Annotated in this window: 50 protein-coding genes and 1 tRNA gene (1 of these 51 cut by a window edge); 9 read left to right on the top strand and 42 right to left on the bottom strand. The window is 61.1% G+C overall.

Features of this window, described 5'->3' with window-relative positions:
• From rny to rpsP, 17 genes are all read right to left on the bottom strand, one after another.
• Positions 1–336, bottom strand: the 5' end (the start) of a protein-coding gene (gene rny, locus ACX9NZ_RS04205; RefSeq protein ID WP_294122116.1) for a ribonuclease Y. Its footprint begins 1,224 nt before the window's first position; only the first 336 of its 1,560 coding nucleotides appear in the window; its start codon is at positions 334–336; its stop codon lies off the left edge, out of view.
• A 203-nt stretch (positions 337–539) separates the two neighbouring features.
• A complete protein-coding gene (locus ACX9NZ_RS04210) occupies positions 540–1,127 on the bottom strand; it encodes a regulatory protein RecX (RefSeq protein WP_302741768.1) in 588 nt (195 codons plus the stop codon).
• A 90-nt stretch (positions 1,128–1,217) separates the two neighbouring features.
• Positions 1,218–2,324, bottom strand: a complete 1,107-nt coding sequence (gene recA, locus ACX9NZ_RS04215; protein ID WP_302741770.1) for a recombinase RecA — start codon at positions 2,322–2,324, stop codon at positions 1,218–1,220.
• A 213-nt stretch (positions 2,325–2,537) separates the two neighbouring features.
• Positions 2,538–3,041 (bottom strand): CinA family protein, encoded by a 504-nt coding sequence (locus tag ACX9NZ_RS04220; RefSeq protein ID WP_407496332.1) that lies wholly within the window; start codon positions 3,039–3,041, stop codon positions 2,538–2,540.
• Positions 3,042–3,137: 96 nt separating this feature from the next.
• Entirely contained in the window at positions 3,138–3,791 is a 654-nt protein-coding gene (gene pgsA / locus ACX9NZ_RS04225) for a CDP-diacylglycerol--glycerol-3-phosphate 3-phosphatidyltransferase (protein ID WP_294122108.1), read from the bottom strand.
• 3 nt (positions 3,792–3,794) lie between these two features.
• Positions 3,795–5,132: a 30S ribosomal protein S12 methylthiotransferase RimO gene (gene rimO, locus ACX9NZ_RS04230; protein WP_294122106.1), complete on the bottom strand. Its 1,338-nt coding sequence runs from the start codon at positions 5,130–5,132 to the stop codon at positions 3,795–3,797.
• Between the two features lie 9 nt (positions 5,133–5,141).
• Positions 5,142–5,639: a YajQ family cyclic di-GMP-binding protein gene (locus tag ACX9NZ_RS04235; protein WP_294158604.1), complete on the bottom strand. Its 498-nt coding sequence runs from the start codon at positions 5,637–5,639 to the stop codon at positions 5,142–5,144.
• Positions 5,640–5,677: 38 nt separating this feature from the next.
• The gene (locus tag ACX9NZ_RS04240) at positions 5,678–7,042 is read right to left on the bottom strand and encodes a helix-turn-helix domain-containing protein (RefSeq protein ID WP_294158606.1); all 1,365 of its coding nucleotides are present in this window, start codon (positions 7,040–7,042) and stop codon (positions 5,678–5,680) included.
• Positions 7,043–9,544 (bottom strand): FtsK/SpoIIIE family DNA translocase, encoded by a 2,502-nt coding sequence (locus ACX9NZ_RS04245; protein ID WP_407496373.1) that lies wholly within the window; start codon positions 9,542–9,544, stop codon positions 7,043–7,045. It abuts the gene before it with no gap.
• 136 nt (positions 9,545–9,680) lie between these two features.
• On the bottom strand, positions 9,681–11,360 hold the full coding sequence (locus tag ACX9NZ_RS04250) for a ribonuclease J (protein ID WP_294158611.1): 1,680 nt from the start codon (positions 11,358–11,360) through the stop codon (positions 9,681–9,683).
• A 453-nt stretch (positions 11,361–11,813) separates the two neighbouring features.
• Positions 11,814–13,904: a glycine--tRNA ligase subunit beta gene (glyS, locus tag ACX9NZ_RS04255; RefSeq protein ID WP_294158613.1), complete on the bottom strand. Its 2,091-nt coding sequence runs from the start codon at positions 13,902–13,904 to the stop codon at positions 11,814–11,816.
• The gene (locus tag ACX9NZ_RS04260; RefSeq protein ID WP_294158615.1) at positions 13,905–14,822 is read right to left on the bottom strand and encodes a glycine--tRNA ligase subunit alpha; all 918 of its coding nucleotides are present in this window, start codon (positions 14,820–14,822) and stop codon (positions 13,905–13,907) included.
• 99 nt (positions 14,823–14,921) lie between these two features.
• Positions 14,922–15,479, bottom strand: a complete 558-nt coding sequence (gene lepB, locus ACX9NZ_RS04265; protein WP_407496336.1) for a signal peptidase I — start codon at positions 15,477–15,479, stop codon at positions 14,922–14,924.
• Positions 15,479–16,246, bottom strand: coding sequence for a tRNA (guanosine(37)-N1)-methyltransferase TrmD (gene trmD, locus ACX9NZ_RS04270; protein ID WP_407496338.1), 768 nt, complete (start codon positions 16,244–16,246; stop codon positions 15,479–15,481). The genes lepB and trmD overlap by 1 nt, the downstream gene beginning before the upstream one ends.
• Positions 16,247–16,264: 18 nt before the next feature.
• Positions 16,265–16,837: a ribosome maturation factor RimM gene (locus ACX9NZ_RS04275; protein WP_366465285.1), complete on the bottom strand. Its 573-nt coding sequence runs from the start codon at positions 16,835–16,837 to the stop codon at positions 16,265–16,267.
• Positions 16,785–17,096 (bottom strand): KH domain-containing protein, encoded by a 312-nt coding sequence (locus tag ACX9NZ_RS04280; protein WP_294158622.1) that lies wholly within the window; start codon positions 17,094–17,096, stop codon positions 16,785–16,787. The genes ACX9NZ_RS04275 and ACX9NZ_RS04280 overlap by 53 nt, the downstream gene beginning before the upstream one ends.
• Positions 17,097–17,098: 2 nt before the next feature.
• Positions 17,099–17,455 carry a 30S ribosomal protein S16 gene (rpsP, locus tag ACX9NZ_RS04285; RefSeq protein ID WP_006721173.1) on the bottom strand — a complete coding sequence of 119 codons (357 nt, stop codon included), beginning with the start codon at positions 17,453–17,455 and terminating at the stop codon, positions 17,099–17,101.
• Positions 17,456–17,704: 249 nt separating this feature from the next.
• On the opposite strand from rpsP, the gene dinB reads away from it, so the two are divergent.
• A complete protein-coding gene (gene dinB, locus ACX9NZ_RS04290) occupies positions 17,705–19,033 on the top strand; it encodes a DNA polymerase IV (protein WP_233546191.1) in 1,329 nt (442 codons plus the stop codon).
• Positions 19,034–19,087: 54 nt separating this feature from the next.
• Here the strand turns inward: dinB and rsfS are convergent, their stop codons facing one another.
• The 19 genes from rsfS to ACX9NZ_RS04385 all read right to left on the bottom strand — a co-directional run bounded on the left by rsfS (position 19,088) and on the right by ACX9NZ_RS04385 (position 39,140).
• On the bottom strand, positions 19,088–19,552 hold the full coding sequence (gene rsfS, locus ACX9NZ_RS04295) for a ribosome silencing factor (protein ID WP_118653895.1): 465 nt from the start codon (positions 19,550–19,552) through the stop codon (positions 19,088–19,090).
• Positions 19,553–19,611: 59 nt separating this feature from the next.
• Positions 19,612–20,214: a bis(5'-nucleosyl)-tetraphosphatase (symmetrical) YqeK gene (gene yqeK, locus ACX9NZ_RS04300; RefSeq protein ID WP_294122073.1), complete on the bottom strand. Its 603-nt coding sequence runs from the start codon at positions 20,212–20,214 to the stop codon at positions 19,612–19,614.
• Positions 20,198–20,878, bottom strand: a complete 681-nt coding sequence (gene nadD, locus ACX9NZ_RS04305) for a nicotinate-nucleotide adenylyltransferase (RefSeq protein WP_118653897.1) — start codon at positions 20,876–20,878, stop codon at positions 20,198–20,200. Before nadD ends, yqeK begins: the two co-directional genes overlap by 17 nt.
• 1 nt (position 20,879) lies before the next feature.
• The gene (obgE, locus tag ACX9NZ_RS04310) at positions 20,880–22,304 is read right to left on the bottom strand and encodes a GTPase ObgE (RefSeq protein ID WP_294158627.1); all 1,425 of its coding nucleotides are present in this window, start codon (positions 22,302–22,304) and stop codon (positions 20,880–20,882) included.
• A 214-nt stretch (positions 22,305–22,518) separates the two neighbouring features.
• Complete coding sequence (gene rpmA, locus ACX9NZ_RS04315) at positions 22,519–22,776, bottom strand: 50S ribosomal protein L27 (protein WP_006721167.1); 258 nt, start codon at positions 22,774–22,776, stop codon at positions 22,519–22,521.
• A 39-nt stretch (positions 22,777–22,815) separates the two neighbouring features.
• The gene (rplU, locus tag ACX9NZ_RS04320; RefSeq protein WP_294122069.1) at positions 22,816–23,184 is read right to left on the bottom strand and encodes a 50S ribosomal protein L21; all 369 of its coding nucleotides are present in this window, start codon (positions 23,182–23,184) and stop codon (positions 22,816–22,818) included.
• A 97-nt stretch (positions 23,185–23,281) separates the two neighbouring features.
• The gene (locus tag ACX9NZ_RS04325) at positions 23,282–24,121 is read right to left on the bottom strand and encodes a TIGR03936 family radical SAM-associated protein (protein ID WP_407496344.1); all 840 of its coding nucleotides are present in this window, start codon (positions 24,119–24,121) and stop codon (positions 23,282–23,284) included.
• On the bottom strand, positions 24,118–25,995 hold the full coding sequence (locus ACX9NZ_RS04330) for a TIGR03960 family B12-binding radical SAM protein (protein ID WP_407496346.1): 1,878 nt from the start codon (positions 25,993–25,995) through the stop codon (positions 24,118–24,120). Before ACX9NZ_RS04330 ends, ACX9NZ_RS04325 begins: the two co-directional genes overlap by 4 nt.
• A gap of 102 nt (positions 25,996–26,097) precedes the next feature.
• Positions 26,098–26,991 carry a hypothetical protein gene (locus ACX9NZ_RS04335; protein ID WP_330005472.1) on the bottom strand — a complete coding sequence of 298 codons (894 nt, stop codon included), beginning with the start codon at positions 26,989–26,991 and terminating at the stop codon, positions 26,098–26,100.
• 36 nt (positions 26,992–27,027) lie between these two features.
• Positions 27,028–28,209: an FtsW/RodA/SpoVE family cell cycle protein gene (locus ACX9NZ_RS04340; protein WP_407496348.1), complete on the bottom strand. Its 1,182-nt coding sequence runs from the start codon at positions 28,207–28,209 to the stop codon at positions 27,028–27,030.
• 9 nt (positions 28,210–28,218) lie between these two features.
• A complete protein-coding gene (mrdA, locus tag ACX9NZ_RS04345) occupies positions 28,219–30,267 on the bottom strand; it encodes a penicillin-binding protein 2 (RefSeq protein ID WP_407496375.1) in 2,049 nt (682 codons plus the stop codon).
• Between the two features lie 6 nt (positions 30,268–30,273).
• Positions 30,274–30,843 (bottom strand): rod shape-determining protein MreD, encoded by a 570-nt coding sequence (gene mreD, locus ACX9NZ_RS04350; RefSeq protein WP_294122063.1) that lies wholly within the window; start codon positions 30,841–30,843, stop codon positions 30,274–30,276.
• Positions 30,844–30,852: 9 nt separating this feature from the next.
• Positions 30,853–31,827, bottom strand: coding sequence for a rod shape-determining protein MreC (mreC, locus tag ACX9NZ_RS04355; RefSeq protein WP_294122062.1), 975 nt, complete (start codon positions 31,825–31,827; stop codon positions 30,853–30,855).
• Between the two features lie 20 nt (positions 31,828–31,847).
• Complete coding sequence (mreB, locus tag ACX9NZ_RS04360) at positions 31,848–32,879, bottom strand: rod shape-determining protein (RefSeq protein ID WP_006721158.1); 1,032 nt, start codon at positions 32,877–32,879, stop codon at positions 31,848–31,850.
• A gap of 115 nt (positions 32,880–32,994) precedes the next feature.
• The gene (locus ACX9NZ_RS04365) at positions 32,995–34,266 is read right to left on the bottom strand and encodes a tetratricopeptide repeat protein (RefSeq protein ID WP_118653904.1); all 1,272 of its coding nucleotides are present in this window, start codon (positions 34,264–34,266) and stop codon (positions 32,995–32,997) included.
• A 59-nt stretch (positions 34,267–34,325) separates the two neighbouring features.
• Positions 34,326–34,865 (bottom strand): peptidylprolyl isomerase, encoded by a 540-nt coding sequence (locus ACX9NZ_RS04370; RefSeq protein WP_118653905.1) that lies wholly within the window; start codon positions 34,863–34,865, stop codon positions 34,326–34,328.
• 72 nt (positions 34,866–34,937) lie between these two features.
• Positions 34,938–36,104, bottom strand: a complete 1,167-nt coding sequence (locus tag ACX9NZ_RS04375; RefSeq protein ID WP_118653906.1) for a zinc ribbon domain-containing protein — start codon at positions 36,102–36,104, stop codon at positions 34,938–34,940.
• Complete coding sequence (locus ACX9NZ_RS04380) at positions 36,101–38,950, bottom strand: HAD-IC family P-type ATPase (RefSeq protein ID WP_407496352.1); 2,850 nt, start codon at positions 38,948–38,950, stop codon at positions 36,101–36,103. Before ACX9NZ_RS04380 ends, ACX9NZ_RS04375 begins: the two co-directional genes overlap by 4 nt.
• Positions 38,951–39,063: 113 nt before the next feature.
• Positions 39,064–39,140: transfer RNA gene (locus ACX9NZ_RS04385), tRNA-Arg, on the bottom strand.
• 270 nt (positions 39,141–39,410) lie between these two features.
• Here ACX9NZ_RS04385 and aroF point away from each other — a divergent pair.
• The 8 genes from aroF to aroQ all read left to right on the top strand — a co-directional run bounded on the left by aroF (position 39,411) and on the right by aroQ (position 48,333).
• Positions 39,411–40,436, top strand: coding sequence for a 3-deoxy-7-phosphoheptulonate synthase (gene aroF / locus ACX9NZ_RS04390; protein ID WP_294122059.1), 1,026 nt, complete (start codon positions 39,411–39,413; stop codon positions 40,434–40,436).
• 7 nt (positions 40,437–40,443) lie between these two features.
• The gene (locus ACX9NZ_RS04395; protein WP_302741804.1) at positions 40,444–41,370 is read left to right on the top strand and encodes a prephenate dehydrogenase; all 927 of its coding nucleotides are present in this window, start codon (positions 40,444–40,446) and stop codon (positions 41,368–41,370) included.
• A gap of 76 nt (positions 41,371–41,446) precedes the next feature.
• Positions 41,447–42,664, top strand: a complete 1,218-nt coding sequence (gene aroB / locus ACX9NZ_RS04400; RefSeq protein ID WP_304292391.1) for a 3-dehydroquinate synthase — start codon at positions 41,447–41,449, stop codon at positions 42,662–42,664.
• Between the two features lie 9 nt (positions 42,665–42,673).
• Complete coding sequence (aroA, locus tag ACX9NZ_RS04405; protein ID WP_407496355.1) at positions 42,674–43,990, top strand: 3-phosphoshikimate 1-carboxyvinyltransferase; 1,317 nt, start codon at positions 42,674–42,676, stop codon at positions 43,988–43,990.
• Positions 43,991–44,053: 63 nt separating this feature from the next.
• Positions 44,054–45,181 (top strand): chorismate synthase, encoded by a 1,128-nt coding sequence (gene aroC, locus ACX9NZ_RS04410; RefSeq protein ID WP_304292389.1) that lies wholly within the window; start codon positions 44,054–44,056, stop codon positions 45,179–45,181.
• 94 nt (positions 45,182–45,275) lie between these two features.
• Entirely contained in the window at positions 45,276–46,421 is a 1,146-nt protein-coding gene (locus ACX9NZ_RS04415) for a bifunctional chorismate mutase/prephenate dehydratase (protein WP_407496357.1), read from the top strand.
• Between the two features lie 81 nt (positions 46,422–46,502).
• Positions 46,503–47,747, top strand: a complete 1,245-nt coding sequence (locus tag ACX9NZ_RS04420; protein WP_407496359.1) for a shikimate kinase — start codon at positions 46,503–46,505, stop codon at positions 47,745–47,747.
• A gap of 133 nt (positions 47,748–47,880) precedes the next feature.
• Complete coding sequence (aroQ, locus tag ACX9NZ_RS04425) at positions 47,881–48,333, top strand: type II 3-dehydroquinate dehydratase (RefSeq protein ID WP_407496361.1); 453 nt, start codon at positions 47,881–47,883, stop codon at positions 48,331–48,333.
• Positions 48,334–48,795: 462 nt separating this feature from the next.
• Here the strand turns inward: aroQ and ACX9NZ_RS04430 are convergent, their stop codons facing one another.
• The 6 genes from ACX9NZ_RS04430 to ACX9NZ_RS04455 form a co-directional block, all read right to left on the bottom strand.
• On the bottom strand, positions 48,796–51,084 hold the full coding sequence (locus tag ACX9NZ_RS04430) for a polyribonucleotide nucleotidyltransferase (protein WP_407496363.1): 2,289 nt from the start codon (positions 51,082–51,084) through the stop codon (positions 48,796–48,798).
• Between the two features lie 199 nt (positions 51,085–51,283).
• Positions 51,284–51,562: a 30S ribosomal protein S15 gene (gene rpsO, locus ACX9NZ_RS04435; RefSeq protein WP_118653915.1), complete on the bottom strand. Its 279-nt coding sequence runs from the start codon at positions 51,560–51,562 to the stop codon at positions 51,284–51,286.
• Positions 51,563–51,739: 177 nt separating this feature from the next.
• Positions 51,740–52,645, bottom strand: a complete 906-nt coding sequence (locus ACX9NZ_RS04440) for an HD domain-containing protein (protein WP_118653916.1) — start codon at positions 52,643–52,645, stop codon at positions 51,740–51,742.
• Positions 52,646–52,920: 275 nt separating this feature from the next.
• Complete coding sequence (locus ACX9NZ_RS04445) at positions 52,921–53,598, bottom strand: DUF3800 domain-containing protein (protein WP_278540774.1); 678 nt, start codon at positions 53,596–53,598, stop codon at positions 52,921–52,923.
• 336 nt (positions 53,599–53,934) lie between these two features.
• Complete coding sequence (locus tag ACX9NZ_RS04450; protein WP_302741813.1) at positions 53,935–54,618, bottom strand: hypothetical protein; 684 nt, start codon at positions 54,616–54,618, stop codon at positions 53,935–53,937.
• A gap of 1,380 nt (positions 54,619–55,998) precedes the next feature.
• Positions 55,999–57,588, bottom strand: a complete 1,590-nt coding sequence (locus tag ACX9NZ_RS04455) for an IS3 family transposase (RefSeq protein WP_407496995.1) — start codon at positions 57,586–57,588, stop codon at positions 55,999–56,001.
• Positions 57,589–57,671 lie beyond the last annotated feature (83 nt).

Raw genomic sequence — 57,671 nt, forward strand, 5'->3', positions numbered from 1 at the left:
GTCGAGGGCGTCGTTGCGCCGATCAAGGGACTCCTCACGCTGCATTACGCGGTTTTCCAGAACGCGAATCTCCTTTTTGCGCTGGGCGTCCTCTGCCTCGGCGGCCTGCTTGCTCTGGAGGATCTCCTCCTTGGCTTCGAGCAGGGCCTCTTTCTTGAGGGTCTCGGCGGTGCGCTTGGCATCGGCGACGACCTGCTCGGCCTCGCTGTGCGCGCTCTGGATCTTTGACTCTGCCTCGCGAACGCTGCCGTTCTTGGAGTTGCGCATGACCATGACGGCCACAACGACACCAAGAATAAGGCAGACGGCGCCGACGAGTATGGACTCAACGGGCATGACGACTCCTTAAAGTGATTCAAGTGCGAAAACCAACGCCGGCAAAAGCACGACGCGGGACATTTGCAGGATATGGTCCACCAAAGGGGATATGAAATCGTTCCGATAGAAGATATCGTCAATCTCATCACCGAGGATGAGCGCATAGCAAACAAATGACGTATCTATCCTACGTTGAAGCAGGGGAATTGTCAAAAGCGTGCTCAGTCTTCGGCATCCATTCGCAGACGAGCGGCGCAGGCGGCGACGGAGTAGGAGAAGCCCTTACCCATGAGGTGCCGAACGAGCTTTTCGAAGGCACGCGCTTCGGGTATGGTTTTGCGTTCCAAAAGCCCGAGGGCGCGCTCGACATCGTCCTCTTCGGAAAAGAACTCGTCGGGGTAGCCAGGGATATCATCGCGCGAAACACCACGGAGCGAAAGCTCTCGTTCTATCTTGGACCTCCCCCACCCGCGCCGCTTTCGCTCCTCAATGAAATAAGTAGCGAAGCGGGCGTCATTGATGAACCTGAGCCGAGAGGCCCGCTCGATGCATGCGTTGATCTCCTCATCCCGATACCCGTAGAGTTTCAGCTTGTCGTGCAGCTCGCCCGAGGCGTAATCACGACGCGAGAGCATTTCGGTCATGAGCGTAAAGCAGACGCGCCGCTCAAGATCGTGGATGGCATCGAAGGCTTGGTCTTCCTCAAGGGGAAGCGCAATGGGATCACCCATGAGAATCCGACCCACGCGAACGGGGACGACAATCTCACGCGTGCTCCCATTCTCCATATGGCAATGCACTTCCGCCATGGGCTTTCTTGGTGAAAACGAACTCGAGGCGCGCTTTCGATCGGGAAGGCGCACCTCGATTTCGGACATGAGCAATGACATATGGGGGCGCTACAAAGTCTCAGGGGCGACTTGGACATCCCCGTCCTGCTCGACAATCGTACCCACGGGCTCATCCTCAAACTCGAGACCGCACATAACGCGAACCTTATGATCGAGCTCATTCATGAGCTCAGGGTTCTTGCGGAGCTTATCTTTTGCGGCTTCGCGGCCTTGACCCAGACGATCGCCATCATAGGTATACCAGGCACCTGACTTGCTGACGATCTCATATTGGACCGCCATATCCAAAACGGAGCCCTCTTTGGAGATGCCGGTTCCATACATGATGTCGAACTCGGCGGTGCGGAACGGCGCGGCGACCTTGTTCTTCACGACCTTGGCACGCACACGGTTGCCCACGATCTCATCTTTGACCTTGATACTCTCGATACGACGGATATCGATGCGAACACTCGAGAAGAACTTGAGCGCGCGACCACCCGTCGTCGTCTCAGGATTACCAAACATGACGCCGATTTTCTCGCGCAACTGATTGATGAAGATGCACGTCGTGTTCGACTTCGCAAGGGAGCCTGCGAGCTTACGCAGAGCCTGGCTCATCAGACGCGCTTGCAAGCCAACCGTGGTCTCACCGATCTCGCCCTCGATCTCGGCACGCGGCACGAGCGCGGCGACGGAGTCGATAACCACGACGTCGATCGCACCCGAGCGAACGAGCATGTCGCAGATCTCAAGTGCCTGCTCGCCCGTATCGGGCTGAGATATCAGAACCTCGTCGATATCGACGCCGATGCGCGCGGCGTACGTGGGATCGAGAGCGTGCTCGGCGTCGATGAACGCGGCAACGCCGCCCATCGCCTGCGCTTCGGCGAGAATCTCAAGGGATAGCGTGGTCTTACCGGAAGATTCGGGACCGTATATCTCCACGATGCGTCCGCGCGGAACGCCTCCGATGCCCAAAGCGGCATCGAGCGCGAGGGCACCCGTCGGGATCGCCTCGACCTCGAGTTCGGGACCCCCGTCCCCATACCGCATAATGGAGCCATCTCCAAATTTTTTCACGATCTCAGCCTTGGTGACCTCGATCATCTTCTCACGCTCTTTGCCCGTGGTGCGCTCGTGGATCACGCGCGCCGGCCCTGAGTTCTTGGCCATTGATCCTCCTTGATGTTGTATGGTTTGATAGTACGCGAACGGATGTTCGTGGTCAATACCATCTGAGGAAATCATATGCGGTGCATCCGACAGATCGCAGGGCATGTTCCGACTGCGGCCTGACACGAAATGGCGTGACTTCTCACAACGGCAGGTAGGGCAGCGCGACCAGACGTCAACTCGAGGCTATGGGCAGTCAAAAGACCTCGTAATTCACATATACGAGCAGCAGTTGATCAACTCATCCAGCGCAAACAGCGCGTCACGTGCGCGTACCTCATTGCGGTCGCCCTCGAACGAACAGCGCACACAGCGTGTCGCCCCGCGATCGCATACTCCGATATATACGGTACCGGCGGGGTCGTCCTCGGTTCCCCCACCGGGGCCGGCATACCCCGTAAGGCTGACAGCAATATCCGCATCGAAAAGGGACCGGGCACCTTCCGCCATCGCGCGGGCGCACGGTTCGCTCACGGCCGTGAACTCCTTGAGCACCTCGCAGGGAACGCCCAACACGCGATGCTTGACCTCATCGCAATACGTGACCGCGCCACCGCGAAGCACGGTGCTGGCACCGGGTATCCCCGCGATGCTCGAGGCGACCATGCCCGCCGTGCACGACTCGGCCGTCGCGACCGTCACACCCCGCGCGGTCGCCTTCTCAACCAATTCTTGAGCACGGTCGACGATTTCTCGATCCAGCGTGAGTCTATCCATGACCCTTCCTTTCGATGACAAAGGACCGCTCATGTGATTCGCCCCGCGCCCACAAGAGGGCACAGGGCGAATCACATCAAATCTTAGACAGCAGTCCTACACGCGGAAAATCACGTGGCGGGCGTTCCAGAAGTACTGGGCACCCGAAACGACGGTGAGTACCACGGCAGCTACCATTGTAGCCCTGGCAACAATCTGGACTATGAGGGCGACCTGCGAAACACCAGCCGGAGAGGTCCAGAACGTCAGAGCGATGGCAAGCAGGAAGGCGCACAGTGACACCATGGTAACGGCGGTCTTACATTTACCGAGCTTATCCGCTGCGATGACCTCGCCGTTGGCGCTCGCCACCATACGAAGGGCGCTGACCAAGAATTCACGCAGCAAGATGATGAAGACGAACCACACATTCACGAAGCCGTGCTCCAGCAAGATAAGAAGCGCGGAGAACACGAGGAGCTTGTCCGCGATGGGATCGAGGAACTTACCGAAATCGGTAACCTCGCCGCGCTTGCGAGCCAAATCGCCGTCGACCTTGTCGGTGGCACTCAAAATCAAGTATAGAGCGAACGCGAAAAATGCCCAGGTGGCAGCAGCGGTCGAGGCGGAACCGTTAGACCCCTGCATGGCGCTGAACGAAGCCTCGCTCGCGATCATGAACAGCGGTATGAACACGATGCGCACGCAGGTGATGACATTGGCGGGCGTCCAGATGCTCGTGATCTCCTTGCCCTTGGCGTTTACGGCCATGCGCTACTCCTCAACGACCTCTCCGACGAGCTCATAGCAGAAACTGTCGGTAAACCTTACCTTTAGAATATCGCCCACGGCAGCCTCGGACACCTCGAGATGGACCGCGCCATCGGAGTCGGGGGCCTGGAACCACGCGTGGCCGATGAGCTCGGGGCCTTCATCGGTCTCCTCGATACCATCGACGATGACCTCGGCGACCTCGCCCACACGCGCAGCGGTCGCGGCAAAGCCGAGAGACTCGGCAAGGTCCATGGCAGCCTGCGTGCGCTCGAGCTTAATGTCTTCGGGAACCTGGCCTTCCATCTTCGCAGCGCGCGTACCTTCCTCGGGCGAATACGGAAAAACGCTCGTGTAATCAAAGCCCTCTCGGTCCATGAAGGCGAGCATCTCCTCAGCCTCCTCGTCGGTCTCACCAGGGAAGCCGACCAAGCTTGTGGTGCGGATGACCATGCCGGGAATCTGGGAGCGCAGCGTTGCGAACAACTTGGAAAGCTCTTCTGTCGAGCCGCTCCGGTGCATCGCCTTCAGAATGCGCGCATTGCAGTGCTGCACGGGAATATCGATGTACGGCAAGATCTCGGGCGTATCGCGAATGGCGGCAATGAGCTCATCCGTCATCCCCTCGGGCTGGAGATAGAGCACGCGCACCCAAACATGATGGGGACGAACAGCCTCTGCGACGGCGACCATGAGCTGGGCCAAGTTGGCAGGCCCTTCGACCTCTCCCGTAAAATCGCTCCCCCAGATGCCCGTATCCTGGCCAATCAGTACGATCTCGCGCACACCGCCCGCAACGAGGTCGCGAACTTCGGCGAGAATGCTCTCAGCCGTACGAGAGTTGTACCGACCGCGGATATAGGGAATCGCGCAGAAGCTGCAGAAGCGATCGCAGCCATCGGAGATCTTGACGTAGGCGACGGCGCTCTCCACCGTGCGCTTGACCGTAGGAATGAACGGAAGCGAATCGCGCTCGATGCCAAGGACTTCGTCCATGACAGCGACGATTCCGTCCTCCTCATCGGTGCGGACGAACGCGGCAACCTCCGGCAGCTCTTCGGGAAGCTCGTCGCCGTATCGAGAGGGAACGCAGCCGCACATGACGATCCTCGTGTCGCGGACGCCATCGGCGACATCCTCGGCGAGCGCCAACGTGGTCTCAATGCTCTCAGACGTGGCCGAAGCGAGGAACGAGCACGTGTTGATGATGACCGCATCGGCGTCTGCGGCCTCGAACACCTCCTCGTAGCCCGCACCGTTTAAAAGCGAACGCATACGGTCGGTGTCGACTTCGTTCTTGGCGCAGCCGAGCGTGATGTAAAGAAGAGAGGCGTGGGCCATCACATGATCCTAACGATAGTTGGTGAACTGAAGCGGCTGACCATAGTCCTGATTGCGCAAAAAGCCGATGACCTGCTGGAGGGCATCCTTTGAGGCGCTCGAGACGCGAAGTTTATCGGCCTCAATGGTGACCTTGACCTTGAGCTTCTGGTCCTTGATGTCTTTGTTGATCTTCTTGGCAGTCGTCTGGTCGATTCCCTCGACGATATGGCCGAGGAGACGGACGGAGCCACCGGAAGCCGCCTGGGGATCATCCCACTTGACCGCCTTGACGTCGACGCCGCGCTTAATGAGCTTGCCCGAAAGCACATCGATGATCTGTCGAGCGACGAAATCCGCAGGTGCGTTGAGCGTAAAGAGCTTGTCGGCCTTGGAAAGCTCGATCGTGGCGCCTGAATCCTTCAGATCGTAGCGCTGTGCAAGTTCGCGTGAGGTTTGCTGGAAGGCGTTGTCGACCTCCTGCATATTGACTTCGGAAACGACGTCGAAGCTGGAATCTTTTGCCATGGTGCGGCTCCTTATCTCATGCGCCCGTGCGGGCGGGGTTACTGCGATTCGCTGGACGAACTGCCATCGGAAACGGTGATGCCCGCCTCTTTAGCCTCCGCTGCGGTCATGTCTGGCGTGCCGTCTCCATCGCTGTCGACGACCTTCTCGTCGGATTCATCCGTTTGGGGAGCGGTGATGGACACCTTCCCGACACCGGACACCTTGGTATCGTAGCGGACTTTCTCCCCGTTCTTGTAAACGGCAACGTCACTCGGGGAATCCGTGGTGATGTCAATCTGGCTGGATACGGTGAACTCCTGCTCAAAGGGGCCAACGACCTGCTTGCCGAGGACGATTTTGCCATCGAGCTTGACCTCGACCCAGGCAACCGTGCCCTTTTCCTTGAGCGCGACCTTCACGACCGTCTCCGTGGGCTCGCTACTCGCGGAATCTTTACCATCGGTTGTGCCACCGCCTTCTGAGTCCTGAGAGGCGTCCACCTTGGAATCAGAAGAGGACGCATCCTCAGTGCCGTCGTCTTGACCCGTATCGACCTGGGAGGTGCTCGGGGTACTCGAACCCGCCTTCGCATCTTCCTTGGGCGTGCACCCACGTAGGAGAAGAGTCACGCAAAGAACGATCAAGACCAGCAGGATGGCACCAGCAGCCAAGAGGATGCGTGGATCGAATGAAGGCTGGGGGGCGCGGTGCGGAGCGCCACCGGAACGCGGAGGCCTTCCGCCCCCACGCGCCCCATTCCCTCGACGGGGATCGCCATACGAATCGGAACGATTGCGTTGCTGACCATATGCCGCCCTGCGCGGATCGCGCGGGTCGCCGGCATATCGCGGGCGGCGACCGCCACACGGCGCCATCCCGTCGGACGAACGGCCACCGGGCCCGTAGGCACCCTCCCTTCCATTCGTGCGAGAACGAAGCGAGGGGTCATATCCCCTATCCGGTGAGGGACGGCGGCTGGTGGCCGGTCGCAACCGTGAAGAGGACAGGGGTTCATGCGATGAATTGGCCTCGGACACATACCCCGCTTGCGGCGGTCGCTGTGCAAAACGCGATGTCGTCGTCGAGTTGACCATCATATACCTGCCCGATGCGTTCGAGCTACGCGGGCTGGCATCTGCGGCGGCATCCTGGAAACGTCCCACGCTCCCACCACCGTGCTCATACTCATGAAGCGCATCGAAATACGCCTCGATGACGTCACGCGGGTTGAGGCCGAGATAACGGGCATAGCTCGAGATCATCCCCTGGGCATACCCGCGCGGGGGCATGGCGGCGAAATTCTCCGTTTCGAAGTACTCTATGATCTGCGGACGAATTTTTACGATATTGGAGACCTGCTGGATTGAGGCGCCCATCTGACGACGGCGCTCTAGAAGCATGTCGCCGAAATGACGGCTCATTTACATCCCTCCAAAAATCTCATCTTCGCTCAAGGGTTCCTCGACGGCGCGAAGAGCCGCAAGCCCCTCCTCGTCGTAAAGGACCTCGCGAGGCTTAGACCCATCGGGTGGCCCGACGATGCCCTTCTCTTCAAGCATATCCATGATGCGCCCAGCACGGGCATATCCTACTTTGAGACGACGCTGCAGACCAGAGGTCGAGCCGAGCTGGGTCTCGACGACGATCTGTGCCGCATCCCATAGCAGGGGGTCATCTTCGCTCAGGGCCTCGTTATAAAATCCTCCCCCGCCGCCGGACATCGTCGCCGGGGCGACTGCAGAGAGGATCTCCTCGTGATAGTCGGGCACGCCCTGCTCCTTGACGAATTCGACGACACTGTTGATCTCATCGTCCGATACGAAGCAGCCTTGGATACGCTTGGGCTTGCCCCAATCAACCTTGGAGAACAACATGTCGCCGTAACCGGTGAGCTTTTCGGCACCCATCTGGTCGATGATGACGCGACTGTCGATTCCCGTCGCGACATTGAACGCGATGCGATTCGTGATGTTCGCCTTGATGAGGCCCGTCACGACGTTGGAGCTGGGGCGCTGCGTGGCGACGATGAAGTGGATACCCGCCGCGCGTCCGAGCTGGGCGATGCGGACAATCGAAGCCTCGACGTCCTTGCCAGCCACCATCATGAGATCGGAGAGCTCGTCGATGATGACGACGAGATAAGGCATCTTGGCAGGCGGATTGTCGTAATGCTCGAATACTCCCGCCGCTTGCTTCTCATTGAACGTCGAGATCTTGCGGACCCCCAGGCGCTCAAACACCTTGAGGCGCCGCTCCATTTCGGACACCGCCCACTGCAGGGCGCTCGCCGCCTGCTTGGGCTCCGTCACGACGGGAACATACAGGTGCGGCAACCCATTGTAGCCGGATAGCTCCACGCGCTTAGGATCGACCATGATCAGGCGCACATCCTCGGGCAAGCTACGCATGAGCAGGGCCATGATAATGGAGTTGATCATCACGGACTTACCAGAGCCCGTGGTACCCGCGATGAGCAGATGGGGCATCTTGGCGAGGTCGGCCACGATGGGCTGGCCCTCGGCATCTCTACCGATCGCGAGCTCGAGCGGACCACCCTGGACGTAAGGCAGCACGTCGCCGAGGTTGACGTTTTGCCGTTTCGCGTTGGGAATTTCGATGCCCACGAGCGAGGTGCCGGGAATCGGGGCGAAGATGCGGACCGATTGGGCGGCGAGCGACAGCGCGATATCGTCCTCGAGATTGGAGATACGGCTCACGCGTTCTCCCTCACCGGGCTGCACCTTGAAGGTGGTGACAGTAGGGCCCGATATCCAACCGACAACGCGGGAATGAAGGCCGAACTCGTTGAGGGTGGACTGCAGGGAGTTGGCAGTCTGCTCAAGTTCCCCCTCAGACGAAGCGGAAGATGCGGAATGAGGATTATGGCGCAGCATGCTGAGCGGAGGCAGCTGCAACTCTCCCTCTGCCGTGGCGGTATCGTCCGAGGCGTCACGCACGGAAGACATAGCGGCCTGCTCAGGGCTGTCAGCAGAAGCGTTGGCGTTCCTGAGGAACTCGGGAATTGCCGGCCCCTTTGGAGTATCCGCCGCATCGAACGGAGGAATATCGGGATCGGCAGCGTCAGGCTCATCATCGGCCGCGGTGTCCGGTTCGCTGTCCCGCTTCTCATCGATGAACGTTTCGCGAACGGGAATGAGCGTCGTTTTAGCCTGCTCTGCGGCGACCTGCTCACTCACATCGACGAAGGGATCTTCATCAACCTCATCATCGACGGGCGGGCGAAGCACACTCGTCTCGCGCGCGCCCAAAAACGTGGTCTCGGCAGTATCGAGATCATCGAAAAGCGTTTGTTGATCGGCTGCAGCACCACCGCGGGAGGAAGGGTTGCGACGCTGGGCCTGGGCGTGCTCGGCGTCCTCGCCCCACGGCATGTCATTCACATCCACACAACGGCGCTCGGCGAGTCTCCGCGCACGGTCTGCGGCCATCTCGAAAAAGGAACTCACGGAGAACCCAATTATCACAAGGCCGACGATGACGAGGCCGACCAGGACCACCATCGAAATCGTCTTGCCGAGCGCGGCTTGAAGCGCGCTGGCGATGAATGCACCTAAATAGCCACCGGACGTAATAAGCGCGGCGGTCTCGAACATGCCGGCGGTTGCGTAATCGGTTCCAGGAACCATAAGCGAAAGCATGGAAAGCACACAAACGAACATAAGCCCGCCGCCGGCGAGCGTGCGCGCGTTCAGCGGGGTCTTCTCACGCAAAAATAGACCGCCGGCGAACATAAGAAGTACAAACGGCAGCACATAGGCACCAAGGCCGAAACCGAGGTGGTAAAAACTGGCTATTGCGTGCGAGACGGGTGCCGAAGAGGGCGAGACGACGGCGATGAAGGATACGACGGCGACGACCGCGAGCACGATCCCCGTGATATCGCGGCCGACGGATGAATCCATCAACGGCTCGAAGGCGGGCTCTTGCACGGCCGCCTTCGAACCATTCGCGCGAAGGTTGCGCGACGGTTGCTTGGCACCGGCGCGCTTGCCCGCGGCACCTCCCTTTTTGTTCGTGGCTGCGTTTGCGCGAGGCAACCTACACCTCCATGACGACCGGAATGATCATCGGCCGCGTGCGATTGTTGTTCCAGATGAAATTGGATAACGCGTCGCGGACAGCCTTGCGGATGGCATCCGTACCCGAACTGGAGAAGTTGAACGAACCCTTCTCGATCGCGCGCTGGATGGCGGCGGAGGCGTCGGCGGAGAACTGGTCATCGATGGGGAACGAGACACCGCGTCCAGAGAACTCGAGATCGCCGATCTTCTTGCGCTTCATATCGAGCATGGCGACGACGGTGACCATGCCATCGCTTGCCAGTTTCTGACGGTCGCGCAGCACGATGGGATCGGTGTCGCCAATGCGGAGTCCATCGACGTACACGACGCCGGACTCGACGGCGCGCCCGCGCTTGACGCGGCCATCGCGCATCTCGAGCGTGTCGCCGTTATCGACGACGAAGATGTTCTTAGAGGGAATGCCCATCTTCTCTCCGAGGGCAGCATGCGCGCGCAGATGCACGGCCTCACCGTGCACTGGCATGAAGAAGGTGGGCTTGGTGAGCGCCAGCATGAGCTTGAGCTCCTCCTGGCTCGCATGGCCGGAGACATGCACCAGCGCACGGCTCTTGTCGTACACGTCGCAGCCGAGCTTTGCGAGGCTGTTGACGACCTGTTGAACGGCCTTCTCATTGCCGGGGACAGGCGTTGCGGAGATGATCACCGTATCGCCCTCATGGATGGAGAGCGTCTTGTGCTCGCCGTTGGCCATGCGGGAAAGCGCCGAGAGCGGCTCGCCCTGGGAGCCGGTGCACATGACCACGATCTTATCCTCGGGCAGACCATTGATGTCGAAAGCATCGACAAGGTCGTGCTCGTCAACGTTTAGGTACCCGAGCTCACGGGCGACGCGCGTGTTCGTGAGCATGGAGCGACCCGTGACCACGATCTTGCGGTTGCACTTCTTGGCGGCGTTGCAAATCTGCTGCAGACGATGGATATGGCTCGAGAAGGACGCGACGAACACACGTCCCTTGGCGTTCTTGATGATATGCAGCAGCGAGGGGCCGACCTCCGCCTCGGATTTGGTGAAACCAGGGACCGTGGCGTTGGTGGAGTCGGACAGCAACAGATCGACGCCCTGCTTACCAAAGCGGGCGATGGCGCCATAGTCGGGCGTCACACCGTCGATGGGCGTCTGGTCGAGCTTGAAGTCTCCCGTATGCACCACGGTGCCCGCCGGCGTCTTGAGAAACACGCCGAGCGCGCCGGGAATGGAGTGCGTCGTTGAGAAGAACTCGATCGAGAAACAGCCGAGGTTGACATGGCTGCCGCCCTTGACCTCACGGAACTTGGGCGCGCGGATGCGAAACTCGGAGAGCTTTCCCTCGATGAAGCCGAGCGTGAGCTTGCTCGAGAAGATGGGGACCTTGGTGTTGAGGTCCTGGAGAAGATACGGCAGGGCACCGGTATGGTCCTCGTGGCCGTGCGTGACGATGATGCCACGCAGCTTGTGCTCGTTCTCGAGTACATAGGTGTAGTCGGGCAGGACCAGGTCGATACCGGGCTGATTGTCGTCGGGGAACATGAGGCCCGCGTCGATAAGAACCATGTCCTCACCGCACTCGAAGGCGGTCATGTTCTTGCCAATACCGTCAAGGCCGCCCAGGGGAATGACCTTGAGCGCGGCAGAAGAGGTCTTCTTGTTGTTTGCCATAAGCGAATTGTTTCCTTTCGTTTGAGCTTCATACAAAAACGATGGGGCGCACCCATCGTACTGGTCTAAATAACCAACGTCGGTTCGAGAGGTCCGGCGCATCCCGTTTTATTGTAACGGGCTTGCAACGGCAGGACAAAAGTCCACCAAAAGAACTACGCCCCTCCCGGTCCGGGGCAAATCATCCCGTGCTCGAACAGTCCTGGCTCGCACGAAGGGTCCACAGGACCCTTCGGCTCGTGCGGAACTGCGCGCGGGATGGTAAGCCCCGGACCGGGAGGGATATCGAAAAGGCTTCACCTCAATCATCACATCAAATCGCAATTGATTGAGAGTGAATTGCCAGAGCTCCGCCCTCGCACCTATCGTTCCGCGCGCAGTTCGCGCAAGTGCTGTTTGAGCACGGAATGATAGGTACGAGGGCGGAGCGACGGGATCAGACCCAGCTAATCGCTACTTGCGGGCCATCTCGCCGATGTTGGCGATGCCGGCGAAGACCGATTCAAAGCGGTTGAGGAGGCGCAGGCGGTTTGCACGCAAGGCCTCATCCTCATCCATGACCATAACTTCGTCGAAGAACGCATCGATAGGCTCGCGCAGGGCCGCAAGAGCGGCGATTACCGCAGTGAAGTCCTTGGCGGACCGTGCCACATCGACGTTGGCCTGGGCGGCATCCGTGGCCTCGAGCAAGACTCTCTCAGCATCGCCCATCAGCGCGGAATCGACCTCGCTGCCAAGCACGGCATCGGCAAGATGGGCGGCGCGGGCATAGGCGGTGGCGAGGTTGTCAAACGCCTCGCGATCGTTGGCACGGGCGTCCTCAAGGGCGTGGGCGAGCTGGAAGTACTGTGCAGGCACAGTGACGCTGCCAGCGGAAACGGCGGCGACGGTATCGGCGGAGACCTTCTCATCGCGGACCATCTGCTCCATGCGACCCTTAATGAAGGCGCACACGGAAGCTTCCACCTCGTCCTTGTCGAATGCAAGTCCCTGCTCCAAGTACCCATCGAGCGCAGCATCGACAATCGCCTCGTAGCCACAGCCCAAACGATCACGAAGGATGTTCAGCACGCCGATTGCGGAACGACGAAGCGCGAAGGGGTCCTTGGAGCCGGTGGGCGGTTCGCCAATGGCGAACATGCCCGCGATGGTGTCGAGCTTGTCGGCCACGGCGACAACGCATCCGGCGATACCTTCGGGCAGCTCGTCTCCGGCAAAACGCGGACGGTAATGATCGCGAATCGCAGCGGCGACAGCAGGCTCCTCACCCGCGGCGGTGGCGTAGTACCCGCCCATCACGCCCTGCTGGCTCGTGAACTCGACAACAGCCGAGGAGACCAGGTCGGCTTTAGCGAGATGAGCGGCACGCTGGGCATCGGAGGCGGCATGCGCGCCCAAATGCGCCTCGTTGGCGATGGCGAGCGCCAGGTCCTCCATACGGTCGGACTTTTGCAGGACCGTACCGAGCTTCTTTTGGAAACCAACGTTTGCCAGGCGAGCACGGAACTCCTCAAGATCGATTTTGAGGTCCTCGTCGTAGAAGAACTTTGCATCGTACAGACGGGCGCGCACCACACGCTCGTTGCCGTCGACAACCGTTTCACTCACGGCCGGATCGGCATTCGAGACGACCACAAAAGCGCGGGTGAGCTTACCCTCCGCATCGTAGGTGGGGAAATAACGCTGGTTGGAGAGCATAGACTCGCAGATGATCTCGGAGGGCACGGCGAGGAACTCCTCGTCGAAATGGCCAACCAGAACCGTGGGCCACTCGCAGAGGTTCACAACCTCATCGAAGATTTTCGTGGGCGTGTCCACACGCACGCCGAGCTCGTCCTCGACACGAGCGATACCAGCGCGGATGACCTCCTCACGGCGCTCGGCCGAGAGCACATGCGCCGCTTCGAGAACCTGCTCGTAGGACGCGGCGCTGGAAACAACGTGCTCACCAGGCGACAAAACGCGATGACCGCGCGTGGTGGAGCCGCTCTTCACATCTGCAAAGGAGACGGGCACGACCTCCTCTCCGAACAGGCAGCAGATCCAACGCACCGGACGTACGAACGTGGCATGCTCGCTCCCCCACCGCTGGCTACGGTAGTTAGGCCACTGAATGGCAGGGATGAGATCCTCGCACACGCGGGTAAGAATCGGAACAGCGGGCTCGGAAGGCGTGTTCTGCTCAGCGAAGACGTACTCGGTGCCGTCTGCGTCCTCGCGGCGGACGAGCTCCGCGGCGGTCATGCCATTCTTGCGGGCAAAACCCTCGGCCGCCTTGGTGGGATTTCCCTCGGCGTCGAATGCGATCTTTGCGGAAGGCCCGCGGAGAACGGAGTGAATCTCCTCCGTCGCCTCGGCGACGTCTAACACCAATGCAGCGAGACGACGCGGCGAAGAAATGATGCGAACGTCACCATGGGCCAGTCCAGCATCGTCCAGACCCTTGGAAATCAGGGTTTTGAGCTGCTTGACGGCGTTGTTGAGCGGAGCGGAGGGCATCTCTTCGACGCCAAGCTCGAATAGGAAATCACGGGTACCGGCCATTTACGCCACCTCCCCCTTCTGATTGGAAGCCTCGACGGCGGCATCACCGGCGACCTCGGCGAGATACGACTCACAACACGCCTTGGCAAGCGTACGCACACGCAGGATATAGGCTGCGCGCTCAGTTGCCGAAAGCGCACCGCGTGCATCGAGGATGTTGAAGCTGTGCGAGCATTTCATGACGCAGTCGTACGCAGGCAGCGGAAGCTTGGCATCGAGGCAGCTGTGGCACTCGGCCTCGAAATCATCGAACTTCTGACGCATCATCTCGATGTTTGCAATCTCAAAGTTGTACGCGGAGAACTCCCGCTCGTTCTCGAGGAAAACGTCACCGTAGGTCATGGGCGTACCATCGGGCAGGTAGCTCCACACAAGGTCGTACACGCTTGTGACGCCCTGCGCGTACATGGCGATACGCTCGAGACCGTAGGTGATCTCGACGGGCACCGGATCGCACTCAATGCCGCCAACCTGCTGGAAGTACGTGAACTGCGTGACCTCCATGCCATCGAGCCAGACCTCCCAGCCCAGACCCCAGGCACCGAGCGTCGGGCTCTCCCAGTCATCCTCGACGAAGCGCACGTCATGCTCGGCAGGGTCGAGACCGATGGCGGTGAGGGAATCGAGATACAGCTCCTGGGAGTTCTCGGGGCTCGGCTTGATGAGCACCTGGAACTGGTAATAGTGCTGCATACGGTTGGGATTCTCGCCGTAACGGCCATCGGCGGGGCGGCGGCAGGGCTGCGGATAGCAGGCACGCCAGGGCTGCTTACCCAAGCTGCGCAGGAGGGTTGCGGTATGGAAGGTACCGGCACCGACCTCGGAGTCATAGGGCTGCATGACGGTGCAGCCGTGGCCGGCCCAATAGGCCTCGAGCTTGAGGATCATGTCCTGGAACGTCAACGCATTCGGATTCATCTTGGCGTTGCTCCCCTTCAATCGTACGGTCAAACAAGTGATTATTTTAGCAGGATTACCGGATATGGCGTGCCACCTGCGACGCGTCCCCGATACGTGCTACAAGGTTCCAATTCGGTCAATCGGCCAATAGCGGAAGAAGGCGATGCCAATGAGGTTCTCCTTAGGCACGGGACCGAAGTAGCGCGAATCGGCGGAATTCTCCCGGTTATCACCCATGACCCAAATGTAGCCATCCGGAACGGTATAGGGAAAACTCACCTCGACGCCAGGCGCCTGGGTCACGAGCTCATAACTCGACCCCTGGGCATAGGGCTCATCAAGCGGAGATCCATCGATGTAGACGACACCATCGATCAGGTCGACGGTCTGTCCACTCTGCGCAATCACGCGCTTAACGAGAATATCGTGCTCGGTGCCGGCAACCGGATTCTCGAATACGACGATCTGGCCGTTCTCGACATCGTGCCCCAAGTTCAACGTGAGCTTTTGCGCGAAGATGGTATCGCCCACCTGTATGGTGGGCTCCATCGACCCAGTTGGAACGGTAAACGGGGACAAAACGAAGGTGCGAATGAGGGCGAACACCGCGAAGGCGATGAGAAAGACGCCAACCCATTCGGCGATGGTCGAGAGTATGCCGCGACGTTCAGACATTAAGCCTCCCCTGCCTTGGAGCCATGGAAACGTGTGATGAGCTCAGTGGCGAGCACGCGCTCGCCATTTGTAAGGCGTGCGGATTCGATCAGGTCGGGACGCCACCGGCACGTGCGCTCGAGGGCGCTTGCGCGGCGCCAGGCATCAACCTTGGAATGGTCGCCTGAAAGCAGCACCTCGGGCACGGCGTTACCGTTGAAGTCGGCGGGACGCGTGTACTGGGCATACTCGAGAAGGCCGCCATCTTCGCAGGTGGAAAATGATTCATCGACGCTTCCCATGTCATTGCCGAGGGCGCCCGGCAAAAGACGGATGATGGCGTCACTCACCACAAGCGCGGGAAGCTCGCCGCCCGTAAGGACGTAATCGCCAATCGAAAGACGCTCATCGGCCAGGGCGTAAGCACGCTCGTCCATGCCCTCATAGCGACCGCATACGAACAAGATGCGCTCGACGCTTGAGAGACGCTCTGCGACATGCTGGGTGAACGGCACGCCGCAGGGCGTGAAAAATACCACGCACGGACGGACATCACCGCGAGAAGAGATGTCGGTGATGGCGTCGTGAAGCGGCTCGACCTTCATGAGCATGCCGGCACCTCCGCCAAAGGGCGCATCGTCAACAGTGCGGTGACGATCGTGCGTCCAATCGCGCAGGTCGTAGCTCTTGAAGTCGAAAAGGCCACGAGCACGAGCGCGTCCCATAATCGAGGTGGACATATAGGGTTCGAAAAGCTCGGGAAAGACCGAGAGGGTCTCGATGAGCATGAGCACTCCCCTCGTGATTTACAGGTCGAGCAAACCGTCCATAACGCGAACAGAAATGGGGCCCTCCGCCGGAATCGTGCTGACCACATCATCGATGACGGGAATCAGGACCTCGCCATGATCGGGGCCCTCAACGACCCAGACGTCATTCGCGGGCGTCTCCATGACTTCGGCGATATGCCCGAGCGAACCATGGCGCTCGTCAACGACCAATCGGCCAACGAGATCTTCGAATGCGGCGTCGAGCGGACCGAGTTCGAAATCGGCACAGCTGGCGAGGACGTAGCAACCGGCAATACCCTCGGCGGCATCCAGGTCATGCGCGCAAGAAAAGAGCACGCGGCCGCCATCTGCCGTCTCGGACACCGCTTCCACGGTCGAGATTCGCTCCCGCTTGAGGGCGGGGGGCGTCAGATGGACGCGCATCCCTTCGCTGAGTAAAAAGGGAAGGCCTCGCAGCGGAGCCACGAGAACCTCCCCCTTGGTGCCATGTGGACGAACCACACGGGCTATGTTCTTATACGAGGCCGGCACGACGTTAGCCCATGACCTCGACCTCGACGGAAGTGTCGAGTCGAGCGGCGAGGGCACGCGCGAGCGTGCGTATGGCCTTGATGGTGCGACCGTGACGCCCAATCACCTTGGCGACGTCGCCCTCGGAGACGGTCACCTCAATGGTGGAGGAACTTGCACCGTCGATGACCTCGAGACTCACACCGTCAGCATCATCGACGATGTTGACGACCAGATACTCGACCAGATCGGCGATGCGATCGGAGACGAGCTCCTCGCCCTCATCGAACTCGACGGTCTCGTCATCGAAGGTCTCGGAGATCAGATCCTCGGACACCGTTACTCCTCGGTGGCCTCAGCGGCGGCAGCAGCCTCTTCCTCGGCCTTACGAGCAGCCTCCTCGGCCTCCTTGGCAAGCTGCTTCTTGGACTTCTTGGGGGCTGCAGCGGCCTTCTCACCCTCGTTGGCGGCCTTCACCAGAGCGGCGACGGCGTCGGTGAGCTGAGCGCCCTTGGACTGCCAGTCGGCGATCTTCTCAAGGTCGAGGGAGATGGTCTTGGGGGTGGTCATGGGGTTGTAACGGCCAACCTCCTCGATGGGGCGACCATCGCGACGAGTGCGGGAATCGGCGACGACGACGCGGTAGTACGGACGCTTCTTGGAACCATGACGAGCGAGGCGGATCTTGACAGCCATGCAAACTCCTTCTTCTGCGCAGCTTCTCGCTGCATTCCTTACCAGGACAAATACTTTCGCCCAACGACTTGACGGGAAGCATTTGAGACCGGCTTCGTGCAGATAAGTCGCAAGCAATCCAGTATCTTATCTAAGATTTGCGGGAATGCAAGGGTGGAATCTCGCTTTCACGCAGCGTACATCCCGTGTTTTGGCTATACTCATCGTATGAGCAATATCGAACATACATACGGTTCTTTTGAAGACGACGTGTCCTTTGGAAACGCGCCCCTTTGGCATGGCAACGACGAAGCCCTCGATTCTGCGGCGTTTTCCGATGTGCTCTTTGGCACATGGAGTGGCCCCGCCATCGGGCTTTTGGACCTCGATGCGTTCTTCGCGAGCGTGGAGCAGCTCGATCATCCCGAATGGCGCGGCAAGCCGGTTATCGTGGGTGGCAGCCCCGAGAAACGCGGCGTGGTCTCCACCTGCTCGTATGAGGCACGTACGTACGGCGTCCATTCCGCCATGTCCTCGGCGCAGGCAACGCGCCTCTGCCCCGATGCCATTTGGACGCCAGGGCATTTCGCGCGTTATCGCGAGATGAGTACGCAGGTCATGGCGATTTTGGCAGACGAGACTCCCTACGTGGAACAAGTGTCCATCGACGAGGCATTTTTCGACATCTCGCCTGGACGTTTTACCCGCGAAAGCCCAATAGCCATCGCCCGTCGGATTTCTGACCGTGTGGCGGAGCTGGGAATCACCTGCTCAATTGGCCTGGGCCGTAATAAGACAGTGGCAAAAATCGCCAGCGAGCGCGAAAAGCCACGCGGTCTCACCGTGGTGCTTCCCGGCACCGAGGAAGGCTTCTTGGCACCACTGCCCGTCCGAGCCATGAGCGGCATCGGCAAGGCTGCGGAAAGTGCCCTTCATAAAGTGAGCATCCGTACACTCGGGCAGCTCGCTGGAGCCTCGAATACGCTTCTCTCCCCCATCTTCGGCGTCAATGCCGAGCTGGTGCGTCTACGCGCTGCTGGACGGGAAGTGAGCGAAGTCTCCGCTATCGATGCGCCCGAGGACGTGAAGTCGGTGAGCAACGAGCGGACGTTCTCTCGGGACCTCACGGATGTAACAGACGTGAAGGCGGCGATCCACCTGCTCTCCGAATCCGTAGGGCGAAGGTTGCGCCGTAAGAACCTCGCGGGCCGAACCGTCACACTCAAGCTCAAGTACTCCTTCGGCGAGGGGCGGACGATTCAGCGCAAGCTCACCCATGCGACCGACGACGAGAACGTGTTCGGAGCCGTTGCCTGCGAACTGCTTGAGAGTATCTGGAGCGTGGGCACGCACGTGCGCCTAGCCGGTGTAGGCGTGAGTGACTTCGGCATCGACGGTGCCGGTATCCAGACCGATTTGTTTTGCGAGGTTGACGAGCGGGGCGCCATGGCGAGCGACAAGCGCGATCTGGCTGTGACGCTCGACGCTGTGCGTGAGAAATTCGGTACCGATGCTGTCAGCTTCGGCCGCGCCACCCGCTTCAACGGCGACCTCGTCGACCCTGCCAAGTTCCTCAACCAAAACAAACCGACCGACTAGCCGGCATGGTGCAAGTGGGGTACGTCCCCAATTGCACCGCACGGCCGGAGGGCTCTACAGCTCGACGACGGGAGCATCGCCCCAGAGCTTTTCCAAGCGATAGTACTCGCGTGCCTCAGGCGTAAAGGAATGCACGATAACCGAGCCGTAGTCCATGAGGATCCAATTGCGCTCCTCGCGCCCCTCAATGGAGAACGGATGCTCGCCGCAAGCTTTGGCAACTTGCTCCTCGACCTCATCGACAATGGCGTCGACCATACGCGTGTTGCTGCCGGTGGCAATCACGAAGTAATCGCACACGTCGGACAGCTCGGTAAGATCGATGATGCAGATGTCCTCGGCACCCTTGAAGGAGGCGGCGTCAGCCGCAGCGCGAGCGACCTCGATCGCGGGCACGCCAGAAGAGGAAAGCGAGGCGGAGGAGCGATCAACGGAGGCAGGGCCCTCCCCATCCTCAACGGGCTTGGCGTTCAAGCCGGCGGCATACTCAAGAAGCTGGGCATCGGTCATATCAGACATTGAATACCTTTCATGTTTAAAGCGTGCCAAGGGATACGTCCCCACATGACACACGGGCGCTATCTCGAACGTTTCACTGCGTACGCATTATAGATGTCAATTGCGGTTGGGTACAGATAGCGACCTGTGGAGATAACATACACAAGCCCCTGGGCGAACGTTTGGAAGAACAGTTCTTCCAGTGGCGCTGACCCCACCAGAGCGCGCAGACGCTCGGCATAATCGCCACGTCTACCCGGTTCGATCGCATCGGCAATGAACACGACCATATCGAGCGGGGTCATGTCGATCGCCCCTACCGTATGACGGGCGACCGCCTGGCACACCTCGGGAGCGATGCCTTCAAAGATATGCGGCAGCTCGTGGGCGGCGACGGGCCCATGCAACAGGCCGACCGCGCGCGTGGGAGATCCGGTCACCTTGACGCCGTATTGGGCGGCACGGGCAAGCAGCTCATGATCATCCAGCACCTTGTCCCAATCATGCGTAAGCCCGGCAAATGCGGCATGGTATTCGTCCACTTCGTAGGCACGAGCGAGGTCCACGGCCGTACGGGCAACGCCGAGCGAATGCTGATAACGCCGAGGCTTTTCCTTCATTCGAACCTCGAGCATGTTGCGAACGCGCTCGAGCTCGGCGGTCTGATCATGCACCATGGCCATTGCCGCTCCCCTCCTGTACGTACAGATCGTTCTTGCGAATATACCCCATCACGGACTCACTCGTCAGATAGCGGACGCTCTTTCCCGAGGCCACGAGCTCGCGAATGTTCGAGGAGCTGATGGCGAGCGCGGGAATCTCGATGTAACGAACGTCGAAATCGATGCCCGAGGCGGCGATGCGCGACTTAGCGGTCTCGATGTCGTACCCCGGGCGGGTCGCAGCGATCAAAGTCGCGAGTGAGGCGAGACGGTCGGCATCGTGCCATGCCAGAATGTCGATGATGGCGTCGGCTCCGGTAATAAAATACAGCTCGACGTTATCTGGATAGTGCCGGCGAAGCTCACTCAAGGTGTCGACGGTGTACGTGACGCCCGGACGGTCGATCTCGAAGCGGCTCGCGTAGAACGCGGCGTTGGCCGCCGTCGCCAGGACCGTCATGGCGTAACGGTCCTCGGGGTCACTCACACGCTTGTCCTGCTTGAACGCCGGCGAACCAGCAGGCATAAACAGGACAAGGTCCAAGTCAAGCGCCTCGCGAGCCTGCTCGGCGGTCACCAGGTGCCCGTAGTGGATGGGGTCGAACGTGCCGCCCATGATGCCGAGGCGATAGATTCGTTTGGAATCTGAGCCAAGCGAGGGCAGCAAGCGGCTGGGAGTCTCCATCCTACTCAGCATCCTCGGTATCGCCGCCGAGAGGCGCATCGTCAAGATCCACAACCTCGACAAGGCCTTCGAGGTCGTTGAACTCATCCTCGGCATCGTCATCCTCAATGCCCTCGAAGTCAAAGGCGTAACCCAGGATGCGTACCTCGTCGCCGTTCTTGCATCCCGCCTTGATAAGCGCATCGTCCACACCCATACGCGCCATACGGTGCTGGAGATAGATGATGGCCTCCTCGTTCTCCCAATCGGTCTGCACAACCATGCGCTCAACGTTGGTGCCGGTGACGCGCCAGGCACCCAGCTCCTCCTGCTCAACGTGGAACCGCTTGTCGCGGGCCTTACGAGCACGCTCCCACTTCTCATCATCAAACGCAGGAGCAGCCGCCTGCTCCTCGGCGAGGGCGCGACGCAGCTCACTCACGCGCTCACCGCAAGCGAGCATGAGCGTTTGAAGGCCGGCGCCGGTGAGGGCGGAGACGGCGAAGAACTCGTGCCCGTCGGCGAGCGCTGCCTGCTTGAGGGCCTGGACGCGATCTTGCATACCGCTCGCATCGCACTTATTGGCCACGACGATCTGCGGGCGATCCGCAAGCTCAGAGGCGTACCGGCGCAGCTCATCGTTGATAATGCGATAGTCCTCGAGCGGATCGCGTCCCTCGTAGCTGCCCGTGATGTCGACCACATGCAAGATGAGCGCCGTACGTTCAACATGACGAAGGAACTGGTGACCCAGACCCTTGCCCTCGGCAGCGCCCTCGATGAGACCGGGGACGTCGGCAACCACGTAGGAGTACTCGCCCGCGCGGACCATGCCGAGGTTCGGCACGAGCGTGGTGAACGGATAGTCGGCAATCTTGGGACGAGCGGCGCTCATGCGGGCAATGAGGGAAGACTTACCAACACTCGGGAAACCCACGAGTGCGGCATCGGCCATGAGCTTCATCTCAAGTTCGATCCAGTGCTCGATGGCAGGCTCGCCCTTCTGGGCGAACGCGGGGGCACGGCGCGTGGAGGTGACGAAATGCGGGTTACCCAAGCCACCCGTGCCACCCGGGGCCACGATGACGCGCTCTCCATCATGCGTGAGGTCGGCTATCTCATAGCTCGCTTCCATCGTGCTGGGATCGAGCTCACGGATAACCGTACCCATGGGGACCTTCAGCACGAGGTCGCGACCATCGGCACCGTCCTTTTTGGAGCCCTTGCCATGCGTGCCCGCCTCGGCGCGGAAGTGGTGCTTGAACCGATAATCGATAAGCGAGGAAAGCTGGGCATCGGCCTGGATGACGACGTCTCCGCCGTGACCGCCGTCGCCGCCGTCCGGGCCGCCTTTGGGCACAAACGCCTCGCGGCGGAACGACATGCAGCCCGCGCCGCCGTCGCCGCCCTTGACGTTGATGCGGCAAATGTCGGTGAACTGGGACATGGCGCCCCTTCCTTGTAAGATCAATCGAATATAGCCACGCGCGTGCCAATGGGGACGTACCCCTTTGGCACGCAGCGCATCAATGTATCCCATAGTAAAAGACTGCGCCACAAAGGCGTGCGTCCCCAGTGGCAGAACTCGCGGGTACACATAAAAACAAGGCTCCCGCACCAAGCGAGAGCCTTGCTCAAGATGCAAATGCAAAAAGGGTGAATTACGCCTCGACGGCAGGGTACACGTTCACGCGATGCTTAAGACCCTTGGTGAACTTAACCTTGCCCTCGACAAGCGCGAAGAGGGTGTCGTCCTTACCACGGCCGACGTTCTCGCCGGGGTGGATGTGGGTGCCGTTCTGGCGGACGAGAACCTCGCCGGCCTTCACGGTCTGACCGTCAAAACGCTTGGTGCCCAGACGCTGGCCGCGGGAGTCGCGACCATTGCGGGAGGAACCGAGACCTTTTTTGTGTGCCATGTCAGGTACCTGCTCTCTAACTACTTACAAATGGTGCGTCTACTCGGCGATGGGAGCCTCGGGCTCCTCGACCTTGGTGGTCTTCTTGGCGGCACGGGACGTGGCCTGGACCTTGGTGATCTTCAGCTTGGTGAGCTGCTGACGATGGCCCTTGAGACGGTGATAGCGCTTGCGCTTGTGGAACTTGTAGACGAGCTGCTTCTCGCCCTTGAACTGCTCCAGGATCTCAGCAGTGACCTTAGCCTTGGCGAGCTTGGCAGGATCCGTGACGATCTTCTTGCCGTCGTTGAGGAAGATAACCTCGAGCTCGACCTTGGAACCGGTCTCGCCCTCGATCTTCTCGACGGTGATGACGTCATCGGTGGCGACTTTATACTGCTTGCCGCCAGTAGAAACGATTGCGTACATATTCTTGCCCTTCATGCATCAGTTGTGCAACAGTCGGATATGGTATCAGGTGGTTTGTGGCACGTCAACGGATTAATACAACGTTTTCCCTGCATATTCACAGGTTCGACAAAGCCTCCGCTGCGCTACGCGCCGTAAGGCTCCCCTGTGGTGCCTCAAGCTCATGGCCCAGCGGGTGGACCTCACTCGCGTCGTCTATGCGGATACGCTGTGAGCAGCGCTCGACATTATACGACGAAATAGTCATGAGCTTCTGAATACCGGTGGAGACGATCTCCTCGTCGACGCCCGGCTCAAGCCCACGTAGCGCTTGATCGAGGGCGGCCACGATAATCTCGGGGCGAAGCGAGCCCTCGTTGTCGCAGCGTGTGTTGAGTTCGAGCCAGATGCGACCATCGGGCATAACGCGGTGGCTGCAGCCCTTGAGCAGATGGCGAACGTCCAGGGATTTGGTCTTCTTGCCTCGACGATACGGGATCTCGGCGCTTTGGTCATACCACCCAGAGAGGACCTGCGAGACCGCCTCGTCCGTCACGGAAAACCCGGGGTTGACGAAAACCTCAAGTAGGTAGTGGACTTCGTTGATCTCCGCTGTGAGCGCCGGGCGACGAAGCTCCACGTACGCCGCGCCAAGGGGACGCAGGTCGACGGGGGCAGCGCCCTGCAGGAGCTTCAGCGCGACCTCGGCGGGAACAAGCTCCGTCAGATACACGTCGAAATACTCGGCCGTGGAGGACGTGCCCACGGGCAGCGCGGAGGTGTAGGCGATGCGCATATGCGGCGAAAAGCCCTGGGTAACCGCATAGGGAAGCTTGGCGCGGCGCACGATCTGCTCGACGGTGTGGATCAACTCGAGATGCCCCAGATACTTGAGGCGCCCCAACTTGGGATAGGCCACGCGGAGGCGGAAAAGCGTGGGCTCGGATGCGTTCGTCATGCGCGCTCACCAACCAAGACGTTATCGGCTTTCAGGGTCGGGCACACACCGCAGCCCGTGCAGGACTCGCGCGTGCAGTCGGGCGTGATGACGCCCTCGAGGGAGCGGCGATATTCGCGCAGGAGGAACCCGCGGGACACGCCGGGGCTCACATGCTCCCAGGGAAGGTGCCAATCGAGCTCGAAAGACTCCTGGGCGAGCGCCCTCAAGTCCATGCCGAGTTCGGCAGCCGCCTCCTCCCAGCGCTCGAGCTCGAACTGTTCGGTCCACGCGTCGAAGCGCTGGCCGCGCCTCCAGGCGCCTTCGATGAGGGGGGCGATATCACGCCCGCCGCGGCTCATGACCGCCTCGACGAGCGAGGTAGCGGCGTCATGGCAGTGGATGCGCACGGCACGGTTCTTGACCGAGTGGAACAACAATTGCTGGCGGCGCTTCACCTCGGCGTCATCGAGCTGCGGGCACCACTGGAACGGGGTATGGGCCTTGGGGATGAACACCGACACCGAGATGGAGACGGAGATGCCGCCACGCTGCTCCTTGGGGACGACCTCGCGCGCGATCTCGAGCGTGTGGTCGGCGAGCTCGGCGATGGCGACGATATCCTCGTCGGTCTCCCCCGGCAGCCCCATCATGAAGTACAGCTTGATGCGACGCCAGCCGGCCTCGAAGGCCGCGCGGGTGGCGCGCTCGAGGTCCTCCTCAGTCACGTTCTTGTTGATGATGTCGCGCATGCGCTGACTGCCCGCCTCCGGTGCGAAGGTGAGACCGCCCTTCTTCTCCCCCGCCACGGCGGCGGCCATGTCGACACCGAAGGAGTCGAGGCGCTGCGACGGCACGGAGATGGAGATGCCGGTATCGCCTAGTCGCCTGTTTAGGCGGTTCAAGATCTCGGCGCACTTGGAATGGTCGGTGGTGGAGAGGGAGTTGAGGGAGACCTCGTCGTAACCCATATGGGCGAGCCCGCCCGTCACGGCGGAGACCACCTGGTCGGCGGAGCGCTCGCGCACCGGGCGGTACGTCATGCCGGCCTGGCAGAAGCGGCACCCGCGGGCGCAGCCGCGCAGCACCTCGACGCACAGGCGGTCCTGGACGATCTGCATGTAGGGGACGACAGCCTGGGGCACGGGGTTGGTGGCGCCGAAGTCCTTGACCACGCGCTTGTAGACCACGGGCTGCACGTCCTCGCCCTCTCGCGGGACCGTGTAGCCGTGAGGCGAGCAGGGCTCGTCGTGGCGCACCTCGTAGAGGGAGGGGACGTAGACGCCGCCGATCTTCGAGAGCTCGCGGAGCATCTCGTGACGGGAGGCACCAGCGTCGCGCAGCTCGCGATGACGCTGACAGAACTCGACGATCTGCTCCTCGCCCTCGCCGATCATCATGCAGTCGAAAAGCGGCGCGAGGGGCTCGGGGTTGTAAACGGACGGTCCGCCGCAGATGACGATGGGGTCGTCCTCGCCGCGGTCAGCCGCATGCAGCGGAATGCCGGCGAGGTCGAGGCCCTCGAGGTAGTTGGTGCAGGCCATCTCGTGCGGGACGTGGAATCCCACCACGTCGAAGGATGCGATGGGCGCCGCGCCCTCAAGTGAGAGCAACGGGATGCCGGCGGCCCGCATCTCATCGGCCATGTCGACCCAAGGGATGTAACCGCGCTCGCAGGAAAGGCCCTCTGCCTCGTTGAGGTTGCGGTACAGGATGGCAATGCCCTGGTTGGGCAGACCAACTTCATAGACATCCGGGTAGATGAGTGCACAGCGGTGCTCGGCCTCAGGCTTATACAGAGCACCCCATTCGTGGTTGATGTAGCGCGTGGGCTTCTCGACGCGTGCCAAAAGCGGCTCGAGCTCCGAGAAGCGGTTTTCGTAGGCAACGCGCACGGCGATGTCTCCTAACAGGTCGAAACGGATACACGGGTTCCGGTGTGTATCGGGCGTGGGTGCCATTTGGGCACGCCCGACCACATCTCCGGTCGCAGGGGCTTACGCCCGCACGGGGTCCTGGCGGGCGACGACAAGGCCCTTCATACGCCCCACGGCTCCAGATACGGCGTCGTTCAAGCGCGAATAGTCCACATCGCGCTCGTACAGGATGCAAAGCGCACGGCCGATGCCGTAGGTACCCAGGCCGCCCACCATCGCCTTGACCAAAAAGCTCGCATGCCCTGCCTGTCTGACCAGCACGCGTGTGCCGGCACGCATCGCCAAAGCCGCCATCAGGATACCGGCGGCTTCATACGCCCGCTCAAATCGCATCGGCTTACCGAAAATCGCGGCAAGTTGCAGCATCATGCCCATCTGCGCGACCGTCATGACGGGAAAATCGGCCCCGGGCATGAAGAACAAGGCGCCCGTGGCAAGGTTGCCGAGCGAAGCGGACGCGATAACGCGATTCGCCGCCGCGATACGCATGAACGGGAAGTTCGCGGCGAACGCACTCTGCTTCTCGGTACGCTCGAGGATCCAACGCGCGAGCGTATCGAGCAGATACGTCTTATCGATGGCGGCGATCAGGCCGAGCATGCGTGTGTCATGGCGAATGAACGGAACTTCGACGCTTGATTCCGAAAGCACCACGACCGGCGCACCACAGACCACAAGCTCCTGCACATGCTCCTGAAGACGCACGCTGCCGCACGAAAGAACAATCGACACATCGGTGTCATCTTTGGCCGACGCAGGCGCCTCACCCAGGCGCTCCACGCGCACGAGCGCGGAGGTGGTCTGTGGAACAAACGCCTCCCGGATCGCGTCAATCAGGAACGGAGTCGCGGTTGCATCAACGAACACCGCGACGCGCACAGAAACATCTGCCTCTCCGCGAACGGAGGCACCGAGCTTGACCGTATTCAAGATCGAATCGATGGGAATACCCATAGAAACCTACTTTCTTTCAGCGGCAAAAGTCCGAAGCTAACGGGCCTTGCCGCGTGAGCGCCAGATGGACTGGACGATGCCGAACGCGGCGCACTGCATCAGCATGGACGATGAGCCGAAGCTGATGAAGGGCAAGGGAATGCCGGTGATGGGCATGAGCCCAATGCACATCCCCACCTCCTCCAAGAGCTGAAACGTCCACATGCCCACGATGCCGATGCAGGCAAGTTGCAAGAACAATGAATCCGACTGATGGGCGATGCGAATGGTGCCGAAGATGAGCAAGGCGAAGAACGCAAGCAGGACGAGCGCCCCCGCGAAGCCGAACACCTCGGAGAGCAGGGCGAAGATGAAATCGGTATGCGCCTCGGGCAAAAAACCCGCGCCGGATTGCGAGGCGTTGCCGATGCCCTTGCCAAAGAAGCCCCCCGAACCCACGGCGATCATCGATTGCAAGAGGTTATACCCAGACTGGCTCGTATCGGATTCCGGATTGATGAACACCAGCAGGCGATTCATCTGATACTGCTTGAGCAGCACGTCCTTGCCGAGCATGCTATCGAGAACCGAGTCGAGCGCGAGCAAGAGCGAAACGGCTCCGACCAATAGAGCAATCGTGCAAAGCACCCACTCTTTCTTCGGTCCACTCATCATGATGATGCACGCCCCGGAGAAGAACACGACCAAACCACTGCCCAAGTCGCCGGCGACGACGGCGGCCCCAAAGGGTATGGCGAGCATGCCGCAGAGCTTGGCGTACTCGCGCACGCTGTCGATACGCCCGTTGTACTGCGCACCGAGGGACGCCATGAAAAAGATCGTGATGATCTTGGCGAGCTCGACCGGCTGGAAGGTCAACCCAATGAGCGGAATCTTGATCCAACCCGTCATGCCTTTGGCGTTGTACGACAAGCCGGGGATATAGGGGCTGAACAGCACGATGAGGTCGACCACGAGCAAGATGGTGGTCATGCCCGCCAGGCCGGAAAAGTCCGAACGCCAGCAGAGGAACGCGAGGATGGCACCCAAGCCGATGCCCACCAATTGGCGCGTAAACGACGCTTCGGCGATGGTGAGCGATGCGGTCCAGATCACGAGTGAGCCATACGCCAGCAGGCAAAGCCATGCAACCAGTACGGGGACATTGACCTTTTGACGAAAGCCGCCCCTATCGGAGCTCATGTGCTTATTAACACGCGAAAGGGAATCGAGGGCCAAAAGAATCACCTACCTCGTGCTGTCGCCGGCCGTGTAGGCGGCGTCGTCGGGGGAATCGTACAGGGCTCCCAAGACTGTGCGAACGGCCGGCATGGCACACGTCGAGCCAAATCCACCACGCTCAAGCATCGCGCACACCACGTACTTGGGATCGTCGAAGGGAGCATACGCGATGAACCAGCCGTATGGATCCTCGCCGTCCTTCTCGCCCGTGCCGGACTTGCCGGCGACCTGGACGGGAAGGTTTGTGAAGTGGGCGGCGGTCACCGCGGATTCCTCATAAATCATCGAATGGACGCCACGGTACGCCACATCCAGCGCCCCGGCCGTCGAGATCTCGGCCGTCAGCCGCTTCTTTGGCTCATACGTGTACGCATCGCCCTCGCCGTCGCGCGCGACGGCGGAGAGCAGGACATGGGGGGTCCACTCCACGCCACCCATGGCGAGACCACAGTACGCAGTGGCCATCTGCAGCGGAGTGACGAGGATATCGCCCTGGCCAATGGCGATGTTGGTCATATCACCGGCGTTCCATGCACGCTGGTCGGCACTCCAATCCTTGCGGTACTCCTCTTTCCAAGCAGAATCGGGCACACGCCCCTCGGCTTCGGAGGGGAGGTCGATACCCGTCTTGGCACCAAGACCCCAGCGGCGGTACATTTCCTGCAGGCCCTCTGGATTTTTCTCACTGTAGAAGAAGTTCTTGCCCAGATCGTAAAAGACCACGTCACACGAATCGCGGATTCCCGTCTCAAGGTTGCGCGTGCCATGGCCTGTCTCGAGCCAGCACTTCTTGCCCCATGCCTCGCCCAAGCCGGTCCACCAGCCGGTGCAATTGGAAGACATGTCGGCCGTGTACACGCCGTACTCCATGCCCGCAAGCGAGGTAAAGGGCTTGATGGTGGAGGCTGACATATACAAACCGCCAATTACACGGTTGAGCAGCGGATGATCGCCCTCGTCGTCATTCAGCTCATTCCATGTATCTGATGACACGCCACCGACGAACACCGAGGGATCGAAGGTAGGGGCACTCGCGAGCCCCAAGATCTCGCCGTTCGTGCAATCCATGCACACGCACGCCCCACACGTGGGCTCATAGCCGGTCTGCTCGGCGACTTCCATACCGAGCTTGAGGCCCTCCTCACACGCACGCTGGATCTTAAGATCGATGGTGAGCTTGATGTCGCTGCCTGCCTTTGCCGGCACGGCGCCCGCCTGCCCGGTAACGTTGCCATCGGCATCGACCTTGACCGTCTGTTCGCCGCGAATGCCCTGCAGCAGGCTCTCGTAATAATACTCAACACCCGCCTGCCCCACGATGTCGCCCGACTGGTAATCGATGGAGCCGGCTCGCACCTCATCCGAAAGGTTCTCCTGCGCATCGAGCTGCTCTTGCGTGACTGTTCCGGTGTAGCCCACCACGTGACATGCGAGCGTACCGTTGGGATACGAACGCTCGGTGCGCTCCGCCACGCTCACACCGGGAAATTGATCGATGTGCTCAACAACGTAGGCAATAGTGGAACGACGAACGTCGCTCGCGATGGTGTGGGGGCTCTGGGCACCCTCGGTGTTGTCCTGGATGTTGCGGAGTACGGCAATATAGGGCATGCCCAGCACGTTGGCAAGATGACGAACGACCACCGTGTTCTCGGCAAGATCGCGATACGCCACAAGCGCAAGCGAAGCGCGATTGTCCACAATGGCCTCACCGTTGCGATCGAGGATGCGTCCGCGCGGAGCGGGCGTGGTAACCGTGCGCGTCTGATTTTGCTCCGCGAGCTTGTCATAATGGTCGGCGGAGACCATCTGCATGCTCCACAGCTTGGCGATGATAGCGGCAAAAACCGCACCGACACCCGCGGTGAGCAGTTTGAAGCGTCCATTCGACTTCGTGCCGGACGTACTGCCCTCACCCTCGGTGGCGCGCGGTCGGGTACCGTTGGCGGTATCAAAGGTGAACTTACCGGAATAGCCCTTGAGGAAGAGCAGCGATCCAATGATGGCGACGACGAGGATAACGCCGGCGATGATAACGATGAGCTGCGCGTCCATACTCATCTACCTCAAGCTCTTATAGCGCTTGCCGGCGTACGACAGGCCGCGTGCACCACGTCCGCCTTTGCCGTGGCCGCCGGACGACCGGCCCCCGAGCATAAGGAAGGGCACGCACGCGAGGAGATCAAGCACGCTGGAGGCAAGACCATGCACGCCAATGGAGAGGAGTAGATTGGTCTCGACGCCCATGAGGAACAGGCCGAGCGCGTACACGACGTTCACCACGACGACGGCCAGGACGACGGCGCGGATCGTCTCCATGCCAAAGCCCGAAGACAAACCGCGCGACATGAGAGCAACAGCGTATCCCGTGATTGCCAAGAGCAGCGCCATGAAACCGATGGGAGACGAGGTTGTCAGGTCATAGAAGAGGCCGGAAAAGAAACCTATGTACACAAGCGAACGGGAATCTCCCGAAATCGCCAGTGAGACCGTGAGCGCGAGCATGAAATTGAACCGTCCCCCAAACAGGGAGACCTGCGGGGCGATGGCGAGGTGAAGCACGGCGCAGGCGGCGATCGTGGCGATGAGGGCCGAGCGCGTGCGACCCGAGTTGTTGAGTTCGAGTGCCATATCCCTCCCCTATTCCGTCGTATTCGAAGATTCGGATTCGGAATCTCCAGAGTCCTGGCCATCGGAGGAGTCCGAGCCGCCTTGGGGTGAAGCGTTCGCAGTGGCGACGTCGTCCTCCGACGCGATCTGGTCCTCGCCAACCGACGTGATGACCAAGACCTCCTCGTTGTTTTCCGCCGAAGAAAGCGCACGTACCACGATGGTGTAGTACACCGCATTGGCATCGCGATCGATGGACGCAACGGTGCCGAGAGGCAGCCCTTTGGGGAACGTGCCGCCAATGCCCGACGTGATGATGATGTCACCGGTGGACACCTCGGCGTCGGCGACCACATACTGCAGCCGAAGCGTACCATCGGCCTGGCCCTGCAACATACCCTGGGCACGAGAGCTTTGGATCATGGCAGAGATCCCCGACTGCTCATCGGTAATGAGCCGGACTGTGGAGGTGTTTGCGGAAACCTCGATGATCTGACCGATCACCCCGCCGGAGCTGCAGACGGGCATTCCCACTTCAAAGCCTGAGTTAGAACCTTTGTCGATCACGACCGCATTGCTCCATGCGTCCCCGGTGGACCCGATGATACGAGCCGCCGTAGACTCAAGGCTGTACGTGGACTGGAGGCCGACGAGCTTTTCCAGACGCTCTGCCGTCTCTTGAGCCTCGGAAAGTTCAGCGACTCTTGCAGTGAGCTCCTCATTTTGCTTCTTGAGTTCAGAGAGCGTGTCGGAGGAAGCAGTCGCGTTCTGCGTGATATTGCCAAGGGCGTTGAAGGGAGAGGCGATGGCGCTGCCGAGCATGCGCACGGGAGAAGTGACCGTCATCGCGGCGCCACGAAGCGCATGGATGGGGCCCTCGCTGCTCTCACGCAGGTAAAACGTAAGCAAGAGGAGCGAGATGACGCATAAAACAATCAACGGGCGACCACCCGTTGATTGTCGTGAGCTATGTACATTTGAGGAGTACTTGGGTTTATGTGCCACAAGCCACCCTTTCCTTGCAACTAGGCGTTGCTTTGAACAAAACCGCCATCAAATGCGTTGGCCTCGAGGACGCGGGCACAGCCGTTCACGACGTTGTCGAGGGCTGTGGGGCTCACGTTAACCGCGACGCCGGTCTCGTCACGCAGACGCACGTCGAGACCGCGGAGCATGGCACCGCCACCCGTGAGCAGGATGCCGTAGTACATAAGGTCCGAGGCGAGATCAGGCGGCGTGGCGTCAAGCGCGTCCTTAACGGCCTTAGTCATCTCGTCGAGCGGCTTGTTGAGCGCGCGGCGGATCTCTTCGCTCTCAATACGGACCGTCTTGGGAAGACCGCTGATGACATCGCGGCCATTGACCTCGACATCGAGCTCGTCTTTAAGCGGGACGGCGGAACCGACCTTGATCTTGATGTCCTCTGCGGTACGCTCGCCGATAGCGAGATTATAGGCGTCGCGGACGTGTTGCAAGATAGCCTGGTCGAACTCGTCACCGGCGATGCGGATAGATTGGGAGACAACGATGCCGCCCATGGCGATGACGGCGACCTCGGTGGTACCACCGCCGATATCGATGACCATGGAACCCGTAGGCTCCTCGACGGGCAAATCGGCGCCGATGGCGGCAGCCATAGGCTCTTCGATAAGATACGCCTGACGGGCACCGGCCTGGATGGTCGCCTCAAAGACAGCGCGCTTCTCGACAGAGGTGACGCCCGAGGGGACGCACACGACCACGCGGGGGCGCGGAGTCCAGGGGTAGCGCTTTTCACTCGCCTTATCGATGAAGTAGCGCAGCATGGCCTCGGTCACATCGAAGTCGGCAATGACACCATCCTTGAGCGGACGGACTGCCACGATGTTACCGGGGGTACGACCGAGCATGCGCTTCGCCTCGATACCGACGGCGAGAATACGCTCATCGTTCTTATCGATGGCAACCACGGAAGGCTCGCGGATGACGATGCCCTTGCCGCGCACCGAGACGAGCGTATTGGCCGTACCGAGGTCGATCGCCAGATCCCCGTCGTACTGACCGAAAAACATGTCCATCAAAGAAAACAAGTCTGCTCCTACGTCAAACTCTTGCGTGCACGTATGGCAAAAGTGTACCGTGCGTCCCCATCCGCCACGAGACGTGCATGAGGAACGCACGGCTTACACACTTCTAGTCGGTGGAGGTCTCCGTGTTGAAGTCGGTGGAGACGCTCGAAACGGCCCAGCCCAGGCCCTCACGAACGAATCCGACCTCGTACGTCATATCCCCGCCGTTCTTGAGTGCGACCTTGACCGTGGCGGTGGCCTCACTCATGCCAGCGTCCATGCCCTCGATGGTGGGCGTGGCATCCAGCGGAATGGAAGCGGTGATGATGGACTTCTGGCTCTCGTCAAGTCCGGAGGCAAGATACTCGCTGGCATCGGATCCGTCGGTCGCGGCCTGGAACAGGCCGGTCAGCACATCTTGTTGCGAGGGGAAACCGAAACCGCGCGTGTACGCGAAAGCAGCGCCGCCGCCAGCGATAAGGAGAACGACGAGCAATGCGATGAAGACCTTGAGGCCCGTGTGACGGCGCTTGCGGCGCACCTTGGTCTCGACGCGGTCCTGCTGGACCATCTCCTGCTCGGAGAGCGTGAAGAAACCGGTATCGGATGGATCGGGCATGAAGCTGCCGGACTGGCCGAGCGGGTCGAGCGGGTCGATGTCGGTGCTGTACGCATTCGTGGTCGCGACCATGGCAGAAGAGGCGGATAGCGTGTCACGAGCGCGCTCGTAGGCATCTGCCTGCTCGGGCGTGAGCTGATAGATGCCGTCGACGGTGGCGGTGCCAAAAGCATCCACAGCGTCGCTGAAGCGGTTGGCGGCCACATACGCCTGACCGAGACCGGCGCTGATGGCACGGGTGTCGTCACGTGGACCGGCGAAATCAAGGGCGGTACGATACGACTCGATGGCGTCTTCCGGACGCTGAAGCGCGACGAAGCAGTCCCCGAGGTTCGCAAGGGCACCGGCGGGAGCGGGGTTGGCTCCGTCAATGGCGGCCTGACGATAGGCAACGCCCGCCTCGGTGAGGTTGCCGAGCTTCTTCAGGGCGTCACCGAGTCCGAGATACGCCTTGTAAGGTGTGGCGTAGCTGGCATCTTGCGTCGCGGCGGAGAAGGCAGACACGGCGGAGCGAATATCGCCCGAGGCGACGAGCGCCTTGCCCTGGTTGGTAAGCAGAGCGCCCCGCTTGCCGTAGGCACCGTCCTGCAGGGCCGCGCCGTACGCCTCGACAGCTTCGGCATAACGGCCAAGGCGCATGAGCGAGTTGCCGCGCAGGTGATCTGCCTCGCCTGCGAGCTCAGAGGGGTCTTTTGCGGCGGCGAACAACTGCGCAGCGGAGGCGAAATCCCCCGTACGATATGCGTTGCGCGCCTGTTCAAGAGCTTGGATGTTCACGAATGCTCCTCTTTGACGAGCGGATGGTGTCGGACGGCCCGAATGCGGGCAATTGGACGCTATGCCCCGTGGACGATATCGACCTTCACGATCTCATCGCCTGCGCGAAGTGCGCCGATAACGTCCTTGCCTTCGACGGTGGCACCGAAAACCGTGTACCCGGAATCGAGGTTGTGCTGCGGACCAAGGCAGAAATAGAACTGGGAACCAGCGGAGTTGGGATCCATGGATCGAGCCATGGCGAGCGCGCCGTCTTCATGGCTGTTGCGCGGATTGGTGGAGAACTCCTCCTGGATGCACCAGCCGGGACCGCCCGTGCCAGGCTGGCCATCGGGACCAGCTTGACCGGCGGCAACCTGCTCACAGGTCATGTCACGCGTGTTGGGACAGCCGCCCTGGATCACGAAGCCCGGAACGTAGCGGTGAAACTTGAGACCATCATAGAATCCCATGGTGGCGAGCTCGCAAAAATTGGCCACATGAATAGGGGCTCCATCACTGTCGAGCTTTACGCGGATGGTACCCTTGCCAGTCTCGATCACGGCGACCTCATCGCCTGCGATCTGATACTCGGGGGTACGGGTCTTCCTATGGAACATGGGTGTCCTCCCCTGTCATCGTTGCATACAGGGAATATCATACCACGCACCGCACCTGACGAGCTGGGTGCTTTATTTCTCTACCGGCTTCCAGGCGTTCACGTTTTCCTCGAACTGCACGACGTCGACCGCCTTGCCGTTAACTTTCTCGACACCGCGCAGCGGAGCCAAGATCTCATCCTGGTGGTCGGCGGGACGCTCGCCATCGGGTAGTGCCAGGTTGATATCCCAAGAACGGCACAGGACGTCCACGCGGTTATACGTCCAGGTTGCGAGCTGCTTGAGATGATCGACGTCCTCACTATACGCGGTGTCCTCGGCCAGCTCGAGCCCATCGAGCTCATCAAGGATCGCCTGAATGGAGTCGCGCAAATCATATGCACCCTGCGCCGCAGTCTGCCTCGTGGCAAGATCCTTTGCGAGGTATTGCCCGTTATACGTGTCGACAACGGGCCCGATCTCATCTTGGAACGCGATGATCTGGGCATATATGGCACTCAGCCGCTGAAAGGCCTCTGCCTCCGAGACCGTGGAATCGCTGACCTGCTCCTGACCGTCCTCGTCGCCCTCATCCGACTCCTGGGCATCCGCAGCTTCTGCGTCCTCGTCCTGGGATACCTGACGGCTCGGGAACATGTCGCTCGCGGCGCGGTCGAAGGACTCATAGAACCCAGGCATGACGCCCATGGGATCGGTCGCGACGAACCACGCGCCACCGGCGACGAGCACGAGCATGGCCACGAGAGCGATCCAGCGCCCACGCCGAGGTCTGCCATACGGGTCGTCCCCCTCCACAGCCTCCACCTCATCGAGCGGTAAAGCCTTGCGCACGGCGGCACGAGGTGCCGACGCACCAGAGGCGGCCTGCGCGCCCGCGATGTCATCGAGACTCATCACGCTCGTCGCCTCAGAGTCGAACGGCTGCGCGAGCACATCGGGAATGCCCGCACCCGTAGGAGCTGGAACGGCCTCCGCGATCATCTCGGACGTCACACGCGGAAAACTCGCGGTTTTACCCGCGGCGAGGTCGGAGGCGGCTGAATTCTGCGAGAGGATGCCCGGTGCCGGTCGCCCGCATTTAGGGCATGTGCGGTCCTGAGGATTCAACCGGGCGCCACAGCCCTCGCAAAAAATGAACTCGGAGACGGAAGAGGAAGCGGGTACCGAAAGGTCGGCGCCGCACGCAGGGCACATGTTCGACCCGTCCTTGACGGTGGCGTTGCAGATGGGGCAGATCACTGGTCCTTCTTCCGGGTGGTCTTGGGCATCTTCACGCGGATGCCGCCGTTTGCCTGTTCTACACGATACCGCTTTTTCCGGACAGAAGGACTGCCACCGGACACCTTCACGCGGTCACGACGAGCAGGGCTCCCCGTATGCCGCGCTCGAGATGCGGGCTCGACGCCCTCCTCGGCATGTTCCTCGGCACGGACGAGCTCACGCATCGCCGCGCGCTTCTGCGCCCGAGACCGCACCTCCGCCGCAACGCGACGCAGCGAGCTCCCCGTCGAGCTCACGTGCCTGGATCGGGATGCGCCCCCACGCCGTACGCTCACGCGCACACCGCGACCAAAACCAGTCGCGAGCCGCGTGGTGCGCTCTGGCGAGCGCTCCATGAGATCGGCCAGACGGTAGAAGATACCGCAGCCAAGGATGGAGAAGACCACGGTGAGAACGGCGCTCCACACCGTGAGCCGCGCGATGGAGAAAAAGTTGGGAAACACGACCACGCCCACGGCGATCCCGGCGGAGACGAACGTGAACAATAGACGGCGCAGCAGAGTGAACGGCACCGATATGCGCCAGATAAGGCAAAGACCCACCGAGCAGGTGGTGATGACGCACATGGTGGAGAGCAAACCCTGTTCAAAGCCGAACGTTCGGGAAGACAAGATGCAAAGCAACGAGGTGACGAGTACACCCACAGCCGCGGGAAGGGCCTTCTTGAGCACATTGACGAGAAAGCTTCCGCGCACGCGCGACCGATTGGGCTCGAGCGCAAGCACGAAGCTGGGGAACCCGATGCAGAAGAAGTTGATGAGCGTCATGGTGATGGGCTGGAACGGATACGGCGGAGCGATGACGCACATGGCCGCAAGACCCATGGAGAAGAGCGTCTTCGTAAGGAAGAGCGCCGCGGAGCGCTGCAGGTTGTTAATGGAGCGACGCCCTTCCGCAACCACGGCCGGCATGGCAGCGAAGTCGTTGTCAACGAGCACGATCTCGGCGACGTTGCGAGCAGCGTCGGATCCAGCGGCCATCGCCACCGAGCAATCGGCCTCCTTGAGGGCCAGCACGTCGTTCACGCCATCGCCCGTCATGGCGACGGTGTGACCACGCCGCTGCAGGGCGACCACGAGCTCGCGCTTTTGCTGCGGGGTCACGCGGCCGAAGACGTGATAGCGGTCGACGGCGGCATCGAGCTTGGCGGACGTGTCGAGCGTCGTTGCATCCACAAACGCCTCGGCGCCAGGGATGCCGACCACGCGTGCAATGGACGAAACGGTGCGCGGATCGTCGCCGGAGATGACATTCAAGGTCACGCCCTGCTCGCAGAAGTACCGTATGGTCTCGGCTGCGGAGGAACGGATCTCATCGCGAATGGTGACGAAGCCCAAAGGACGGGCCTCTCCGATCATGTCGCCTTCGTCGGTGAAGCCGTCCACGCGCGCCACCACAAGCACGCGACAGCTCGAGGCAAGCCGGCTGACGGCAGGCTCAAAACGCGAAAAGTCCCCGGACGCCAAAACGAACTGAGCAGCGCCCATCACGTACGAAAGCTCCTGGTCCCCCACCACCAACGTGGCTCCACTCCACTTTTTGGCAGAGGAGAACGCCACAGTGCGAACGGCCCGCGGCACCGCGGTCTCATCGGCGTAGCGCGCAAGGATCGCCGTGCAGGTCTCGTTCGCATCTGCCGAGGTCGCACGAGCGATACCGGACAGCGCGCAATCGAGGGCGGCGATACGCTCGGCATCGGGCGACGCCCCTGCCGGGAGCTGCGCGCCATCTTCGCGCGAGCAGGCGACGACCGATCCATCGGACTCGGCGAGGTACGTACCCTCGACCTCCATTCGGCCGGAAGTGATGGTACCCGTCTTGTCCAGGCAAAGCACGTCCACGCGCGCCAGCGTCTCGATGCAGTAGAGCTGTTGGGCAAGCACCTTGCGCCTGGCCAGTCGAATGGTGGCAATGGCGAGGACAGACGAGGTGAGCAGCACGAGCCCCTGCGGAATCATGCCGAGCAGGGCGCCGACCGTGGAGAGGATCGCCGCCGAGATGGCGCTCCAGGACTCACCGGACGTAAGCCAGCCCATAAAGGTCGAGAAGGAATTCGGGTCAAGGGCGCACCAGGCACGATATGCACTGTTCGCACTCGCACAGAACAACGCGATGCCAATTGGGACCATGAACACACTCGCGAACCGAACGATGGCGTTGAGCGCGTTCATGATCTCGGAGTTGACCTTCTTCACGTACTTCGCCTCATTGTTGATGCGCGCCACGTAGTTGTCGGCACCCACGTGGATCACACGCGCCACCACCAGGCCCGCATCGATGAAGCTTCCACTCATGAGCTCGTCACCAGGGCGTTTATGGATGGGATTGCTCTCACCGGTGAGAAGGCTCTCGTTGACGTGACACTCCCCCTCGACCACTACGGCGTCGGCGGGAATCTGGTCGCCGCGCCCGAGGCGAATGACGTCGTCGAGAACAATCTGGTCCAAGTCGAGTTCGACGAGTGCACCGTCACGCAGGGCCGTGGCTTTTTTTGAGGCAAGCAACGTGAGCTTGTCGACCATGCGCTTGGATCGGAGCGCCTGCACCACGCCGATTCCCGTGTTAAGGAAGACGATGCCCAAAAACGTCAGGTTCTTCCACGCGCCCGTGATGATGACGAGTGCCGCCAGGATGACGTTGATGAGGTTGAACAGGGTGCAGATGTTCTCGATGAGAAGCTCTTTGACGGATTTGGTCTTGAGCTCCGTGTTGACGTTCACCTTTCCCGCTGCGATGCGCTCCTCGACTTCGGACGCGGTGAGCCCGCGCTCGCCAAAGGGGTTTTGGGCGTCCATGGTGTTCATACGCTCCCATCGCTTCGTTCGTCGCGGAGGCGACTCATATGACGAAGGCCACGAGCGCCTAGCGCTCGCGACCCCCGGGATTCGAACCCACACGGGTTCGAGGAAAATTAGAATGGTGCGCCATATAGGGTTCGAACCTACGGCCTTCTGCTCCGGAGGCAGACGCTCTAATCCACTGAGCTAATGGCGCGCAACGGCAAGCATTATACCCAAGGCAGCACATGGCGGTGCCCGGAATAGAGAATCTTTAAGATTCGCCGCCCTTCACCGCCCCTCGTCACGCGCATGAGCCCCAAGGCCGCCGAGGTTAGCGGACAGCACGAGATTTGTCGCCCATGTAACCATTTGGTTCACCGCGCACGCCCTCGAATCGCACGCGGTCAAGTCAGGTACACTCAAATGTAAACTTCCATATACTCTGCCGGCACCTCCGGCTACTTGAAACCGAAAGGACCAGCACGTGATTGCAATCCTGCGCAAAAACGCCTCGGAAGACGCCGTAACCCGTATCGTCTCCTGGATCGAGGGCAAGGGTCTCACGGCGCACGTAAGCCGCGGCCAAAACGAGACCATCATCGGGCTTGTGGGCGACACCACCAAGATCGACCCGTTTCTGCTCGAGTCCATGGACGTCGTTCAACGCGTTCAACGCGTGTCGGAACCCTTCAAAAAGGCAAACCGCAAATTTCACCCTACCGACACGGTCGTGAACTGCGGCGGTGCCATGGTCGGCGGAGGCAACTTCCAGGTCATCGCCGGTCCGTGCTCCGTCGAAGGGCCGAACCTCATTCGTATCGCCCGCCGTTGCAAGGCCGCAGGTGCCACCATGCTCCGCGGCGGCGCGTATAAGCCCCGTACCTCCCCGTACGCGTACCAGGGCATGGGAGAGCGCGGACTCGATCTTTTGCTCGAGGCCAAGGCGGAAACGGGCATGCCCATCGTGACCGAGGTCATGGACGTGCGCGACGTCGAGCTGTTCGTCGATCGCGGTATCGATGTCATGCAGATCGGCGCCCGCAACGCGCAGAACTTCAACCTGCTCAAAGAAGTCGGTCGAACCACGACGCCCGTCTTGCTTAAACGCGGTATTGCCGGCACTATTGACGAATTGCTCATGGCGGCCGAGTACATCATGAGCGAGGGCAATGACAATGTCATGCTTTGCGAACGCGGAATTCGCACGTTCGAGACACGGACGCGCAACACCTTCGACCTTAACGCCGTGCCCGCGCTGCACGAACTCACGCATCTGCCCGTGGTGGCAGATCCCAGCCACGCCACCGGCTACACCCGCTACGTGGAGCCCATGGCGCTCGCTGCGACCGCGGCGGGAGCGGACGCGCTCGAAATCGAGGTGCACGATGATCCTGCCAATGCATGGTCAGACGGAGCGCAGGCCCTCACCCCCGATCAATTCGACCGTGCCATGGAGCGCATCCACGCCGTGCGCTCAGTCGTGGCCGACATGGCTCGCGAGGAGGCGTAGGCTCCCCATGAACCAAACCGAACTGAACGTTGACGAAGACGTACGTGACACCGTCGCGAATCCGACCATAGGCATTGTGGGCCTCGGCCTCATCGGCGGCAGCTTCGCCCGAGCCTATGCTGCGGCGGGCTGGCCCGTCCGCGCATGGGACGTGGACGCCGACACGCTCGCCATCGCGCGTATCGATGTCCTCGCCGGATTCCTCCGCACCCACGACGACCTAGCGGCGTGCGACTTGATCATCCTCGCGGCATACCCCGACGCCTGCCTGGATTGGCTGCGCAGCCACGCTGAGGAGCTCGGCGAACTTGCACGCTGTGGCAAGGCCCCTATGGTTATCGACGCCGCTGGTGTAAAGGGCCATGTATGCTCCGAGGCGTTCGACATCGCCGCCAAGCACGGTTTTTCGTTTTGTGGCGCGCATCCCATGGCGGGAACCGAGTTCTCCGGATTCGCCTATGCGCATGCCGACCTGTTCAACGGTGCGCCCGTGGTGCTCACACCACCCGAGCTGAGCGACATCGATCGGCTCGACATGCTCGACCGCATCCACGACCTGCTCGCTCCCTGCGGATTCGGGAGGTTCTCCGTAACCACGCCGGCCGCGCACGACCGGGTGATCGCCTTCACGAGCCAGCTCGCCCATGTGGTGAGCAACGCCTACGTCAAGAGCCCCACGGCGCAGGAGCACCACGGGTTCTCGGCCGGCAGCTACCGGGATCTCACGCGCGTGGCGCACCTCAATCCGCATATGTGGTCCGAGCTCATGATTGAGGATGCCGATAGCCTCGCGTATGAGATCGCGACGCTCCAGCGTAACCTCGAAGACGTGCGTCGCGCGCTCGTCGATCGCGACCGAGATGCACTCGAGGCCCTGCTCGCCGATGGTGACCGCATCAAGCGCGCACTCGACGACGAAGGGGAGCGGATGTAACCCGCCCCGCTTCCGGCTTTCATCCACCGGCCCTAAGCCCCTGAGGGCCCGGGCCCCGGCACGTAAGGAGAACAACATGGCGATTCCCGCCTACACGCTCGATATCGACACTCCTCAACCCTACCAAGTGCATGTGGGCACCTTCCTGCTCGAGCAAGTTGGGCAGATCACGCGCTCCGTGGTGGAGACCGCCGAGCGCGCACTCGTCATCACCGACTCCAACGTGGGCCCCCTCTACGCCGCTCCCGTGATCGACGGCCTCGAGGCGGCGGGATTCGCCACCTCTCTCGAGACCTTCGAGGCAGGCGAAAAGCACAAGCGCATGGAGACGCTGTCGACGCTGCTCGAACGGGCGGCCGAGGAACAGCTCTCACGGCGTGACGTCATCATCGCCCTCGGCGGCGGCGTTGTGGGCGACATGGCGGGCTTCGCCGCAGCTACCTACATGCGCGGTATCGCGTTCGTGCAGGTACCCACTACGTTGCTCGCCATGGTCGACTCGTCCGTGGGCGGCAAGACCGCCATCGACCTTGCACACGGCAAGAACCTCGCCGGCGCGTTCTGGCAGCCGCGCGCCGTCATCGCCGACGTGGGATGCCTGGGCACGCTCAGCGACGGCCAGTTCGCCGACGGATGCGGCGAGGTGATCAAGCACGCCATGATCGCCGATGCCGAGCTCTTCGAGGAGCTTGAACTCACCCCGCTCACGCCCGCATTGCTCAAACAAGACTTGTCGCGCGTGGCCTGGCTCATCGCCCGCAACATCGACATCAAGCGTGCCGTAGTCGTGGAAGATGAGCGCGAGAGCGGTTTGCGCAAACTGCTGAACTTTGGTCATAGCATCGGCCACGGTGTCGAGGCCGCCGAGCAGTACCGCATGGGCCACGGAACCTGCGTGGGAATTGGCATGGTCGCCATCGCCAGCGCAAGTGTGACCGCGGAGATTTGCCCCGAAGACGTCCCCGAGCGCCTGGCTTCCCTCCTGGTACGCCATGGGCTCTCACTTGCGTTCGACGCTAGCGCCGACGAGGTGTATGCGGAGGCACTCCACGACAAGAAGCGCGCCGGCTCCTCGATTGACCTTGTGGTGCCACGCGGCGTCGGTGCCGCGTCCCTGGCGCCCACGCACCTCGATGAGTTCCGCCGCATCCTCGAGGTGGGGCTCACCTGCACGCATGCGCTCAAGAAACAGCTCGATGAAGAGCCTCCCGCCCGGGAACGGGAGACGGAGCTCAACACCGCGAACGCCGATCACATCGACGCCCGCTCATACGACCCGCAATCTCAAAACTAAGGAGGATGGATGCTCGCCCGAATCAACCCCAAACCGCTCTCCGGCACCGTCCCCGCCATCGCCTCGAAGTCGATGGCGCACCGGATCATCATCGCCGCCGCCCTCGCCAACGGCGTCACGCGCGTTGCCTGCGACACCACGTGTGCGGACATCGACGCGACTATTCGATGCCTCGCCGCGCTCGGCGCCCGCATCACCCTCATCGAGGGGGGCTACGAGATCCACCCCATGCCCAAGAGCCTCGAACACGGGCTGTTGCGCGCACTCGCCGGCGGCACGCTCGATTGCGGCGAATCCGGCTCCACCCTGCGCTTCATGTTGCCCGTGGCCTGCGCGCTGGGAGCCGACGCCACGTTCGTGGGCGCAGGACGCCTGGGACAGCGCCCGTTGGCTCCGCTCTCCGACGAGCTCATGGCGGCAGGCTGCACCCTTGAAGGCATGGGGGGCTTCCCCCTACGCGAGACGGGTCGCATGCGCCCGGGTCGCTTCGAGTTACCCGGCAACGTGAGCTCCCAGTACATCTCGGGTCTGCTGCTCGCCGCACCCCTTCTTGACGGTGACACCCAGGTCGCCGTAACCGGTACGCTCGAGAGCCGTCCCTACGTCGACCTCACCATCGATGTCCTCTCTTCCTTTGGCGTCAACGTGAGCATCGAAGAGGGCGCCACGCCCGGCGGCCTTCCCCTCACGGTATTCAGCGTGGCACGCCAGGGCTACCGTACGCCCGGCGTCATCGCGGTCGAGGGAGATTGGTCGAACGCCGCATTCTGGCTGTGCGCGGGCGCGCTTGGCAAGCATTCCGTCACGGTGCGCGGCGTCTCGTCCAACTCCATCCAGGGCGATCGCGCCATTAACGCCGCCCTCATGCTCTTTGGGGCAAAGGGCCAGCGCAACGCGCGGACGGCGACCATCCGTCCGGACCGTCTGCGCGGCATCGAGCTCGACGCGCACGACATTCCCGACCTCGTCCCTGTTCTCTCGGCGGTAGCCGCCTGCGCCGAGGGCACCACGCGCCTCACCGGCTGCGCCCGCCTGGTACTCAAAGAGTCCAATCGCCTCATCACCACCGCTGAGGAGCTCTGCAAGCTGGGCGCGGACGTTCGCGTAGAGGGAGATGGCCTGGTCATCGAGGGCAGGGAGCGCCTCGCGGGCGGACGCGTGAACAGTCATAACGACCATCGCATCGCCATGATGGCCGTCATCGCCGCCGTGCGCTGCGACGGCCCCGTCGAAATTGAGGACGCCGAGGCCGTGAACAAGAGCTATCCCGCGTTCTTCGACCACTACCGCCTGCTCGGCGGCGACGTCGAGCTCTTCGACGAGTAACGTTTGGTGCAATTGGAGACGTACCCCAATTGCACCAAAACGCGCTATTTCTAGGAGGTGCCCATGGCTTCCGTCTACGGCAACATATTGAAGCTGTCCATCTTCGGGCAATCCCACTCCCCCGCCATCGGCTGCGCACTCGACGGCATACCAGCTGGTATCGAGGTTGACTTTGAGCGACTGCAGGAGTTCCTGAACAGGCGCGCCCCTGGTCGCGATGAGACCTCGACCACGCGTCGCGAGTCGGACGCACCCGAATTCATCGCCGGCATCACGAACGGCTTTACGAACGGGGCACCCATCGCGGCGATCATCCGCAATGGCAACACGCGCAGCCAGGACTACGACGAGCTACGCCGCAAGCCCCGCCCTGGCCATGCCGATTGGCCCGCCCAGGTCAAATACGGCGGGTTCCAGGACGTCGCTGGCGGAGGCCACTTCTCGGGGCGCCTGACCGCGCCGCTGTGCATCGCTGGCGGGATCGCACTGCAAGCGCTCGAGGCACGCGGGGTGCGCATAGCCGCGCACATCGCGAGCCTGGGGCCCGAGGCGATTCAGGACACTCCGCTCGATCCTATGAAGCCCAACGAGGTACAGCTCGCCGCCATCCTCGCCAATCCCCTTCCCTGCGTAAGCGCGGCCGCCGCGACAAACATGCGCGCCTGCATCATGGAGGCGAAAAACGACCTCGACAGCGTGGGCGGCGTGATCGAATGTGTGGCGTACGGCGTTCCCGCGGGGCTCGGTGACCCCATGCTCGACGGCGTGGAGAACCGCATCGCGCGTATCGTGTTTGGCATCCCCGCCGTCAAGGGGGTCGAGTTCGGCGTCGGCTTTGGAGCCGCCGAACTACGCGGCAGCGAGAACAACGATGCGTATCGGGTGGAGGACGGGCGCGTTTGCCCGCAGTCCAATAGCGCGGGGGGCATCCTCGGCGGCATCACCACCGGCCTGCCCGTGGTGTGGCGCATGGCCCTCAAGCCCACGCCGTCCATCGGGCGACACCAACCCAGCGTCGACCTCGACCGTATGGAGAATGCCGACCTTGTGGTGCGCGGGCGCCACGATCCTTGCATCGTCCCGCGCGCCGTCCCGGTGGCTGAGGCCGCCTGCGCCCTTGCCCTGTTCGACGCGCTCCTCGAGGCCGAAGGCACGTCTGCATTCACACACCAAGCACCTCGAGCTGAATAACGCTGGTGTTACATACCATTGGGCGTGCCACCTGCAACGCGCCCTTTGGCACGCCCAATGACACCCCGCAACCCCCGATTGCCAAAGGAAACACATGGATCTCGCCGAAGTTCGCACACAGATAGACGCCATCGACGCGCAAATGCTCGACCTGTTCTGCCAGCGCATGGCTCTCGCCCGCGATGTCGCGCAAAGCAAGATCCAGACGGGCAAGGCCGTCTTCGACCCCGCGCGCGAGCGCGCCAAACTCGCCCATATAGCCGCACAGGCGCCCGAAGGCCTCGAAAACCAGGCCGTCGCCCTATTCTCCCTGCTCATGAGCATGAACAAGGCCGCACAGTTGAACATCATGCATGCCTCGCGACCAGACGCGGTGTCAAAGCGCGTCCGCTCGTCCTTCCTGCCGCTCGAGAGCGCATTTCCCTCTCGCGTCTCCGTGTGCTGTCAAGGGGTCGAAGGGGCCTACAGCCAAATCGCCGCCAGCAGGCTGTTCTCGATTCCCGACATCAGCTTCTCCCCCACCTTCGACGGAGTGTTTCGCGCCGTTGTCTCGGGTGCATGCGAATTCGGCGTGCTGCCCATCGAGAACTCCACAGCGGGCTCCGTCAACGCCGTGTACGATTTGCTTGGCTCCTACGGATGTTCGGTCGTGCGGGCGCTGCGGCTGAAAATCGACCACAACCTGCTCGCCCTCCCCGGCGTTGAGCGCGATGAGATCAAAGAGGTCATCTCCCACAATCAGGCACTTAACCAATGCGCTGGCTACCTCGAGAACCTCGGTGTGCGGACCACCGTATGCGAGAACACCGCCCGCGCTGCCGAGTTCGTCGCCTCTTCGGGCAGGCGCGACCTTGCCGCACTTTCGTCGTTGCCATGCGCCGAGCTGTACGGCCTGAACGCCATTGAGCGCAACGTCCAAGACTCCGATGCCAACTACACCAGGTTCGTCGTCATCGCGCGGGAGCCCGCCGTGTACCCAGGTGCCAACAAGACGTCCATCCAGCTCACGCTCAAAAGCGAACCTGGCGCCCTGTATCGCGTGCTGGAACGCATCTACGCCCTGAATATCGACCTCGTGAAACTTGAGAGCCGCCCCGTCCCCGGAAGTGACTTCGAGTTCACGTTCTACTTCGACCTCGCATGCCCCGCTACGAGCCCTGAATTCAGTGCACTGCTCGACGGCCTCGACGACGTCTGTAGCAGTTTCCACTATTTCGGCAGTTATCTCGAAGTACTCTGATCCCGCCGCGTGCCAAGGGGGGTGTCCCCGTTTGACACGCTCGACTCATAATCAACCACGTGCGTCCACGAAGGAGCAGCCATGAATGTCATCAAACGACCGTACGGCGTTTTGGGCCGCGTACTCGGACACAGCTACACCCCTGTCATATACCGCGAGCTCGCTGGACTTGACTACCGTAAATTCGAGCGCGAGCCCGATCAGCTGGAAGTGTTCGTACGCTCCGATGTGTGGGAGGGCTTCAACGTCACCATTCCCTACAAGAAAGAGCTCGTCTCCTATATGGATGAGCTTTCGGACATTGCGCGGCGCATGGGTAACATCAATACGGTAACGCGCCTCGCGGACGGGCGTCTTCGCGGCGACAACACCGATTACTACGGATTCAAGGTGCTCGTAGAGTCCCTCGGCCTCGATCTGGCTGGCAAAAAAGCCGTGGTGTTCGGCGGATCGGGCGGAGCCGGCTCCACCGCGATGATGGTCCTTGCCGACTTGAAGATGAACCCCGTGTCCATCGATCGCACGGGCGAGAACAGTTATGCGAATCTGGACCTCCATTCCGATGCCGCCCTCGCCGTCAACTGCACGCCCGTGGGCATGTTCCCCACATGCCCCGCCGCGCCCTGCTCCCTCGACGTGTTTCCAAAGCTTGAGGGTCTCGTCGACATCGTGTACAACCCCGCACGCACGGCCCTCATGATGGAGGCCGAACGCAGGGGAATCCCGTACGCCGGAGGACTTCTCATGCTGGTTGCCCAGGCAGCGCAGGCAGTCGAGCGCTACATGGGCGAGGTCATCGACATGGAGAGGACAGTCGACGTGACGCGCCGACTCTCCGCTACCGAGCAGAACATCTCCCTCATTGGCATGCCGGGATGCGGCAAGACACGCGTAGGCGAGCATCTCGCGAAGCTGCTCAAGCGCGAGCACGTCGACATCGACCAAGCCCTCGCCAATGAGCTCGGCATGAGCTGTGCTGAATTTATCGAGCGCAAGGGAGAAACAGCCTTCCGCATCCGTGAGACCGAGGTACTTGCTCGCATTGCCGGGCAGTCCGGACTCGTCATCTCCTGTGGCGGTGGCATTGTCACGCGTGATGAGAACTACCCTCTGCTTCATCAGAACAGCCTTATTGTCATGCTTGACCGTCCGCTCGAAGAACTTGCGACCAAGGGACGTCCCCTCACCGCCAAACACGGCATCGAGGAGCTCGCCCAGCAGCGCATGCCCATATACCGTGCATGGGCCGATCTCACCGTTAGTTCTACCGACTGCGCCGCAAACACCGCCGCCGCACTCATGTCCGCCCTCCCGCCGATGCTTTAGCATGCGGCATGAACGCTGTATCGCCGTGCCATTGGGGTCATGCCCCTTTGGCACGCATCCGCAAGCAGCGTGTGCCAAAAGGGCACGTCCCCAATGGCACGTTCCGCCATCCGTCCAAGAAGGGAATGTACCCATGAAGGCGCTCGTGATTAATGGACCGAACCTCAACATGCTCGGCATCCGCGAACCAGGCATCTATGGGTCGGACAACTACGAAACGCTCGTGCAGATTTGCCAGGACGCGGCCGATGAGCTTGGCTTTGACGGAATCGAAGTATTCCAGTCCAACCATGAGGGGGCAATCGTTGACCGTATCCAAGAGGCATACGGAAGCATCGACGGCATCGTAATCAACCCTGCTGCATACACGCACACGAGCGTAGCGATCCTCGACGCCCTCAAAGCAGTCGCCATCCCCTCGGTTGAGGTTCACATCTCCGCCGTTGAGGAGCGTGAGGACTTTCGGCAAGTATCCTATGCCGGAATGGCGTGCTTCGCGCGCGTCACAGGTGAAGGCCTTTCCGGCTATGCGCGCGCACTTGAGATCCTGGCCAGTCATCTGAAGGAAAAACAGGCCAGTATCTAAGCCTCGAATTCACTTTGGGACCAAAGAGAGATGTTGCTTCGATTGTTTCACTTACAAAAATCGACAATGTGTACCATTTCGACACGGTTCAGAGAGAGAAGGCCGGATAGATCCATTCAAGTCGTACGACTTTCCCATCGACGGAGTCAAAACGACCCTTCAATTTGCGGTTTTCTCTAACAGATGTTCATTATTTTCTTCCAACTTTGGAGCAATCAAGAACAAAAAGCGAACCATGGAACCCCGCAAGGTACACATAGTCGATTTTTGTAAGCACAGGCGTGACGAATCGCAAATTTTGATCCGTTCTTGTTGAGGCATTGCGCGAAACCTGAAGAGAGCCCCTGCTTATTCAGTTACGGCCGTCTACATACTGAACCACACCACACACAATATGGGCCCGGGGGTTTATCCCCGGGCCCATAATCGCACTATGCAAATTCGACGAAATCGAACGAGTCGCTACTCAGCCTCGTGGTGACGACGCGGGGCACGGCCACCGTTGTCACCGGGACGACGCGGACGGTCGCCACGCTCGCGACGGGCGGGACGGTCAAATCCACGAGCACCGGTGTCGCGGGCACCACGGCCCGGACGGTCACCGCGCTCGCGGCGCTCGGCGCGGCCTTCGCCCTCACCGCGGCCGGATCCAGCCGGGGCCTCGGGCTTCTCAAGGCGATCCAGGGAGATCTTGCCGCGGTCGTCGATCTCGATAACCTTGACCTTGACCTCGTCTCCGACGTTCAGGACGTCCTCGACCTTCTCAACACGGCCCTGGGCAACCCGGGAGATGTGCAGCAGGCCATCCTTACCGGGCAGCAGGTTCACGAAGGCGCCGAAAGGCTGGATGGAGACAACGCGACCCGTGTACTCCTCGCCCACCTCGGGAACCTTGACGATGAGCTCGATGCGCTCGATGGCAGCGGCCACAGACTCGCCAACGCCACCGACGTACACGGTACCATCCTCGTGGATGTCGATAGAAGCGCCGGTCTCATCCTGAATGCCGCGGATGGTCTCGCCACCCTTGCCGATGACGTCGCGGATGTTGTCGGTGGGGATCGTGATGGTCTGGATCTTAGGCGCAGAAGAACGGGTATCCTCGCGCGGGCAGGGCACAACCTCGAGCATCTTGTCGAGGACGTAGGCGCGGCCCTCTTTGGCCTGCTCGAGGGCGGTACGCAGGATATCGAACGTCAGGCCGGTGGCCTTATTGTCCATCTGCAGCGCGGTGATGCCCTTCTCAGTGCCGGTGACCTTGAAGTCCATGTCGCCCAGGAAGTCCTCGAGGCCCTGGATATCGGACAGGACGACGGTCTTGCCCTCCTCCTGGATGAGGCCCATGGCAATACCGGAGACGGGGCGCTTGATCGGCACGCCGCCGTCCATGAGAGCCAGGCAGCTGCCGCAGGTGGAAGCCATCGAAGAGGAGCCGTTAGACTCCATGACCTCGGACACCACGCGGATGGCGTAGGGGAACTCGTTCTCATCGGGCAGGACCGGGATCAGGGCTCGCTCGGCCAGGTTGCCGTGGCCGATCTCGCGGCGCTTAGGCGTGCCCATGCGGCCGGTCTCGCCGGTGCAGTAGGGCGGGAAGTTGTAGTGGTGCATGTAGCGCTTGCCATCGACGGGCTCGATGGTGTCGAGGCGCTGACCCTCGTTGAGCATGCCGAGCGAGAGTACGGAGAGCACCTGGGTCTGGCCGCGCTGGAACAGGCCGGAACCGTGAACCAGGGGCAGATAGTCGCCCTTGACCATGATGGGGCGGATCTCGGCGGCGGTGCGGCCGTCGACGCGCTCACCGGTCTCGACGACCATGCGGCGCATGGCGGTCTTCTCGAGTTTCTTGAGGTTCACCGGGATCTCGCGCTCCCAAGCGACCTGCTCCTCCTCGGTGAACTCGGCCTTGATGGCCTCCTTAAGCTCGGCGACCTTATCCTGGCGAGCGAGCTTGTCGGCGTCGCGGAGAGCCGCGGCCATCTCGTCGTAGTGGGCGAAGATGCGGTCGTGGACCTCCTCGACCGGCTGGTCCAGCGGGTACTCGCGCTTCACAATCGCCCCGTTAACCTGCTCCCACTCGGCCACGAACTCGAGCTGGGCGTCGCAGAAGGCGCCGATGGCCTCCTGGCCAAACTGCATGGCGGCGAGCATGTCCTCCTCGGACACCTCCTCGGCGCCGGCCTCGACCATGGAGATGAAGTCGCGGGTGCCCGCGAGCTCGAGGTCGAGGTCGGAGTTCTCGCGCTCCTCATAAGTGGGGTTGACGATGAACTCGCCGGTCTCCTTGTCGCGGCCGATGCGCACGCAAGCCAGCGGGCCCTCGAACGGCACACCGCCGAGCGTCATGGCAAGCGAGGCGCCCATGACGCAGATCACGTCGACGGGGTTCTTCTGGTCGGCCACGAGGGAGGTGGCGACGACCTGGACCTCGTTGCGGAAGCCGTCCGGGAAGGACGGGCGGATCGGGCGGTCGATCATGCGGGCGGTGAGGGTGGCCTTCTCGGAGGGACGTCCCTCGCGCTTGAGGTAGCCGCCCGGGATGCGACCGGCTGCGTACATCTTCTCGTTGAAGTCGACGGTCAACGGGAAGAAGTCGTAGTTCTTGCGCTCCTTGGAGACGACGACCGTGGTGAGCACGGTGGAGTCGCCCTGCTTGACCAGCGCGGCGCCGGTGGCCTGCTTGGCGAGCTCGCCGGCCTCAAGCACGTACGTCTTGCCGAACAGGTCAAAGGTCTTGCTTACGAGTGTCATTCTTACTCCTATCCCCACGCGCCCCTTGCGCGCGGGCTTCTCAGGGTCGGCGGGACCCTCCCGCCGATCGGTTGCGGGGCGGGCGCAGTAGGCCCTCTCCCCTTTTGGACGGCGCATCGGCGCCGGCCCGGACCCCTATCGCCGGGATAGTAGCCCAACATGAAAAAGGGCGCCCAGCGGACGCCCCTGCATGCACGACTTACTGGATGTTGTCGCGGATACCAAGCTCGGCGATGAGCTCACGGTACTCGTTGATGTCGTTCTTCTTGATGTAGGAGAGAAGACGACGACGCTTACCGACGAGCATGAGCAGGCCGCGGCGGGTGTGGAAGTCCTTCTGGTGGGACTTCATGTGCTCGGTCAGCTCCTTGATGCGCTCGGACAGGATGGCGACCTGAACCTTGGAGTTGCCGGTGTCCTGGGCGTTCTTGCCGAACTTGGCGGTGAGCTCCGCCTTGCGCTCCTTGGAAATCGTCATGATTTCACCTTTCTTGTAACGACCGCGGGATGCGCTCCCCATGGCCTCGATTCGCCCTCAACTGGGAAGCCGCCGGTGGAGCGGATATCCAAGTGGAGGGTACCAACAGGTCGGTATGTTACCACAGACCAGCAGCACAACGCCGCAATCGCACAACTTGCCCATGTTATGGACGGGTTAAGCGTCAAACCGCTCCAACAATGCGTCCAAGAAGGCATTGCCGTCGACATATCCTCCGGAATCGAACTCGGCCTCCGAACGACCCAGGCGGTTCATGAGGCGCTCATGGGGAGCCTCACGTTCGACATCAGAGCGGGAATTAGACGGAAGGCACTGCATCACATCGCAGATGGCGTCCCAGCGGCGCTGGGTAAGCTCGGAGTCGAAATGCGGGCTCAGGCCGAAGGGCTCGCGCAGGAGTGCCTCCAGGTATCCCCTATCCCCCAGGGCCGTGCGGGACGCGGGCAACTCGAGCTCGAAGGCCAGGCAGACGGCGCCCACGAGGCCGTCGAGCGACCCGGGGCGCTCATCGCGCGCAAGGCACCGGCGCTCGCCGAACGCTCCGAACGCCGTGTCGGAGATCTCCCCGCGCGAGAACTCGGCGGGATCGATACCCAACACCGCCCCGCAGCTCGATTGGTTGAACACACGCAGGATATCCACCTTGTCGGCGTCCCGCGTGATGGTGCAAAAGAGGCGCTCGCGAGCGCCCAGGTCCGATGGGAGCCTAAAGTCGCTGTGCAGGGCGACGGCGCGCTCGATGATGTGCGCCCATTCCGGATCGCGAGTGAAGCTTCCCATCTCGTCCTTGAGCACCTGGATCCCAAGCGCCGCATGGCTGCATGAGTCCGCGTCGCTGAACGTCCCCCATTGGCACAGCTGCTCGAACCGACCGATGTCGTGCAGCAGGCCGCACAACCATGCGAGGTCGACGTCGGCCGGGGGCAGGCCCTCCCCTCGCGCGATCTCGGCGCACAGCTTGGCAACCTCATAGGTGTGCTCGACCTTGAGCGCGATCCGCTCATCCGAAACGTCGTAACGAGCGACATAAGTATTGAATGCATCTAAGCACGATTCACGCATAACATCCCCAAAACAAATAGCCGCCGGTAACGACGATGTGGTCGAGCGCGCCCAGGCCGCCGTTGACCATCGTGCCCTCGAATCGCCGAATAGCGTCCATTGCAATCTCCACTACCGCCAAATCCTTTTCTTGGTCGAATCAGATTCTGGGATGGAGGCCGCGCTTTTTTCAAAGCGCTCTTACACCACTATTCGCTACGCGATCCGTTTCGTTAGCTCGCCAGCATCTTCTAGGTATCTCCAAGCGGTCTGCAGCCACAGTATCGACAGGAGACCTACGCAAACGCCTTTCGATCGAGCTGCTTTTTAAACGACTGAGTGAAATTCCGGCGATTGCCGAAAAACCGCTCATGGGTCTTCGATTGCCTACCAGCATCATAGTCCTCGGAAACGCGCAAAACCGTGCATACGTAGTCCGCCACTTGGAGAAGCCTGCGGGCATTAGGATCGGCGTGCCGATAGTCCGCAACGTTCTTCGCGAGCACAAAATCCAACGCATCATGCAGCGCCGCGCTGACAGCGCCCTGCCCATTGTCGTAATACACGGCGATGGCATCGAAGGCCTGGAAATACGACAGGCTATCGAAGATGAGCAGAGCGAGGTCCCGCCTCAACCTCGCTTCGAGCTCGCTCCTGTTATGGACGGTCGCGCCGTCGTACCGCAGTGCGAAAAACGAGATCGGGAGCTCTCGAACAAAGCGGGAAAATTGGGTCAGCAGGCGCTTCCTATCACCAGGGGAGACATTGGCATACCCCTCGTTGCCGTGAAGGAGGTCTTTGCCGTGAAAAGGCACGTCGGGCAGGCCTGCCCCCGACAAGCGAGACCTGTATCGAGCAATGGCGTCCTCGATGTCGGCGCTATGGTCGTGAAGGACGACGGCGACGAGATAGCGCCCCTCAGATAGGTCCTGGTTGCCGGTCTCGTCGATGTGCAGATTTAAACGCTCGGCCATGGACCCCCTATGTAAGAAAATGGCGAGGTACGGACCTCGCCAATCTGACACCTACGGAACTAACGCTCCTTCGGTGGCTTTATGGTCTCACATCCAAAGTCGTATAGCAAGACCGCCTAAGATACGAATCGGCATAAAGACGTTGTCTGTTCTCCCACTCTGCACTGCAACCCGGCATCTTTCGAATCTTAAAACTGACCGACTTTATTGGCCTAATTATCCGCATCTCCATGGAGCCGTCGGATCACGTCGGAAAAGTTGGTGTAAGCGAGGTCGATAAAGGGACGGCCGCCGTGGAGTCGCGGGCTAACTGCGCCTCGGCGAGGAAGCCCGATCCTACGCATCTCCACTTGCCGTGCCTTTATCCGCAGGGCTGTCGCAATCAATATGGCAACGATCAACGTACCATTCGTCTGAGACAATTACCTTATGGAGCATTTGAAGGTGAAGTTCGGCATAGTGGCAGAATGCTTTGCCGCACCCCACAAGAGACGCATTGTTCCTCTCGATGGGAACCGCTCCAAAATTAAACTCGACTTCACATCCCTCCCCAGGCACACCCATACCCGGCAGGATATCAGTTGAGAAGTGGACGAATCCAGATGTTGCCTTGTACACGTCTTCCACCTCTGGATCGAACTCACTTAGCAAGTATTGAAGTCTTCCGTCGGTCATATTTTTACCAGAGCGATCTTTAAGTCTGTTCACGGGCACTCCACGAAACACCTGCTTGAGAAAATCCACTTGGTCTTTCGCGACGAATAGCGCTAGCGTCCGAAGGCAAACGCCAACCTGTGCCCTGAGGAGTTGTGCGACGCAAACGAAATTCCTCGTCTTAAGCATTGGGATGAACCCGTCTATCAGTCTCATCACATACTCAGAACTGGAAGCAAGGTATAGATCCCATTGGGTAAAAACGCAGCCCATGAATGGGATCACCGCATCTCTCTCTTCGACTCTCAAACTCCTCAGAGCTATTTCTATATTCTCAGCTTCCTGTTTGAACTGTTCACTGTTCAAGACATTCCTCCAAATACGAATTCCCTCAAATCCGGTATAGGCGAGGATTCGAAAGCCGAGATCTCGTCCAACAAATATGCGCATCCAGTCGATGTGTCCGCGCTCGAAACCAATCCGACTGTTTCAGAATGATGGCACAAGTAAAAACGATGAAGATTCGGCAACATCCCAGAATTAATATCAACCATGAGAGAGCTGTTTGAAGGGCAACAATAGCAGTGGGCACCTTACAACAACGCCACGCCAGCGAGGGAGCGACCCCGCTACGGAAAAGTCACCCTCGCTCTGCTTGGATCGAGTAAAACGATACCGCCTGCGACAACGTTGCATTACTTTCCCAAAACGACCCATAATGAAGCACACCAACGGCAACAATTCCAAATGCGAAATATACCGCTGAGTTACCTTTTTAACACCCCTTTAACAACCCAATGCCACATAACCCGCAAATGGCACCTCCACCGTCTGAGCGGCAGGAACGCCACTTATCGACTCGTTAAGACTGACCGGTACGCGATGTAAGCAATGGGGCTATAAACGTTATTGAGCGGCACAGGAAGTACGGGCGGTCAACTCGATGGACGCGGGCGGTCGCAACGCTTCCTGTTATTCGGATGGGCCCAACGAGCCCCGCCGATCATCGCCGAACATGTCGTCGACTGGAAGGAGGCCCGTTGTTTTTAGCGTACGACTTGCATTGTGCAACACCCCTCCTCTCCCTCGAAAGGACTTGCCATGCTGTGGAAACGAACTTGCCTCCGTGCCGTAAGCTCGGAGGCAATCATTGCTGTTTCTATCGTAACCTTTGCATCAGGAGATGCCAACACCGTCATCAACGACGTGCTCGTTCCCGTCATTGCTTACACCGCAGCAGCCCTGCTGCTTGCAAAATGCGGGGCTAAGATTGTCAGACATTTCGTCGACATTTTCGATGGCCTGACCGATCTTATCCGCGCTGCAGTGAGGACGCTGAGGACCTGGAGGCACCGCATGGATACTGCGTGTCCAGAGCCCGATGAGGCCCCCTCCCTCAATATGAGCCCCCGCCATGACAAGACCGACCCTACCGAGAGGCCCAAGCCCAAGCCTTCGTCAGTGCGAAGCATGAGGAAAAGACCCCACCCTCATCGCAAGAACAGGAAGCGCCCCCGCAGCAGTAAGAAGCAAACGCGCTAGGCTTCCAGTGCGCAAGACGCTCAAATAGCGCAACGCATCCCGCTGAGGCCGGTTCCGCAAGCCGCAGAGCGGAACCGGCCTCGAGCCCATAGATCACAAGCGGAAAATACGATATCTTGTGCTCTTTCTGCTCGATTCTCAGTGACCACGATGCTCAAAAAGCAGCGACCATTCGGGGCTGCGGCGGAAAAGTTGGACCGTTCCCTACGCTGCAAGTCCCAGGCTCCGACGGTACTGCGCCGGGCTCATGTAGCCCAGATTGCTCTTGAGCCTCCCGTCACGGTACCACGACAGGTAGGCATCGAGCCTGCCCATGAACTCCTCCATGGTCACCCCGGACCAGTCCTGCCCATAGAAGAACTCCACCTTGAGCCTCCCGAAGAAGCCCTCCGCCCTCGCGTTGTCCGGGCTGCACCCCTTCCTGGACATCGACCTCACCAGCCCATGCTCCTCGCATATCCTCAGCCAGCCGGGCCAGCGGTAGTGGCAGCCGCGGTCGCTGTGCACCTTGGGATGCTCGCCCTCGCGCAGCTGCCTGCATGCCTCCAGCAGCGAGGAGTTCGCCATCTCGGCGTCGGGGGAGGTGGACGACGACCAGCTGATCGGCATGCCGTCGAAGCAGTCCACGATGGGCGACAGGTACACCTTCCCTGCCGGGATGCGGAACTCCGTCACGTCGGTGACCCACAGCTCGTTTGGCCTGTTCGCGCCGAAATGGTGCTTCCCATCCTCGTCCCTCAGCAGGTTGCCGGGGGCCTCCGATATCTCGCCCGCATAGGAGCTGTAGCGCCTCCTCCTCTTGGGCGCGCGGGCGGCGAGGCCCTCCTGCCTCATGATGCTGCGCACGGTCCACTCGCCGATCCCCGCATCCGGCCCGGCCCCGGAGTTGACCTGCGCATATATGCGCCTGTATCCGTAGGTCCCGCCGCTCTCCTCGAATGCGGCCCTGACGGCCTCCCGGGCGGCGGCGCGCTCCGGGCCCTCGCCCCTGGCCAGGGCCCCCTTCGCGTACTCATAGCTGCTCTTGGCCATGCCCACGGCGGCCAGCAGCTCCCGGAGGCTCCACCTCCCCCTCAGCGCCTCCACCATCGACGCCTTCTCCCTGTTCGTCAGCCGGTTCGGGTCGGTGCCCGGGTCTTTTTTTACGATCTCGAGGGTCGCCTCGCGCACGTCCAGCTCGAGCTGCACCTGTCTGAGGCGCGCCTTCGCCTCTCTCAGCATGTCCTGCAGCTGCCCGATGTCGTCGGGAAGCTCGTCGATCTCCTTGGCCACGGGAAGCCCTTTCTCCTGGTGTCTCCCTCCATTATGGCCCATGATCTCCCTGCGCCATGCGTAAGGCGCGGTCCGCGACACGCCGTTCCGCTCGGCGACCTCCGCCGCCGTGCCCGTCCTGGCCTCGAGCTCCGCGACCACCTGCACCTTCCTTTCCAGGGGCACGGGGCCCCGATCCGGGCTCGGGCCCCTGCGTTTCCTCTGGCCCGGCGCATATTCGTCGATCCACTCGCCGAGCAGCTGGCGGCTCTTGGGATAGCCGAGCGCCCTCGCCGTCCGTGCCAGGCTCCTGCCATGGCCGAGGTAATAGTCGACCGCGGCGCGCTTCATCGCGTCGGTGTATGTCGGGTCGGAGACGGACTTCCGGACAGGCACCACGCCGGTCCTCTCGTATTCCCTCCACCAGCCCCTGAGCGTCCCCCGGTTGGGATACCCCAGCTCGGCAATTGTGTCAGCATAGCTATGGTCGAACCTGATGAATGTCTCGAGGGCGCTCCTTCTCTGCTCCTCGCTGTATGCCATGCGATGGCCTCCTTGAACTCCTTTGGTCCAAGTTCTCCACCGCAGTCCCTTCGGACCAGTTCTCAGTGAACATCAACAACACC

The sequence above is a fragment of the Collinsella sp. BM28 genome, from assembly GCF_054551995.1.

Coding starts and splice junctions, on each gene's coding strand:
- nadD (WP_118653897.1), bottom strand. CDS start 20,878: ATGGAGACTCCCAGCCGCTTGCTGCCCTCGCTTGGCTCAGATTCCAAA.
- rplU (WP_294122069.1), bottom strand. CDS start 23,184: ATGTACGCAATCGTTTCTACTGGCGGCAAGCAGTATAAAGTCGCCACC.
- ACX9NZ_RS04210 (WP_302741768.1), bottom strand. CDS start 1,127: ATGGCGGAAGTGCATTGCCATATGGAGAATGGGAGCACGCGTGAGATT.
- lepB (WP_407496336.1), bottom strand. CDS start 15,479: ATGTCTGAACGTCGCGGCATACTCTCGACCATCGCCGAATGGGTTGGC.
- yqeK (WP_294122073.1), bottom strand. CDS start 20,214: ATGGCCATGGTGCATGATCAGACCGCCGAGCTCGAGCGCGTTCGCAAC.
- ACX9NZ_RS04250 (WP_294158611.1), bottom strand. CDS start 11,360: ATGGCAAACAACAAGAAGACCTCTTCTGCCGCGCTCAAGGTCATTCCC.
- aroQ (WP_407496361.1), top strand. CDS start 47,881: ATGAAGGCGCTCGTGATTAATGGACCGAACCTCAACATGCTCGGCATC.
- ACX9NZ_RS04235 (WP_294158604.1), bottom strand. CDS start 5,639: ATGGCAAAAGATTCCAGCTTCGACGTCGTTTCCGAAGTCAATATGCAG.
- ACX9NZ_RS04240 (WP_294158606.1), bottom strand. CDS start 7,042: ATGAGCCGTCATTTCGGCGACATGCTTCTAGAGCGCCGTCGTCAGATG.
- aroC (WP_304292389.1), top strand. CDS start 44,054: ATGGCTTCCGTCTACGGCAACATATTGAAGCTGTCCATCTTCGGGCAA.
- ACX9NZ_RS04335 (WP_330005472.1), bottom strand. CDS start 26,991: ATGGGTATTCCCATCGATTCGATCTTGAATACGGTCAAGCTCGGTGCC.
- ACX9NZ_RS04325 (WP_407496344.1), bottom strand. CDS start 24,121: ATGACGAACGCATCCGAGCCCACGCTTTTCCGCCTCCGCGTGGCCTAT.
- ACX9NZ_RS04455 (WP_407496995.1), bottom strand. CDS start 57,588: ATGGCATACAGCGAGGAGCAGAGAAGGAGCGCCCTCGAGACATTCATC.
- ACX9NZ_RS04430 (WP_407496363.1), bottom strand. CDS start 51,084: ATGACACTCGTAAGCAAGACCTTTGACCTGTTCGGCAAGACGTACGTG.
- ACX9NZ_RS04420 (WP_407496359.1), top strand. CDS start 46,503: ATGAATGTCATCAAACGACCGTACGGCGTTTTGGGCCGCGTACTCGGA.
- mreB (WP_006721158.1), bottom strand. CDS start 32,879: ATGGACATGTTTTTCGGTCAGTACGACGGGGATCTGGCGATCGACCTC.
- ACX9NZ_RS04370 (WP_118653905.1), bottom strand. CDS start 34,865: ATGTTCCATAGGAAGACCCGTACCCCCGAGTATCAGATCGCAGGCGAT.
- ACX9NZ_RS04260 (WP_294158615.1), bottom strand. CDS start 14,822: ATGAATCCGAATGCGTTGACGTTCCAGGACATGATCCTCAAGCTCGAG.
- ACX9NZ_RS04220 (WP_407496332.1), bottom strand. CDS start 3,041: ATGGATAGACTCACGCTGGATCGAGAAATCGTCGACCGTGCTCAAGAA.
- aroB (WP_304292391.1), top strand. CDS start 41,447: ATGGCGATTCCCGCCTACACGCTCGATATCGACACTCCTCAACCCTAC.
- rpmA (WP_006721167.1), bottom strand. CDS start 22,776: ATGGCACACAAAAAAGGTCTCGGTTCCTCCCGCAATGGTCGCGACTCC.
- ACX9NZ_RS04380 (WP_407496352.1), bottom strand. CDS start 38,950: ATGAACACCATGGACGCCCAAAACCCCTTTGGCGAGCGCGGGCTCACC.
- trmD (WP_407496338.1), bottom strand. CDS start 16,246: ATGCTCATCGAGACCCTCTCGGTCTTTCCCGAGCTTTTCGAACCCTAT.
- rpsO (WP_118653915.1), bottom strand. CDS start 51,562: ATGACGATTTCCAAGGAGCGCAAGGCGGAGCTCACCGCCAAGTTCGGC.
- ACX9NZ_RS04245 (WP_407496373.1), bottom strand. CDS start 9,544: ATGGATTCATCCGTCGGCCGCGATATCACGGGGATCGTGCTCGCGGTC.
- obgE (WP_294158627.1), bottom strand. CDS start 22,304: ATGTCCCAGTTCACCGACATTTGCCGCATCAACGTCAAGGGCGGCGAC.
- mreD (WP_294122063.1), bottom strand. CDS start 30,843: ATGGCACTCGAACTCAACAACTCGGGTCGCACGCGCTCGGCCCTCATC.
- ACX9NZ_RS04415 (WP_407496357.1), top strand. CDS start 45,276: ATGGATCTCGCCGAAGTTCGCACACAGATAGACGCCATCGACGCGCAA.
- glyS (WP_294158613.1), bottom strand. CDS start 13,904: ATGGCCGGTACCCGTGATTTCCTATTCGAGCTTGGCGTCGAAGAGATG.
- ACX9NZ_RS04445 (WP_278540774.1), bottom strand. CDS start 53,598: ATGGCCGAGCGTTTAAATCTGCACATCGACGAGACCGGCAACCAGGAC.
- pgsA (WP_294122108.1), bottom strand. CDS start 3,791: ATGGCCGTAAACGCCAAGGGCAAGGAGATCACGAGCATCTGGACGCCC.
- rpsP (WP_006721173.1), bottom strand. CDS start 17,455: ATGGCTGTCAAGATCCGCCTCGCTCGTCATGGTTCCAAGAAGCGTCCG.
- recA (WP_302741770.1), bottom strand. CDS start 2,324: ATGGCCAAGAACTCAGGGCCGGCGCGCGTGATCCACGAGCGCACCACG.
- aroA (WP_407496355.1), top strand. CDS start 42,674: ATGCTCGCCCGAATCAACCCCAAACCGCTCTCCGGCACCGTCCCCGCC.
- ACX9NZ_RS04440 (WP_118653916.1), bottom strand. CDS start 52,645: ATGCGTGAATCGTGCTTAGATGCATTCAATACTTATGTCGCTCGTTAC.
- rsfS (WP_118653895.1), bottom strand. CDS start 19,552: ATGTCTGATATGACCGATGCCCAGCTTCTTGAGTATGCCGCCGGCTTG.
- rimO (WP_294122106.1), bottom strand. CDS start 5,132: ATGGCCCACGCCTCTCTTCTTTACATCACGCTCGGCTGCGCCAAGAAC.
- mrdA (WP_407496375.1), bottom strand. CDS start 30,267: ATGGACGCGCAGCTCATCGTTATCATCGCCGGCGTTATCCTCGTCGTC.
- ACX9NZ_RS04395 (WP_302741804.1), top strand. CDS start 40,444: ATGAACCAAACCGAACTGAACGTTGACGAAGACGTACGTGACACCGTC.